A 57,671-nucleotide genomic window follows, 5' to 3' on the forward strand; every position below is an offset into this window, starting at 1 on the left:
ATATACATATATTGAGTGGGAGCGTCGCGTCACGTACGCGGCCCCTTTTCGTTTCGCCTTCTGTTTCCATTGTCCTTCCTTCTGTCATTTATTCCTGTTTTCTTAACTTGATGGCTATGGAGGCATCCTCTTTCTAATATATGCCGTATTGAACGAATTCACTTCTATATCCGGTGTTTCATCGAGAAGACAAGCATCCTTTTAAACCAGCCTTTTTAATCGCTTGTGCTGACAACGCCTTAGTCCGCTTCAGCTTCTTTTAAGCCTTGATGAATCTTTTCCTACATCCCCTTAAGGGCAGGCGTTCCTACCATCCCCCTTGTTTCCTGACCTGCAGCCTTTCTTCTGTTTTGCGAAATACACGCAATGCGCCGCTCATCACCACCAAGGCGAGCGAACTGATGCTGAAAAACGGGATCAGCCCCGGAATATACATCAATAAGACGAACAAGACCCCAACACTCATCAGCATCACGAGCGTCATGAGTGGATTGGCCATTCCAATGAGAAAGGCATATTTGATATATTGCCAAAAGCGCAATTCGTAATGCACATAGATCGGAAATACATATAAAAGCGTCACTGTATAAAAAATGAAAATGACCAGCAAAGCAACAGAAAACGGAAACCTCCATTCTATTGGCACGTGGGCGAGGTATAAAAGATCGATATAGAAAATATACGCTGCCGCCATCAACAAAAGCCCAATCCGGTTCGCCCGCCAAAATTCATTTTTATACGTGAGAACGAATGTTTTCAGTACTGGAACATCGTGATCGTGAAAGAGAAGCCACTTCCTTACGATCGTAAACAGCGCCACCGTCGCCGGCGCAATGCCGAGAATGACCAGTCCAAGGACGGTAAAAAAAAGCCACAACAGATTGATGTATGCAAGTCTTGTAATCCATTCACAAGCCCGATACAACTTTCCATCCAGCAAGCCGGTGCGCATAATTCATCCACCTTTTCTTGTTTTTTACCAGTATATCATAAGTTAAAAAAAGAGGGGAGGCTTTGTTTACCCTCCCTTCAAACTCCGGCATAAGCCAAAAAGCCGCCGTCAACAGGAACAGTCGTTCCAGTGACAAATCCGCTCATTTGATCATCCACAAGCCAAAGCAGCGTCCCCAGCAAGTCTTCCGGCTTGCCGAGCCGCCGCATCGGTGTATGCATCAAAATTTTTTTCGTCCGCTCTGTATACGATCCGTCAGGATGTTTCAAAAGATGTTCATTTTGTTTCGTCAAAAAGAATCCCGGGGCAATCGCATTGACGCGAACCCCGATCTCAGCGACATGCACAGCCAGCCATTTCGTGAAGTTTTCAATTCCCGCTTTAGCCGCACTGTACGCCGGCACTTTCGTCATCGGCCGCGGAGCGCTCATCGAGGAAATATTGATGATGGTTCCCCCTCTTCCTATCATCTGTTTAAGAAAATGCTGCGTCGGGATGATCGTCCCAAGAATATTTAAATCAAAAACATAGGAAAACCCTTCTGTCGTCAAGTCGAAAAACGTTGTAATGTCTTGATTCTCTAGATCCTGCAACTCGAGTATTTCCTTTGTCGTAATGCCTTGCGGATGGTTTCCACCTGCCCCATTAATCAGGACATCGCACGGCCCGTAAACGTCCGCTACCATTTCTGCCGCCTGTTTGACGCGTTCGACATCCAGAACATCGCACGAAATGGCCAGCGCCTCACCTCCTCGCTCTTCAATTTCATTCTTGATTCTTTCAGCTTTCTCGAGCGTTCGGTTTAAAATCGCCACTTTCATTCCTTGGCGGGCCAGTTCTTTCGCCATGCAGCTGCATAATACCCCACCCCCGCCCGTTACAACCGCTACCTTGCTTTTTAAACTTGGATGGATCGGGAGCATGTCTTCTCACCTTCCTGCTTCTTTTTTTCATTCTCCAAACTATCCCAAATGCCAAGCAAGTACATAATGCCAAGCGCCCGATCGTACAACCCGTAACCAGGACGAGCTTGTTCCCCCCAAATCATTCGGCCGTGATCTGGTCGAATGTACCCTTGAAAATTAGCTTCATGCAACGCTTTCATGATCTCGCATATATTCAACGAACCGTCGCAACTGCGATGAGACGTTTCCTCAAAATCGCCGTTCGCGTGAATTTCGACATTCCGTACATGAGCAAATGGCACTCGTCCCATTCGCAAAAAATGGCGGAAAATGTCCGGAACATCGTTGGCCGGATTGGCTCCAAGCGACCCGGAGCATAATGTCAACCCGTTCGCAGGGCTGTTGACCATATGAACGATTCGATCCAAATTCTCCTTATTGGTCGCAATCCGCGGCAATCCGAACACCGACCAGGGCGGATCATCAGGATGGAGAGCCATCCGAACGCCACACTCTTCCGCTACTGGAACGATTTGTTCCAAAAAGTAACGCAAATGATCAAATAGATCATCTTCGGTTACCCCTTTATATAGCGAAAAAAGAGGCTTGATTGTTTTCAAGCGTTCCGGTTCCCATCCCGGAAGCAAAAACCCGTTCGCTCCGCTTTCAATGCGGCGGATCATTTCCTCCGGATCGATTTGTTCAATCTTTTGTTTCTCATAGGCGAGCACCGTCGACCCATCAGGCCGCCTTTTGGCTAAATCGGAACGGGTCCAGTCAAAAATCGGCATAAAGTTGTAACAAATCACTTTCACTCCTGCTTTCGCCAAGTTGCGAATCGTCTGTTTATAGTTTTCAATATATCGATCTCGGGAGGGCAAACCGAGTTTAATATCTTCGTGGACGTTGACGCTCTCAATGACTTCAAGATGAAATCCTTTTTCATTTACCTGCCGTTTGAGTTCCAATATATCATCAAGCGGCCATACTTCACCGACTGGAATATGATATAGAGCTCCAACGATTCCTTCAACTCCTGGAATTTGCCGAATATGATCTAATGAAACAGTATCATGTTCCTTTCCGAACCAGCGAAACGTCATTTTCATTCTGATCTCATCCCCCACTCACGCCGACTTGAAAGTATTGTTTCGCGTTGAAGTAACATACATCTTGAACGATTTTCCCTAAAAAATCATAGTCTTGCGGCACCTCTCCTTTTTCAATCCATGAACCGATCAAATTGCATACAATTCTGCGAAAATACTCGTGGCGTACATAAGACACAAAACTCCTTGAATCGGTCAACATTCCGACAAACGTGCTGAACACACCGACATTGGCAAGATCCGTCAAGTGTCTGATGATGCCATCTTGATGATCATTGAACCACCAAGCTGCGCCAAATTGAACTTTCCCTTTTACCCCTTCTGATTGAAAATTGCCGACCGTTGAGGCGACAATATAGTTATAAGCGGGGTTTAATGTGTACACAATCGTTTTTGGCAGTTGATCGCGACGCTCTAGCTCATTAAGAAAGGCATTTAACGGCTGGGCAAGGAAAAAGTCATGAATCGAATCATATCCTGTATTCGGACCAAGACGCCGGAACATCTTTTCATTTGTATTTCGAATCGAACCGATGTGCAGCTGCATCACCCAACCAAGTGAGTGGTACAATCGGGCTAAGAAGCATAAAGTGAAAGTTTTATATTTTTCCTCCTCCTCACGGCTGAGGACAAATCCATTTTTTCGTTTTTGAAAAATATCGTTTGCTTCCTTCCAACCGCATTCTGAATACGGCATCGATTCTAAGCCGTGATCAGCCATCCGGCATCCTTTCTCGTGAAAATAACGCACTCGGCTTTCAATGGCTTGCAGCAGCTGATCGTAATCATGAATCGGCAGGCCAGCTGCTTCCCCTAGCTTTCCCACATAGTCTAAAAACGAAGGGCGGTTGATTTCAATGACTGCATCAGGACGAAAAGACGGAACAATCTTTACTAGAAATGATGGATCTTGGGCAATTGCTTGATGATCAGCTAAATCATCGAGCGGATCGTCCGTTGTCCCAATCCACTCCACATTAGATTTGACCATGAAAGAGCGGGCTGAGAATCCTTCCTGTCTCAATAAATCATTGCAATGATTCCAAATTTCACGCCACGTCCGCTCATTCAGAAGGGCATCCACTTGAAAATAGCGTTTTAACTCTAAATGCGTCCAATGATAGAGTGGATTCCCGATGCAATACGGCACCGTTTTCGCCCATGCTTGAAACTTTTCCTCAGGGGAAGCGTTTCCTGTAATATATTTTTCTTCGACTCCCAGCGCCCGCATCGCCCGCCATTTGTAATGATCCCCCTCGAGCCAAAGCTCCGTCATATCATGAAACCGCCTGTCTTCCGCAATCTCTTTTGCGCTCAAATGGCAGTGATAATCAATAATCGGCAACGATTTCGCATAGTCATGGTATAACACTTCGGCATGCTTGTTTTGCAACAAAAAATTTTCATGAATGAACGGCTGCACACTGTCTCCCTCCCGCAAAGCGAAACTTCCAACAACTTATACAAAATAATGAGGATACTGCCTTTTTAGTACGTCTTTTTCAATTTCGACAAGCCGCAAATGCTCTTCCATCACCTGACGCACTTTCTCTGCTTCTTTATTCGCAATTAACCGATAAATTTGCTTGTGATGGGAAATAATAATGTCCCAATCAAGATCGGATGATAGTCTCAGTACACGCAAACGATTGAAATGACTGTTTAAACTTTGCACCATTTTCCACGAGCGCGACATTCGGCAGCCATCGTAAATGAGCTGATGGAACTTTTCATCAAGCTCAAACAACTCAAGAAAATTTCCTTTTTCGGCACACAACTCTTGCATCGCAATATTCTTCTCCATTTCAAATAGATGATCTTGACGCAATTTCGTACAAGCTAAAACGGCCACTTCTTTCTCGACAACCTCGCGGATAAAGCGCCCTTCCTCCACATGTTCCAAGTTGATGCGCGAAACAATGGTTCCGCTTTGCGGAATAATATCAAGCAATTCTTCTTGCGCCAGTTTGAGAAATGCTTCCCGCACCGGGGTGCGGCTAATATGCAATTGCTCAGCAATTTCCTTTTCGGAAATTTTTGTTCCTGGTTCCAACTCAAGGCGCAAAATCTTTTCCTTTAGCATCTCGTACAACTGGTCGCGCGCCGAACCTCTGACAGAACTTTTAATTTGTTGGCTTTGTTGGGCAGTAAAGATCACCTTGCGATTCCCCTTTTTCTTATATACTAGTATGGCAGTGATAAAGTACATCCATGATCATGCGTTTTCTTCCAATGTAGGAAAGAACATATTTCCTGTCAAATTTCTCAGCGATTCATTCACCCGCATTCTCTCCCCTCACCTTGTGCACAATCGACATCCATTGAGCTGCCCGTTCGGCAATAATCTTCCACTGATCGTTTTCCAATGCCCCTTCAACCTTCACTAACGAGTTCCCGACACCGATGGCATCCACTCCCGCTTTTATATACTCTCCAGCCGTTTTCAGATTGATTCCTCCAGTTGCGATGAGGGGGATGTGGGGGAGCGGCTCCTTTATGCTTCGAATATAGTTTGGCCCAAACACATGAGCAGGAAATACTTTCACCATATCAGCCCCGTGCTGAAAAGCATTCACAATTTCGGTCGGCGTCAATCCTCCTGCGATACTGACAACGCGATTTTGTTTTGCCGCCTGAATCACATCAATAGAAAGGAAGGGAGAAACGATAAACCGCGCCCCAGCTGAAATCGCCCTCTGTGCTGTTTCAGCGTCCAGCACCGTTCCCGCACCGATCAACATATCTTTCAGTTCCCTTGCAGCCTTTTCCAACGCGGCCAAAGCCCCAGCTGTTTCCATCGTAATTTCCATGATTGGAATGCCTCCCTGCCGCAAAGCCAATGACAGCGGAAGAACAGTATCAACCGTCGCACCGCGGACGACTGGAATGATGCCAATCTCTCGAATCATTTGGACTACCTTCATGTAGGTTCATCTCCTTTATCGCGTAACATCTTCCCGTCGCTGATTTATCAAGCGCTCGACGTCATCGCGTTCCGGCATGCCATCAGCATCCCCCTCGACCATTGTCACAAGCGCGCCAACTGCATTCGCTCGCTGCACCGCTTCTGTTAAACGAAGTCCTTCAAGCAGTCCGGATAGCAGCCCAGCTGCAAACCCATCCCCAGCACCGACAGGGTCGATTACCCTTTCAACAGGAAACCCTGGAACATACTCATGATGCGCATTCGTAAAATAATGGGCACCATTTGCGCCTAGTTTAATGACAACAAGCGAGGCGCCCATGTCAAGCAGCCGGCTTCCCCATTCCTCAACCGATTGTTTTCCGAATAAAAACGATGCCTCAGCTTCTCCAGGGAGAACCACATCTGATTCAGCTGCCATGCGAAGCATCACTTCCTTGGCCCGATCCGCTTCATTCCATAGTTTCAACCGCAAATTCGGATCAAAAACGATTTTCACCCCATGACGGCGAGCCATCGCCATGGCGGCAAAGACCGTATCACGACAATTTTCGCTTAACGCCGGAGTGATTCCCGTAATATGCAAATACTTTGCCTCCGCGATATATTTCTCATCCAAGTCGGCAGGCGTCAGCCTGCTCGCCGCTGATCCTTTGCGATAGTAATATACCCGCGTATCGTTTAGACGTCTTTGTTCCTTAAAGTAAATGCCGGTCGGCGCTTCCCCATCCATTTTTACCCGGCTGACATCCACTCCCTCACCTTTCAGGAAAGACAAAATCGCCTTTCCAAACTCATCGCTTCCGACCTTGCTGATCCATCCTACACGATGGCCTAATCGAGCAAGGCCGACAGCGACATTGGATTCCGCTCCGCCAATCCGCATAGTAAAGGTGGTCGCCTGTCTCATCAAGCCGACACTTGTTGGTGTAAATACGGCCATCGATTCGCCAATGGTGACTACGTCCATCTCGTCCCTCCAAAACCATTTTGGTAATCTTTCATGAAGAATACGATGTTATTTCACCATCATCTAAGCCGACATATGTGCTTGTCTCATCTCGAACTTGCTCAATCTCGATTAATGTCACTTCGTTTTTTGATAGGACAATAGATAAATGAATCACACCGTCCGTTGCCCGTCTCTGCTCCGTCATCACATGAGGCTGCGCCACTTGACGCAACGTTTCCACCGCTTGACGGCTTGGAAAACGGGGACGCCCCATCTGTTTCCAAACTCTCCACGCGTTCCCGTACTGCTCATTGACGATTTGCCGCTTGATAAAAACAGCGGAAAATGAAACTGGAATCACCAGCTGCACTTCTTTTGTCAATCCTTCTCCTTTTTCCATCACTAAATTCCAAAGCACTGCGGCAATCGATCCATCTTTCCGCCTTGTCACAATCATCTCTCCGTCACGATACAACAGTTCGTCGCCTAGAGCATTAAAGAATGTAAACGCATGAAATGTCGGTTTGGGAATCGAGTGAAGCGCAACTAGACCGAACCCACCGTGAAACAACGCCTTCGGAACGTCCATTTCTTCAAACACATCACTGAACGTCCAATATGAAAACGAGTCGACGTAATCTCCCCCCCTCACTTAAAATACGGGCAATGTATGCTGCATTGAGCGCCGTATCATGAACCGGGTTGATGGGGCTGTACGATGTATTATATTCGGTAATATGCAATGGCAAATGCGGAAACGGAGACTGGCGAATCAAGGCGCGCACCGTTTTGAATTGCTCCAACATATCTTCTGGCGGCTCAAGCTCTTGATAGTAATATTCAAACGTTTTCTTATGCGGCGCCTTCGATGTATAGGCATGGCGGCTGACAAAATCAACAGGCACCCTCCGTTCGGCGCAAAAGTGGAGAAAATCCGTAATCCATTCATCGCTTCCTCCGCAAATGGCCGGTCCCCCAACTTGCAAATGAGGATCAACGCTTTTTACCGCTCGGGCTGTCACCTCGTACAGCTTAAAATACTCCTGTTTGTTGGCATCTTTCCAGAAGTTCACTAAATTAGGTTCATTCCATACTTCAAACAGCCATGTCCGCACTTCCTCAATCCCGTATCGCTCAATGAAATGGGAAACGACCGCTACGATGAGATCACGCCACTTGTTATAATCTTTCGGGGGTGTAACGTTGCCTTTCCAATAAAAAACTGTTTGGTCTCCCGAAGCAAGCGCTTTTGGCATAAATCCAAATTCAATAAACGGCCGGATATTCAACGCTAAATACGAATCAACAATCCGGTCGATGTACGTAAAGTTATAAAACGGCTTCATTTCCCCATCGATTTCGACTTCTCGATAAATTCCGACATCATCGGAAAGCAAGCCATGACCGCGGATGTATCGAAACCCTATTTTCTCTTGCACGAGTTTCAAGTGGTCCAAATACTCCTTTTGCAAAGCAAGACCAAGCCGCCCGGTGCCAACGCAAAACTTCCAATTCTTTTTAAACTTCTCCCTCCCGTTGCTTGGCACGTTTACAACCTTCATGCTCCTCTCCCCTATTCACCGATAAATTTTCCGCCCGTATTGGTCGTCTATTCCTGACTTCCGGTAAAAGTACGTATTGATGACATCTCGCCATTCTTTAGCATGTTCCACTTGGATCGTCAATCGTTCCAATACATCATGATACCGTTTTTCGTCGATTTTCCCTTTCAGTTGTTCCCATCGTTTCCGCAGCTGTTTCGCCTGCTCAACCCCTTCAAAATGAGTATTGTAAATATGTTGAATGACCGTTTCCCCTGAATGCAGCCGATGAGTGTACGGAACGTGATGGAAAAACAAGAGCAGCTCATCCGGACAAGTGTCGAGCGACTCATACATCGCTGCATTTTCCGGAAAGTACTGCGCCGTATATCCTGTTCCCGTAGCAACCGTCCGGTCAACACCGATCCCGTCGCGGTCGGCATAATGGTACGTCCCCCAATGCGAATATTCATAGCCATCCACATTAGGACCATAATGGTGCCCTGGGTTCACCATCCAGCCGACGCCAAGCGGAGAGGTGTAGTTTTCATAAATTCTCCACGAAGATAGAAGCATCCAACTGATCGTCTCGACGACTCGTGAATCATCCCCAAACGTTTGCACAACCCATTCGTTAGCAATTTCTTCGGCAGACAAATCCGGATTCCAAGCGAGCCGCCCAAATCCATACAAGTTTGCTTGGGCCAACGTATGCCCAGTCCAGTTTGGGTCACTGCCAATATTAGATACCCCTGCGATCCCGCTGTATCGATAGTCAAATAGCGATCCATCAATTACCTTTTTTACTTCCGACCCTTTTCCCTTGGCATACGTATCAAAATCAAGCACCTCTTTCCACTGTGGAATCAAGAAGCATAAATGTTTTTGCTGTCCCGTATATTCCTGAGTGATTTGAACCTCCATCATTTGATTGGTTTTCGGCATAGCGCCAAATAACGGAGAAACCGGCTCCCTTACTTGAAAATCCATTGGGCCGTTTTTAATTTGCAAGATGACATTCTCACGAAACTGTCCATCCAATGGCTTAAAGTGATCATATGCTGCCTTTGCCCGATCGGTCGTCCGATCACGCCAATCTTGCTGGCAGTTATAGACAAAGCATCTCCAAATGACGAGCCCCCCAAACGGCGCTAACGCTTCCGCCAACATATTTGCCCCTTCCGCGTGATCGCGCCCATACGTAAAGGGGCCAGGACGAAACTCGGAATCCGCTTTGACTACAAAGCCGCCAAAATCAGGAATATATTGATAAATGCGTTTCGCCGTTTCCTTCCACCACCTTCGCACCCCGGGATCAAGCGGATCTGCTGTTGGAAGCCCTCCTACCTCAATGGGGCTTGCGTAGTTGATGCTCAAAAACGTTTTGATTCCGTAGGTTCGGAAGATATCCGCCACTTCCGCCACGTCAGGCAAAAAGTGATCGGTGATGAGTTTCGTTTCGGTTTTGTGTACGTTGACATTGTTGATGGAGATGGCGTTAATGCCCACAGAAGCCAGCAATCGTGCATAATCTTTTATCCGTTGGTTTTGCTTCACAAACTGGCCACCGGCAAAGAAAATCGACCGTCCAGCATATCCGCGCTCAATGCTGCCATCCATATTGTCCCAATGATTGATCATGCGCAACCGGTTTTTTGGCTGCTCGATGATGGACAGTTGGGCGATGTTCTCACCCATTTGCAATAATCGGAGGAAATGAAAGACACCATACAACACACCAGCATCTGTTTTCCCAATAATGTAGATACGGAACGGTCCATCGTCGACATCCGATCGAATCACATACCCTTCCGGATGAACAAGTGTTCCCTCTAATGGCCGCTTGAACTCTTCATCTTCAAGCGTCCCAAGCCAAATCGAATTAGCTGTTTCATTTACTTCCTGCACCACTTGCGGCTCAATCTCCATCATCGAACGAAGCCCTTTTTGGAGTTCTTCCACGGCTGCTTGAAAAATGGGGGATGTTCTTTTCGCTACAATCTCCTCAAACCGCAATCGACTATATTGATCCTTCCGCTCATACCGCAGCCAACAAGGTTCGTATCCCGCCGTCATGTCAATTTCTCCTCCTGTTACTCTTTTTCCGCCCCCAACACAATCCCTTTCACAAAAAACTTTTGCACAAACGGATAAACAATCAGCATCGGCAAAGCTGCGATGAAGATTTGTGCCGCCTTCACTGTCCGTTCAGATAAGTTTTTCAATGTTTCTGCATCGACGCTCATTTTCGTAAAATCCTGTTGAACAATAATCGTTTGTAAGAACGTAGATAACGGGTAATGTTTCACATCGGACATATAAATCAACCCGTCAAACCATGAGTTCCAATGAAAAACCATCGTAAAGAGCGAAATCGTCGCAATGGCAGGCACCGAAATCGGCAAATAAATTTTCCAAAAAATCGTAAAATGATTTGCGCCATCCATTAAAGCGGCCTCTTCAAGCGATTTCGGCACCGAAGTGCGGAAAAAGTTCACCAGCAAAATTAAGTTAAAGGCGCTGACAGCTGGCGGTAAAATCAACGCCCAAATCGTATCTGTCAACCCGAGCTTCGTCACCACCATATAAGTCGGAACGAGACCGCCATGGAACAACATCGTAAACACGAAAAACCACATGTAGAGCTTCCGACCGCGAAAGGCGTCATCGCTTTTGGACAGCGGATAGGCAGCGCATAACATGACTCCCATGGAAATGACTGTTCCCAATACAACACGCAAAAACGAATTCCAAAGGGAACGCAAAAAATTTTCATTCCCAATCGTTTTCTCATAAGCGTCCAACGTAAAGTCAACGGGCCACAGTCCGACCAGATTAGCGGTCGCCGCTGCACTGCCGCTGAATGAGACGGCTAAAATATGGATGAGAGGCAAAAGGCAAAGAACGGCAATGATCGTTAAAAGAGTATAGTTAAACACCGTGAATAGTTTATAAGACAAGCTTTTTTGGTAGTGATGATGCATAGACCTCCCCTCCCTTTAAAAGATTTTATAGTTCGCATACTTATAAGCGAGACGATACCCTGTGACTACGAGAATAAAGCTGATAACCGATTTAAACAATCCAACAGCTGTCGCATAACTGAAATCCCCGTTCAAGAGACCGACACGGTAAACATACGTATCGATGATATCACCCGTTTTGTAAACAAGCGGATTGTACAAGTTTAAAATTTGATCAAATCCGGCATTTAAAATGTTTCCGAGCGACAACGTTCCAACCACAATGATGATCGGCAACATGGAAGGCAACGTAATGTAAATAGTTTGTTGCCACCTGTTGGCTCCATCCACGATAGCCGCTTCATACAACGATGGGTTAATGGAAGTAAGGGCAGCTAAAAATACAATCGTGTTAAATCCGCATTCTTTCCACACATCTGTAACGACAACAACGGTACGAAACCAATCGTTGTCTCCAAGAAAGAAAATAGGCTTAACACCGAATATTGATAAAAAACGGTTAACAATCCCCCCTTCAGGAGAAAGCATGTCAATCAAGATCCCGCCCAGAATCACCCATGACAAAAAGTGCGGCAAATACACGATCGTTTGAACCGTCCGCTTAAACTTCATCACGTATACTTCGTTGAGAAGCAACGCAAACGCCAAAGGCACACCGAGGTTAAAGATGATTTTTAATGTTGAAATGACCAATGTATTCCATATGACTTGACGAGCGTCTTCATATTCAAACATCGTTCTAAAATGCTCGAGACCAACCCAAGGAGAATGGAAAAAGCCAAGCCAAGGCTCATAATCTTGAAAAGCCATGACCAGTCCTAGCATCGGAACATATTGAAAAATCAACACAATGATGAGGGCAGGAAGCAACATAACATGCAACTGCCACGTTCCTCTTCTTTTCTGAACTCTCTTTGCTTCCACCGCTGTTGTTTGTCCTTTGACATCGACGGCCGACTGCATACCCGTTTCCTCCTTCCGGCGTCATCTCTTGCAAAAAAGCAGGTGCGGACATCGATGTAAATTCTCTTTCACTGCTCGCCCCCGTCCGCACCCCACCATCGTTGAAACCGCTACTTTGCTCCTTTTACCGATTGATACCATTCATTCACTTCTTTTGTTATTTGTTCGCCTCCAGATTCTTCCCATTTTTTCACAAAGTCATCAAATGCACTGAGCGGCGCCCGTCCGTAAATGATGTTGGCAAAGGTTTCACGTTCCATTTTCGTCAAAAACTCTCCGCGTTTTTGCATCGTTTTAGTGGGCGGACCTGTAAACTCGTTTTCAATGCGGTATTGATTTTGTTGGTTGACGATTGTAGCCGCTTTCATAAACGACTCGCCTAAAGATACAATTCGTGTATACTCATAGGCGTTTTTCGGCTGACGCTTCGTTGTATACAACTCCTCGACTAGATCATACAGCATGTACGGAACGGTCGGAATGGCTTCCGTAATGAAATAAGCCCCTGGATCCAATCTTCCTCCTGGAATTTCCTTGTCATCATAAACGGGCTTGCCGTTCTTCATCACATAGTCATAACCTTCCGCCAACCCGTATTTAAAATATTTCGAGTCATTATACACATAGGCGTATGCTTCATCTAAGTATTGGAAGAATTTATCCATATGTTTAAAGTCTTTGCTGAACAAAAACATGCCTGTAACCAATCCCTCGCCACGCCGGCCGATTTTGCCATCCGGACCACTCGGCAGTGGGTATGGTTCCACAATGGCTCCTGGATTATTTTTCAACGCATCTGCGATTGGCCATCCAGCAGCCCAAGGAGGAGCAGAAATGATTCCAGATTTTCCAGCGACAAAGCTTTTGATCGCCGTCTGTTCGTCCAAAATGCCAACTTCTTTGTCCAAGTATCCTTTTTCATACCATTCATTCAGCTTAGCCAACGCTTTTTTCATAGACGGCTGTACCGATCCATAGACAAGCTTCCCATCTTCGCCTTTTGACCATGAACCAGGTTCATAGTTGCCATAAGCACCGAAAATAAAGCTTCCGTCGGCCAACCAAGTCGCCAATCCGTTTTTGCTGGCCAGCGTCAAGCCAATCGTATCCTTTTTCCCATTGCCGTCAGGGTCTTTATTGACAAACGCGTCCATGATTTTTTCGAGATCTTCGATTGTTTTAGGTGGCTGAAGACCTAACTTATCAAGCCAGTCTTTGCGAATCCAAAGCAAGGAGTCAGAACCATTGCCTCCAGAGAACCGTGGAATTCCATAGCGTTTTCCATCGACAGTCGCCGGATAAAACGCTTCCGGAAATTGCTCATAAATCTTTTTCAATCTCGGTGACGCATATTTCTCAATCGCTTCATCGACTGGCATTACTTTTCCAGAACGAATTAAATCATTGATCAACTGCCCGTCTGACACTTTAAATACGTCAGGCAGTTTCTGTCCAGAAGATAAAGCTAAGCGAATTTTATTGTGATACTGTTCATCGTTTGGAGCTGTCCACAATGTTTTCCATTTAATCCCCAATTCTTTTTCCGACCATCGTGTGATAGGATTGTTGTTCAAATCCTCTCCCTCTCGAAATTTCGTATCATCCTTTAATGTGCGGACAGTTGTAATAGTTACAATGCCATTTTTCTCTTTTGAATCTCCAGACTCGTTGGACGAAGAAGATTGGCTGTCCGTACATCCTGCAAGCATTCCAACCGCCAGTGCAGTTGCGGTTAAAGCCGCAAACGCTTTTTTTAGCATATTTCTCCCTCCAATCCCATTGTCTCAAAATCCCCCTTGGCTGCGATCACATTCTTTTTGATAAAGAAAACATAACGATTCCCTGTCTCAATCCCCCCTTTCAAGGTCTTATTGAGAAAGCGATTTCAACCGATCGAAATCCAACTCCTAACCACTCCACAAACATTCTAGTATACTAGTTTGAAACGACGCATCCTACAAAATGGCTGTAATGCCTTCCTCATGATTCCAGACAAACAGAAGAATGAATTCTCGATTGACATCCCTGTTCATATAGTCAAAATGTCAATCAGCTTCATGATTTGCCGTTTGCTTTTCTACTACTAGTATGACTAGTATACTAGTTCTGCTTCCTATTATAATGGAAAGTCCACTTACATTCAATGATTTTCTGAAATCTTTTAATTATTCACAAAGAGAGGAACCCTTATTTGCTGTTCCCCTCTTCGCCGCGACGTGAAGCAATATCATCAGACACTCACTGCCCGCCAAAAAGCTGGTTTCGGTTTATGCTGTTCATCGAACAAAAGCGGCCAGTTTTTTCTCCCCTGCACTGGAAAGTTATCGAGCCATGTATGGTCATCAGCAATTCCCCAAAATGTGACACTTTGAATAACATCGCGATACTCCTTAAACAAAGCGAAAATTTGCCCATACCGCTCTGCTTGCTGTTCGATCATTTCGTTCGTCGGGACAGCCAAATCGGTTCGACGATCGTGAAATTCAAACATGGATACATCGAGTTCCGTAATATGAAGAACAACGCCAAGGGACGCATATCGTTCAATGGCCGCACGAATTTCATCAAGCGACGGGCGAGTCAAGCTCCAATGCGCTTGCATCCCGATGCCATGAATCGGAATGCCTTTATCACGCAGCGATTTGACAAGTGCAAAAATTTTTTCTCTCTTTTCCGGAAAACATTCATTATAGTCATTGTAAAAAAGCAGTGCATCTGGGTCAGCTTCATAAGCGTAGAGAAATGCTTGTTCCATAAAATCGTCCCCGATGATTTGTCGCCACTTCGACGGCCTCAACAACTCGTCTCCTTCGTCGGCTACCACTTCGTTGACGACATCCCAACAATATATTTTTCCCTTGTATCGCCGTACAACAGTTGAAATGTGACATTTCATCCGCTCAAGCAACACATCCCGACTGACGAAATGGCCTTGACCATCTTGAAACACCCAATCCGGAGTCTGGTTGTGCCATACAAGTGTGTGCCCTCGAACCGCCATTCGGTGCGAACAAGCAAAATCAACAATCCGATCCGCTTCCTGAAAGGTAAATTTCCCTTCTTCCGGCTGAAGATGCTCAAACTTCATATGGTTCTCTGCCGTAATACTGTTGACATGATCGATCAACAACTGTTTTTGCATCTCAATCGTCACAGGATTGACCGCCGCCCCGATGCGGAAATCATTCGCGAATACATCGCGGAGGGAGGGGAGGGAGCTGTTCATCTTCATTCCCCCTCCTCCAACCATAAAATGCTCGTCACGCCGCGCGGGTAGTATTTGCTGCCGCTGATTTCGCCAGCGATAATTTGGTCGCTCCAACTCCAAATGGAGAGCGTCGGATGCGTGAGCCACGCAACATGAGCCGCATCAGCTCGTTTTCCTTGTTCATCCCATTCCCACCCTAAAATGCGGCGGGCAATAAACTGGCATAAGTAAATTTTGCTCAACCACGAGTTGTTGCTTGTCGAGGAAATTTTCCATCCCCCATCCGGAAATAGGCAAATTCCTTCCCGCAACACATATTGCAAATGTTGTCGCAGTGCACGAATATAGTCTCCAAAGCGTCCGTCTTCTTTTAACGCCTCATGGCAGTTCGTAAAGTAAGGAAACACAAGCCCCTCAATAGCCGGGATGATTTTCGAGTCATTTCCTTCTCCCATCACGGCTGGGATATACCCGTCCTCCGTCACGTGACTGACAATCGTCGCGGCGCATTTTTCCGCCTGCTCCCTTGCCAATGCAGCCAGTTCTTCTTTGCCGACATCGCGGAACAACTTTTCGAGCGCCACATAGGCAGCCCAACATTTTCCTGCCAAATATAAATTGTTGCGCGCCTGGCCGAGGGAAACATCCAAACTATCATACGTTGTGATTTCCGCTCCACCCATCGTGCGGGTGCTGTCAAGCCCCATCACGCCGTTCCGCTTTTCTGGATCCGGATGATCGCGGCGCACCATGCTTTCGAGACATTGTTCCAAGATCGTAAGCCGCCGGTCGCGCCATGCCCAGTCTTTCGTTTGTTCGATGTATACCGCCGCGCAAAGCACCCAGTTGACGAGCTGTTCGTGCGTCATATGCGAAAAGCAGCCGCTGATCCCGTATAGCTCATATGACGAGTAATGCGGACGCGAGAACGTGTTGGCGACTCCCATATCGTGAGTGAAGCTGATGCCGCCGGGATATTCCGTCTCATCTCCTGGGAAACGGACACGATCCTCATAGCTGTAGCGCTCGACATAAAAGTCAAGCACATTTTTCACCGTCCACGGATTCATTTTCAATTCAAAAAAGAGCTGGTCGACGGTGAGATCAAACGTATTCATCATCCGGTACTCGCCTTCATTGACGACCCAAATCGGCTTTCCTTCATGCTCAAGCAGCTGTGTATTGCCATAGTAGCTTCGGATCGCGTGCGCCATCATAAACTTTTGATCATCGGAGAGCCATTCTTTTTCAATGAGTTCATTCGAACAGAACGCCTGCTCCTTTAACACCTCGGCCTGCTCTAACGCATAAAGACCGACTTCTTCGATATTACGGAAGAAACGAGTGTAAAAATAAGAGGCATCCATTCCTGCGGTAACATAACCACCGCGGTAAAAACAAACAGCAAATTGATACGTTTTCTTTTCTCCCGCCGGCACATCAACGATTAACGCACCGACTTTCCCAAGCCCAAACGTCCAGTTTTCTTCGAGAGTCGCCGTTAAGATATCCTCCATGCTAAAATGCAGCGCTGAGCGAACACCCTCATCCTTGGATACAATGCCCAAAATCCGCCCTTGACCGACCCCGCGCAGCTGCGGGCATGTATCATCGATCCGCCGCATCGAGGTATACGGGTCAGTGCCTTCGAATCCGAAAAACGCCCGTCGTGTTCTTGTTCCGTTCGTGTTATCGATCGTCATCTCGACAATGACAGCTGGGACCAACGCCAACTTGAGTTCTTCCTCGGCCGCTGTTTCGGGATCAGGCACCGCCTTTACCGGCGAATAAATCGTAAACGTTAAATCCCCAGCTTTCCATGTATCCGTTGCCACACAGAATTCGCGCTTGATCTCCTCTTTCGCAAACGGGATGAGAATGTTTGGTTTTTGCGGATTCGGATCAGGATTTTCAATGTCATATCGTTTGCTTTCATCCTCGCCTGCTGTTTCCGCGAATGGAAGGATATGATACAGCCCCGGCTCATGCGGCGACTCAACGCCAATAAAGACATTTTGCCGTGGCGGTCGGGCAAGTTCCAAATCTAGTCCTCCGCTTTTTCCTGGGAATCCTAGCGTAAAGCTGGCAAACGCCCCAACCGGCGAGTGATGGGCGTTGAAAAATACATTGGTTGGCATGAATAGCTCACTCTCCCCTTTTCTTACTATGCATGCGATCAATCATCAGAGCATCAGAGAACTGCTACTTTTTCATCTGCTTCCAGCTTGCAGCTCCAACAATTCGCTGACCGTGACCAATTTGTAACCTTGCGAATACAATTCGGATACGAGTATATTGACAGCCTCGATCGTTTGTGAACGATCTCCAAATCCGTCATGAAAAAGCAAGATGCTCCCGTTTTTTATATGGGGGCGACTCTTCCGAACAATATAGTCAACTCCTGGCTGTTCCCAGTCTCGGGCATCCGTATTGAGCGCACCGATCATTTGGTAGCCGAAATGGTTACACATCGAAACAACAGTTGCATTGTAGTCAAGATAAGGAGGACGGAAAATCGTGGGCTTCGCTCCAGTCATCTCGGTAATGATGGCATCCGTCCACTCCATTTCTCTCAAAGCCTCATCTTCCGTTAGAGAAGTCAGGTTAGCGTGAGAATACGTATGATTGCCAATTTCATGCCCTTGCGCCTTGACCGCCTCTACAACTTCCGGATGCTTCTCCATCTGGCTTCCGATCATAAAAAAGGTCGCTTTTCCAGATGCCTTCTCCAATATCTCCAACACGTTCAATGTATAAACCGGATTCGGTCCATCATCAAACGTCAGGGCGACCAATCTGTGCGGCGTCTCTACATGTTCAATCATTCCTCTATCTTTCCTCCATTGATTCAAATGATGCCAAACCGATAGACCGTCGTTGATGCTCGCTCTTGGCCAGCTGGCAATACGATCGACGGAAACTGCGGATGATGGATCGCATCCGGCAGTCCTTGCGTTTCCAGGCAGATGCCTAAATATTTCCGCGACGACACGCCGCCTAGATCCAACCCTTCCGGCAGCTGGTTCGATGTATACACCACCACGCCGACCTCATCCGTCTCCACCGTCAGCACCCGCCCACTCTCCGGATCGGAAAGCACAATCTCTTTGTCATGATGCCGATCGAGCCAAAACGGATGGTCATAGCCCCCGCCAACGAGTTCAATTTGCGGATGCCCGGATTCGACCGCCTCCCGGATCGTCTTTCCTTGCCGCAAGTCAAACGGCGTGCCAGTGACATCCAAGACGCGGCCTGTCGGAATCAGCTCCTCATTCAATTCCAGCACACGCGAGCTTTGGATTGTCAACGTGTGGTCCAATATATCGCGCTTGCCGTTGCCGCTTAGGTTAAAATACGTATGGTTCGTCAAATTGACGAGCGTCGTTTTGTCCGAACGAGCTCGGTGTGTGACGATCCATTCGTTGTCATTGTTCAGCCAATATTCCACTTGAACATGAACCGTTCCCGGGTACCCTTCCTCCCCGTCCGGGCTCGTGTACGAAAAGACGACCCCCACCGCACCGTCGCGCTGGACGGGCTCGGCCTGCCAAAGCACGCGGTGGAATCCGTTCGGACCGCCGTGCAAGTGGTTGTTGTTTTCGTTTTTCGCCAGTTGATATGTGATTCCATCAAGTTCGAAGCTCGCCCCGCGAATGCGCCCCGCCACCCGGCCGATTACGGCGCCGAAATAAGGGGCGTTCTCAACATACGGTTCAAATCGTCCAAACCCGAGCACGACGTTTTCGATGTTGCCGTTCCGGTCGGGAACGCGGAGGTCCGTCACGATGCAACCGTAGTTTGTCGTGGACAGTTCCATGCCGTGTTCATTTGTCAACGTAAATAAAAGAACATCTTTTTCGTTGAAACAAGACCATGTTTCTTTCCTAATCCGCAACCTCTCTCCCCCTCTCCAACGATGGAAAAAGCAACGATTTGATCATTTTCATCATACTATATTTCATTTAGTTTGTATATAACACAAACAAACTTAACCACAATCACATATGACATCATCCTTTTACCGAACCGGCAACCAATCCTTCAATAATTCGATCGCTCAAGAATAAGTACACAATCAAAATCGGCAAAATGCTGATCACCAAAGTCGCGCCGATCGCCCCCCAGTCGGTGAGATATTGGCCGACAAAATTATTGACTCCGACTGTGATCGTTTTCCATTTTTCCGAACTAATGAACGTGTTGACAAACACAAACTCATTCCAATTGTAAATCATGTTGATAATAGCTGTAGTCGCAAGAACAGGCGCTGTCATCGGCAATGTGATGCGGAAAAAAATGCGATGAACAGAGCACCCGTCCATTACCGCCGCTTCTTCGATTTCGCGCGGCAACGACTGATAAAATCCCAGCAAAATCATAATCGTAATCGGCAAGTTAAAGGTCGTATACGAAAGGATGATCGAAACGGGGTTATCAATCAAGTTCATTTTATTATAAATATTAAACAACGGAATGAGCGTCGAATGAAGCGGGATCATGTAAGCGATCATAAACAGGGCCAATACAACACCTTTGAATTTCCACTCCATTCTGGTCAAGGCGAACGTGACAAAACTGGCTAAAATCAAAGTCAATACAACAGCGACGATCGTATACCAGACACTATTGAAAAAGTATTGGTTGATCCCTCCATCAAACCAAGCATTTATATAATTTTCCCATCGCGGAGATTTCGGCAAAGCGAACGGAGACATTCCAAATACTTCCTGATTCGTCTTCAACGACAATAAGAATAACCATACTAACGGATATAATTGAAGAAGCGCTACGACAACCAAGATAAAGTAAAGAATTCCCATTGCGATTTGTCGTAAAGGAGAACGAGGCTTGGAATCTAAGATTTTCTTTTCTTTCATGGTCAATTCTCCTTTTATTCTTGATTGACTCTCAACATTTTTTGAATCATCCAGGTCGCTCCCATGCTAAGGATGAGCAACCCAAAACCAATCGCACTTCCATACCCGAAGTTGAATTTCCCAAACGCTTCTTTATACATATAAGAAGCAATCACTTCCGTGGCATGCCCCGGGCCGCCTCCGGTCATGACGTAAATCAAATCAAAATATTTCAAAGACCCGACAACGGCTAGAATCACCAATACTTTTAACACCCCAGAAATAAGGGGCACCTTAATTTTGTAGGCAATTTGAAAGGCATTGGCACCATCGATTCTTGCAGCTTCAATCAATTCTTGAGGTACATTGATCAAAGCCGCATACAGAATGATGATGTAAAATCCCGCATACTGCCAAACGATCGGGATGAAAACCGAATATAGCGCCATATCCGGATCCGCCAACCAAAGTGGAGTCTCTTTTATCCCAAACATAGACAATAAACTGTTAATCAGCCCATTCATCGGATCAAAAATCTTAATCCAAAGTTGAGCGATGGCGACAGACGACATAAGCATGGGAATAATGTAAATTTTTCTAAACAAATTCCCTCCCTTAATTTTGCTCGCTAATATTAAAGAAACGATTAAATAGCCGATCAAACTGAGAACGGAAAACAACGCCAACAAGACGGAGTGCCAGGTGCTCTCCCAAAACAGCTTGTCATGAATAAGCTTTTTATAATTCTCCAAGCCGATGAACTTCATCTGGCCTACCCCGCTCCAATCCATCAATCCATAATATCCCGTCAGCGCAATCGGGATATAAATTAAAAACAAGACAAGGAGAAGCGACGGCAGGACATAAAGAATGATGGCTGTTTTATTGGACATAACGTTTTTCATCGCTGATAACTCCTTCTTTACAAATAAGGGGGCATGTGTTGTTCCAGATGCCCCCAAAATTCTTATTTGTTGGCTTCCTCCGCCAACGCGTCATCATGTTGTTTCGCAAATTCTTCTGGCGTGATTTGTTTGCCAAACAGGGCCGTCATTAAGTCATGGTGCAGCTCAGAAACATTCGGGCTTGCTTGGGTGTCAAACCAAGTCGTAATGTTTGTCGCGTTATTGATGTCATGCAAGACATCCAGGTACATCTTCGGTACGTTCAACCCTTCTGTATTCACCTTTGTAGCTGGTAAAATGCCTGCACCTTCCACTGACCGTTTGCCCCATTCTTTGACAAGGTACGCCGCGAAGTCTTTCGCTTGTTCTTTATGCTTTGAATTTTCCGCGACAAACGCGCCTAGCCCAGGACCGCCAACATAACTGTTGATGTCCGTTCCTTTGCCGCCTTCATACAGTGGGAATTTAAAGTAACCAACCTTCTCTTTAAACTCTTGCGGCACATCCGGGCTGGTTGTAAAGTTCGGCAACTCCCATGTGGCCGTTAAGAACATGGCTGCCTTTTCGTTTAGGAAATAACCTTTAGCATCATCATTCGAGAAGGCAGTGTTCCCTTTGACAAAGAACCCCATATCCACAAGATTTTGAACTTCTTTTGCCGCTTTGACAATAGCTGGGTCAGACATTTTCACTTTTCCTTGAATGACATCGGTCAAAATCGTCGGGCCGCCAATCCGGTCAGCGAGGTACATAAACCACATCGATGCCGGCCATCCGTCTTTTGAACCGACTGTGGCTGGAATCACCCCATGCTTGATCAACGTTTTCCCAATGTTTTTCAAATCTTCAAAGGTTTTCGGTTCCTGAAGACCATATTTTTTGAAAATCTCTTTGTTGTAGAAAATATACGTGATGTTCATCTCCATTGGAAGCGCATACGATTTGCCGTTAAAGGTATACGCTTCTACCGTTCCAGGTACAAACTGGTCTTTAAATTCTTTTTCGATAATATCATTTAGCGGCGCAAATTGTCCTCCAGTGGCGTATGGTTCGGCAAAACCGTTCGACCACGTCAACCCTACGTCAGGCAATTCATTCGAAGCGGCCAACACTTTTAATTTATCCCGATATTGATCCGGATTTAATACCTCTACATCAATCTGAACATTCGGATGCTTCGCTTCATAGTCTTTAATAATCTCCTCTACAAGATTGTAGTAAGCGGTTGAACTGCCTTTTGGCCAGTCGTGCATAAACTTCAAATGAATTTTCCCGTCTCCGGATTTCCCCTCGCTCGCAGAATCGCTCGACGAAGAAGAACAACCAGACAGCACAATCCCCGCCATCAACATTAGCAAAACCAACCATGTGAACGCTTTCTTTTTCATAAACTGTACCCCCTTTTCTATTCTTTGCTTGCAAATACAGTCTACCATCATCATGAAGGGGGAAAAAGGCAACAACCATTAGGAAAAGTACCAGTATTTTTAGATTACTTTTCTTTTTGACTTTTTCGATAGCTGCTCGGAGTCTTTCCCTCCATTTCCTTAAACAAATGAATAAAATATTTCGCTGTTTTGTAACCGCACTCTTCCGCAATCTCTGATACAGCCATATCAGTCGTCATCAACAGTTCTTTAGCTCGCTGCATTCTTCTTCTTGTGAGATATTCGCTGAATGTGAGTTTCATTTGTTCTTTAAACAGCGTGCTAAAATAGCTTGGATTCAAATGGACGTGCTCCGCCACTTCTTTTAGTGATATATCATCTTTTAGATGCCGATCAATAAACTGGATGGCCTCGCGAATCGGTTCACGAGTTTGGGGGTGACGGTCAAGGGCATCGATGAGTTTATCGTCAATCAATTGTTTCATCACTCGTTCCCTTTCCTTTTGCTCGGAAACGTGGATCGCTTTTTCTACCGCTTCGAATAATTCGCTTTTTTTCACCGGCTTCAACAAATAGTTTAATACACCAAGGCTGATGGCTTTTTGCGCATAATCGAAATCAGGGTAAGCAGAAATGAGGATCACTGCCGGAGAATCGTCTTTTTCTCTCATTTCCTCTAACACATCAAGCCCGGTAATTTCCGGCATCCGAATATCTGTCAATAACACGTGCACCCGCTCTTGCCGCAAAATGTCAAGCGCTTCTTGGCCATTGGCAGCCGTTATGATTCGGTGTTTGCCGGAGGCCCATTTTTCCAACAACCGCTTCATCCCTTCTCTCGCCCTCGGCTCATCATCCACAACTAAAATGGTCTTCTCATGCATCATTTTTCACCTCCGTTAACGGGAATTCGAATCGTGACTTTTGTACCTTTGTTTTTATGGCTGTCAATCGTTATGCCATCGCTCGTTTCTTTCTTATAATAAAGTTGGAGACGTTTTTTCACATTATACAATGCCATTCCTTTTCCTTTCGCTTCTCCTGTATGCATAGCCTGTTTCACCGCCTCGAGCCTTTCTTCATCCATTCCAACTCCATCATCTTCCACCATGATCTCAAGATGACGATCCGAAACTGGCTTGACAGCCACGGTAATGGTACAAGGGGCTGTCCGGTTTTCCGAACCATGCACGACCGCGTTTTCGACTAACGGTTGAATCAACAGTTTTGGGATTTTGACATTTTCCCATTCCTCAGGCAGCGACAAATGCCACTTGATGCGATCGCCAAACCGAAATTTGATAATGTCCATATAATTTTCGATATGGCGAAATTCCTCTTTCAATGTGACCCAATCATCGTTCACATTTCGGCTGATGGTGTAGCGAAACAGCTCTGACATGGACACAACGACATCTGCCAACTCTTCTTCCCCTTTCTCTTCTAACGACCACCGCAGCGACTCCAACGTGTTGTACAAGAAATGGGGATTGATTTGCGCTTGAAGCGCTTTCAATTCACTTTGGCTGCGAACAATCTCTTTTTGATACACCATTTTGATCAAATGATTCGTTTCTCTCACCAATTGGTTATAGGTGCTATTCAGCTCCCTGATCTCATTGACCGTAACCATCTTCGGATCAACTGTTAATAACCGCTCATTCGCCAGCCGCATCGTTTTCGTTAATTGAACAATCGGCCGTGTAATGATGGTCGAGAGAAGCAGCGAACATAAAAAGTAAACAAGCATCCCGATAATGCCAGCGAAAATGATCCCAAACCGAATGCTGTTCACTCCCTTGGTCAGGGCACTGACAGGCGTTAATATGAAAACGGTGAACCCTTTGTTGGAAGACTGCTTTGTTACCATGTATTCGGTTTGATTTATTACCGTTGCTGACCGTTGATTTAATGAAGATACATCAGTTAAGCTGGAATTATTTGAAAAAATAACCTTTCCTTCCGGATCGGAAACCAATACGTATTGCCCCGTGTTCACCTCAGTAATCGCGAAATACGGCTTGTAAATTCGCACAAGCAAGTATCCCCCGTTGGCAAAATGAAGCTCCATCAACGTAATGCGCCGTATCGCTAAATAAAATTGCGGGTTTCGCGGATCTTCTCCGATCCATACAAGTCTGCCTTTCGCGCGATCCGCTTCATAAATCCATTTCACGTTGAGACGTTGAAACATCTTCATAGAACTGTCTAGGGGAAACACTTGCTTTAAATCTTCTGTATAGAGCTCGACAGAGTAAATGCCCTCAGAGTTGGCTTGGATATTATTAACCACACTTTTTAACCTTTGCAATTCTGGAAACGTCACTTTCTCTCCCCCATGGATTCGTTCAAATAATCGTTGAACTTCTTGATTGGTCATCACAAACTTTGTCGCTGTATTCAACTGTTCAAACAATGAATCAATCCGACCGCTCGCTTCAATAGCTGTCTGCTTGATTTGGTTTTCAGCGTTGTTCCGAATCAACAGGGACACTTGCTTGAGCGTGATCATGCTGACGAGAGACAGCACAATCACCATGACAAATAGGAATACGACCAATATCTGATTTCGCAACGTGTTCCATTTTTTTAGGTAGCTAAGCATGGCGATGTCCCTTCCTAACGGAAAAGAGTATGTGAAAGACAAATCTCTTTAATTACTAGTATAGTGGCTTCTACATAATTTGTATAGAACACAAACAAAGATTGTCGAAACAAAAAGCTGATCGTGTCCGGTTCATCAACCATCCGACCAGCTCATTCATTCACCTTGGTATTTCATCTTCATTTCCAAATCATTTCACACAGTGAATAGCAACATCGATAGGTCTATTTCTCATTCACCCACACCGTCATCTCCCCTTCCCCACGGTTGCACCAAGCGTAATAAGGAATCGCTCGGAACGGAACTTGATAGGTTCGGGGTTCAATCGGCCGATACAACTCATCATTCCATGCCGACTCATCGACCCGCTCGGCGGTGCCTGTGATTACCACGACCCCTTCCAGTAAGTCCGGCTCAAAGTGCGCCTCAAGCTTGGCATCGCGCGGAAGGAACAAATTTGCCAAATTCGGTCCGTTATCGACTTCTTCCAAACAATACACAATCGGTCCGCGCTGCAACGCAACCTTGCCAGCGTTGGCACGCACTTGGGGATGCGCCTTAATCCGCTCGACCGGCATCGAGAAGTGAAGGACCATTTCATCCCCTTGCCGCCACACTCGACGGATATAAGCGTACCCTTTTTTGGTCAGCGGCGCAATGTCTACGTTTTCCCCATTGATCGTTGGAATGCGCAATCCAAGTGTAAATTCCTGAGCTGATTCCGTCGAAACCGTCAACTGAACCGTTCCATCCAAAGGATAATTCGTCTCCTGCACGATCTCGACTGACCGACCGCCTATTTCCGTTTGAATGTTGCTGCCGACATAAAGTTTGCGAATAAATGTAATGGCCGATCGAGGCGATGAGACGGGCCAAGTTCGGCGGGCAGCACGCGCAGCTGAACCATTTTTGCCGCACCGGTTTCACATGGCGTTTGTCATGGCGTTCGCACGCCTTCGGCCACACTTCGAGCGGGTTGACGTAAAAGAATCTCTTGCCGTCCAAGTCCATGCCGCTGATCGTTCCGTTGTATAGCGCCCGTTCCATCACATCCACGTACTTCCCATCCATCTCCAGTTCCAGCATGCGACGGGCCCAAAACACTAACACAATTGCCGCGCACGTCTCGGCATAGACCGTATCATTCGGCAAATCAAAATCAAACGTAAACGATTCGCCAAAAGCGCTCGAGCCGACGCCGCCCGTGATATACATCTGACGTTTTGTCACGTTTTCCCACAACGTTTGGCATGCTTGTTTCAACGACTCGTCTCCCGTTTTCGCCGCCAGCCCAGCCATGGCGGTATACATATAGAGCGCCCGCACCGCATGCCCGACAGCTTGTTTCTGCTCCCTGACCGGAATGTGCGCCTGATGGTACCGATACCCGCCGTCATACCAAAATGCCCCCGTTTCCCCTCTTGCTTCTTTTTCCTGATCAAAATAGTGCGGCTGTTGCCCGCGCTGGTCAATAAAATATTGGCTCAATTTTAAATAGTTCTCGTTTCCAGTCGCCTCATACAATTTCAACAGCGCCAACTCAATTTCCTGATGTCCGTCGTATCCAGGAATTTGGCCTTCCCCGCGGCCGAATACCGTACCGATATAGTCGGCATATTTGCACATAATGTCTAAAAAGCGCCGTTTGCCTGTAGCCTGGAAATAAGCAACTGCCGCTTCGATCAAATGGCCGGCGCAATACAATTCATGGTTGTCCCGCAGGTTGGTCCAACGTTTACCGGGTTCCTTGACCGTATAATACGTGTTGAGATAGCCGTCCGGCTGCTGGGCGCGGCCAAGCAGCTCAATCACGTCATCCGCGAGTGCTTCCAATTCCGAGTCGCGCTTTTCCTCGAGTAAATACGCCACCGCTTCGAGCCATTTCGCTACATCGCTGTCTTGAAAGACCATCCCTTGACACTCCACACGGCTCAAGCCGTGGGATTCTTGGGTCGTTCGCGTCCTCCTCCATTTCTGGTTCGGACAATGCCCAAGTTTAGGGGTGTGTCATCACCCCGTCCCATCGGGTTAGAGTGTACCCCGATGGGCGGCGCACCTGTGACCAGTGCGCTAGGTTAGGAGGCGAAGCCCGAAATCGCTTTGGCGATGTTGATGGCGCCATTCAAGTCGGCGTGGAGAGTGTATCCACACCTTTGGCATCGGAAGCGGATGCCGTTTCGATTCGCTTTCTCCCGATGACCACACTTGCACGTTTGGCTCGTATAGGTCGGATTCACCCACTCGACCCGAATGCCTGCCATTTCGGCTTTATAGGCAATCATCGTTTGTAGTTGGTGAAATGCCCAAGAATGAAGGCTTCGTCCTGCTTCTTTGGCCGATTTGGCCCGTTTCCGAATCCCCGTCAACGCTTCCATCCGAATCACGCCAACACCATTGGCGAGGGCAACATTCACGATTTGACGGCTGATTTTGTGGTTCACATCCTTCATCCAGCGGGACTCTTTGCGGCCGATTTTTCGCACCGCATGGAGTTTCTTATTTCTTTGCAATGTGCGCCGAAGGGCGGCATATCGTCGGCGAATGAAGGCGCATTGATTGCCTTTGAAAAACAACGATTTCGTTCCCACGCTGGCCACGGCGATATAGCGAAGCCCAAGGTCAACGCCCATCACCTTTGTTTCGTGCCGCGGCTTGACTTCAAAGGTGATGGCGATCGCCAAATACCATTTCTTTCTCTTTTTGTAGAGCTTGGCAGCCCCTTGTTTGGCGGTTCCATGGATAAGCCGATTCAGCCACGTTTCCTGATAGGAACGCGCGACGACCGGTACGCCAATTCGCTTCTCCAGTGTGGGGAAGGAAACCGTGTAGAACGCTCCTTTCTTTTCCACCTTTACGTTTTGATTGTTAAAGCAACACCAGAATGTTCGGAACTTCTTTGCCTTTTGTTTTTTCTTTTGGGCCTTCACTTCTCGAATCGTCTGATTCACGACGGCGGAAGGAAACCGCTGCAGCGAAAACTCCTTAAAAATTTTGCTCGTCGCTTGATTCAGCTCGGGATGATTCAACAGCCAATTCGCAAACGCGGTATTCACTTCTGTCATCCGTTCATACATGTCTTGTTTGACTTTCGTTGGATTGTGCAGCTCCAGCCTGAGGGTGATCGTGGGCATGGCTTCACCCCCTTTTCTTTTGAGATTCCATACCTAAAGAGAAACATGGTGGCTCAAAGCCATCCTCTTAAGGGATTGCCGAGCAACGCCTTCTTTCCTCCCACGATTGAAACCATGGGCTTTCAGACGACTTTTTCTGTAACACTCTCCATCCGATTCCCCTGCGGCAATGCGAAAGTTCTCAATCGCATGGCTTGGTTCAGCGCCTAGGATGCGGTCATTAAGCGCTTCCCACTGGTAAGGAACGACTTCGTTCCGGACGACATCGATATATCGTTTCCAAAACCGATCCTTGACATTTGCCCTTATTGTAGCTTTTTCCACTTTGATTCCCCCTATCATGTTCCTAAAACCCATTCATTTAAAAAGTAGAGAATCGTAAAGCGGTTCGGACGCAATCGATGAGCCTCCCGCAGACTCCGTTCAACCAACGGAAGATCGATGCCGAGTTGTTCCGGGAGAGCGGCCCCTCCTACTTTCTCTAACATAGTTCGAACGCGCCCTGGAGAGGGCAAGGATTCAAGCAGTTTCTGAATAGAAGCCGCATTGGCTTTGAGTCGTTTCCTTGCAGTTTCGTCTATTGATTTCGGCCGTTCTTCTAGTTTGTTCCATAACGGCCAAAAGACGCGTTGATAGTGTTCAATGATCATCGGAGTCGCTGCGCCAACCTTCGCCCCGTGCAGCACTTGCCGTTTGTTCCGACGCAAAAATTCCATTTCCCAGTAGTGGGACAGATGGTGTTCCGCTCCCGATGCCGAGTACGATTGCCCCATGAGCAACATCGCAATGCCCGACTGCAGCAACGCATTCATTAATACACGAATCCCTTGTTCACCGCCATCGGCAATGTCATCAATATGGTCGACACATGCTTTGAGAGATTGTTCGGTAAGCTGGTGAACAAATGGACAATAGGGCTCATCGGCCATCCAGTGGGCAAACTGCCAGTCGACCAATGACGTATACTTCGCCACCATATCGCCAAATCCAGCGGCGATCATCTCTTTTGGAGCCCGGGATAACACATCCGTATGAGCAAATACAGCGACCGGCGCCTGTGCTTGAATGGTTTTTTTCACCCCACGAATGATGAGCGGAGCTCCCATTGACGTAAATCCGTCCACCGATGGAGCAGTAGGAACCGAAATAAACGGAACCTTCATTTTATGACTGCTAAAACGAGTAATGTCGTGAATCGTCCCCGCCCCTACGGCAACGAAAACATCAACATCGTTCGGCGTTTCCAACAGCACTTGCACAATCGAACGTTCATCGGCGATGACATCCCCATTTTCGTCCGGTTGCACGAGGCATATTGTATAGCGGATTGATTTGTTTTCCAGTTCATCACACAATGACTCCCCTGCTGCCGCAAACGTCCGCTCATCGGCCACCACGGCCACCTTCTCATACCGCTTATGGCGCAAATAAGCAACGAGCTGCTCAAACGCGTCGCATCCCACCGTCATCTGTTCAATTGGAATGTCATAATGAAGATGGCCACAATCGCATTGCTTCACCAATGGCACGATCTCTTCTATTATTGGGTTCACTGCACGATCTCCTTTCCAAGCCCCACGATGTCATAAATGGAATCCATCACATAATCCGGCCGTTCTTTTTCCCTCAATGCCTTCAATTCGTTGCGCTTCGTATTTCCTGTCAGCACAAGAGCGGTTTTCATGCCGTACATTCTCCCCATGCGAATATCGGATTCCACGCTGTCACCAATGACGAGACAGCGGTTAGGGGGCACCTTCAGCTGGCGCAAAGCCGCTTCGACCATAAAACAAGAAGGCTTCCCTAACACAAGTTCCACTTTTCGGCTCGCCGCCGCTTCAATCGCTCCTACCATCACGGCGACATCAATGGCATTCCCATGTTCACTCGGAAACGTTTTATCGATGTTGGTCGCAATGATTCGCGCCCCATGATGGACCGCACGAAATGCCAAATCCAAATCGCGGTACGTCATCGTTTCATGCAGCGTGATGATGAGAAAATCCGCGTCTTCCGGAGCCGGCGCCAATGGCACCTGGTGATGCTGCAGCTCTTCACGCAATCCTTCGTCGCCTAACGTCCAAACTTGGCATAGCGGATAATGTTTCCGCAAAAATTGGGCTGTTACCGTTGAGGATAAAATGATGTCTTCCTCCCCCGCCGCAATTCCAAACCGTTCAAGCTGTTCATGGCACATGCGCCGCGACCAATTGCCCCGGTTACTGACGAACACGATTCGTTTTCCAAGAGAACGGAGGTAGGCAACCGCCTTATCTGCATGCGAAATGAGTTCATTTCCCTTCCATATCGTCCCATCAAGATCAATCAACACCCCTTCAATTTCCTCTATCAAGAGCCATCCCCCTCCCATCCGCCTATGATGTCCGCCCGCCAAACCGATAGACCGTCGTTGATACTCGCTCCTTGTCAGCTGGCAATATGATCGACGGAAACTGCGGATGATGAATCGCATCCGGCAGCCCTTGCGTTTCTAAGCAAATGCCGAGATGTTTCCGCGACGGCACGCCGCCTAAATCCATTCCTTCCGGCAGCTGGTTCGATGTGTACACGACCACGCCGACTTCGTCCGTCTCCACCGTCAACGTTCGTCCGCTCTCTTGGTCGGAAAGAACAATTTCCTTGTCATGATGCCGGTCGAGCCAAAACGGATGGTCATAGCCCCCGCCGACGAGTTCGATTTGCGGGTGTCCGGATTCAACCGCCTCCCGGATCGCCTTTCCTTGCCGCAAGTCAAACGGCGTGCCAGCGACATCCAAGACGCGGCCCGTCGGAATCAGCTCCTCATTCAATTCCAGCACACGCGAGCTTTGGATCGTCAGCGTGTGATCCAATATATCGCGCTTGCCGTTGCCGCTTAGGTTGAAATACGTATGGTTCGTTAAATTGACGAGCGTCGTTTTGTCCGAACGAGCCCGGTACGTGACGGTCCATTCGTTGTCATTGTTGAGCCAATATTCCACTTGAACATGAACCGTTCCTGGATACCCTTCCTCTCCGTCCGGGCTCGTGTACGAAAAAACGACGCCGACCGCATCATCACGTTGAACGGTCTCAGCCTGCCAGAGCACGTGATGGAAGCCATTCGGTCCCCCATGCAGGTGGTTGTTGTTTTCGTTTTTCGCCAGTTGATACGCGATGCCTTCGAGTTCAAAGCTCGCCCCGCGAATGCGCCCCGCCACGCGGCCAATGACCGCGCCAAAGTACGGCGCGTTTTCAATATACGGCTCAAACCGGTCAAACCCGAGCACGACATTTTCGATGTTGCCGTTTCGGTCAGGAACGCATAGCCTCGTGACAACACATCCATAGTTCATCGCCGACAATTCTACGCCGTGATCATTGGTCAATGTAAACAAAAGCACGTCTTTTCCGTTATATCCAGCCCATTTCTCATATGTCACTTTCATGTTGCTTCCCCTTCCTTATAACCTTACGATGTTTCCCGTCTTCATCGATGTGCGGCAAGCGTCGAGCGCCCGCGCTTGTTTGATCATGCGCTCTGGCGAATACAACAGCGGTGTGCCTTCAAGAACAGCGCGCGAGAAGTGCTCGATTTGCAGCGCGTATTGATCGCCTGACACCGTTTCCTCATGCTCGCTTCCATCAGCCGTTACGATCGTAATCCGCCCCTCACCGCCATCGACATCCGGCCGATACGCCCGCGAGACAATGATTTTTCCCTTCGTGCCCACCACTTCGTATTCGTTCTGAAAGAGCATGTCAAAACTGCACGTGAACTGCGCAAGCACACCGTTTTCCATCCTCATCCAACCATTCGTCGTTACATCGACCGAACGGTGCGGATCAAAATGGGATTGAACAAATAATTCGATTGGTTCGACGCCAAGGATGTGTCTTGTTGAGTGCACGCAATAGCAGCCGACATCGAACAAGCTTCCCCCGCCAAGCTCATCGTTCATGCGGATATTCGTTTCCCGGTCTTGCAAATAAAAAGAGAAATGGGAGCGCATGTACTTAACTTCGCCGATCTCGCCAGCGGCCAAAAGCTGTTTGACCCGTTCGTGCTGTGGGTGGAACTGGTACATGAACGCTTCCATGAATAAAACGCCATTTTTCTCGCATTCCTCAATCATGCGCCGGACATCTTCTGCGCATAAAGCGGCAGGTTTTTCACAAAGCACGTGCTTTTTCTTCTTCGCCGCTTTGATCGTCCATTCAGCGTGCAGGCTGTTTGGAAGCGGGATGTACACTGCGTCGACGTCCGGGTCATCAAGCAGCTGGTCATAGCTGTCATACGCTTTCGGAATACCGAGCTCCTTCGCCGCTTGTTTAGCTTTCCCGCTCTCACTCGCAATGGCCACGACTTCAGCGTAATCCGCCCGACGAATGGCGGGAATCATCACGTCTTTGGCAATAGCAGCTGTACTCATAATACCAAAGCGGACTTTACATCCCATATTTCGTATCTCCTTCCCGTTTTCAAAGGGATAGGCTGGCCATCAGACCAGCCTTCATTTCCTTATCGTTTTCCTAAACGAATAACGTTCCACGATAACTTCGGCAGCGTCGCCGACACTTTTCCAGCGGACAGCTGAGCGTCGCCGTTGCGGTGCGGAACCACCGGGGAAGATTGCGCGGAATTCGTTTGTTTCACGTTTTCATGCTCCAAAACGATATGCTCAATGACGCGATAGTCTTCAAAACTGCGAACATCGCATTCGAGCAGCAACGCATCGTCCATATCACGGTTGACGGCAAAAATCGCCACTTCTTCTTTTTCTTCATTGTAAACCGCAATCGATTCTAAGTATGGTACATCGGTGAAGTCTTTGCTGTCGTATTTCGGGCTGGAAACCACCGGATGCAACGCCACCCCTCTTCCATACACAGAGGCGTGCATAAACGGATAATAAATCGTTTGTTTCCAAGCCGGACCGTTCTTTTCCGTCATGATTGGCGCAATGACATTTACTAATTGGGCCAAACAAGCAATCTTCACCCGATCCGCATGTTTCATGAGCGTAATGAGCATGCAGCCGACAAGAAGCGCATCTTCAAGGTTATAAATATCTTCCAACAGAGGGGGTGCAACGGTCCACGGCTCAATTTGCTTATCCGCCTCATTTGAGTGGTACCATACATTCCACTCATCAAACGAAAGATGGATCGTCTTCTTGCTTCGTTTTTTCGCCTTCACGTAATCGGCGATCGCCACAACCGAACGGATAAAATCATCCATTTCCAGCGACAGCGCCAAATAATTCGCCGTGTCATTATCTCGATTTCCAAAGTATTGATGGAGGGAAATATAATCGACATGCTCATACGTGTGATCAAGAACCGTCGCTTCCCATTCCGCAAACGTCGGCATATTTCTGCCTGAACTTCCGCACGCAACAAGTTCAATGGTCGGATCTACCCATTTCATCACTTTGGCCGCTTCACAAGCGATTCGTCCGTACTCAACGGCTGTCTTGTGGCCAATTTGCCACGGACCGTCCATCTCATTGCCTAGACACCATGTTTTAATTTTATGCGGCTCTTTATAGCCGTGGGAAATGCGCAAATCGCTGTAATACGAGCCCGACGGGTGGTTGCAATATTCAACCAAGTTGCGTGCCGCATCAATGCCGCGCGTCCCTAAGTTGACGGCCATATTCACTTCGGCTCCGACCATCTTGGCCCAATCGACAAATTCATTCAAGCCAATTTCATTCGTTTCCACTGACTTCCATGCCAAATCAAGCCGCCGCGGCCGCTTTTCTTTTGGCCCGACTCCGTCCTCCCAGTTGTAACCGGACACAAAATTCCCGCCCGGATAACGGATAATGGGCACTTGCAGTTCTTTGACCAGCTCGATGACATCTTGCCGGAACCCATTTTCGTCGGCTTGCGGATGGCCGGGCTCATAAATCCCTCCGTATACCGCGCGGCCTAGATGTTCGATAAACGAGCCATAGATGCGTTTGTCGATTTCGGCGATTTTGAAGTCTTTTTCGATGATCATGGTTGCTTTTTTCATACTCATATCACTCAACCCCCTTCTATAGTCGATTACCCTTTCACTCCTCCAACCGTTAAACCAGAAATAAAGTAACGTTGGAAGAACATGAATAATACAATAATCGGAAGAATCGTTAACAGAGATCCCGCAATTAAAATATCATAGTTATTGCCATAAGGAGTTAACAACCCAGATAAACCGATTGGCAAGGTGAACATATCCTCCGTTCGCAGAATAATTGTTGGCCATAGAAAGCTATTCCAGTAACCCATTGCCTGTAAAATAGCCATCGCTCCAAACGCGGGCTTCATCAACGGAACCATAATGCTGAAAAAAATTCTAAATTCCGAACACCCATCTATTCTAGCTGCATCAAGCAATTCCTTTGGCAAACCTAACGCGTATTGTCTAAAAAAGAAAATAGCGATAGGGGCTACCATGGTAGGAACAATAACTCCCCAGTATGTGTTAATCATTTTGAAGGACACCATCAACTTGTATAAAGGTAACATCAAAATTTCAGTCGGAATCATCATGACAGTCAAAACAAGAATAAAAATTACATTTCTGCCCTTGAAATTGTATACTGCCAACGCATACCCAACCATAGAGGAAAATAGTAAAGATAACACAGTTCCGACAGCAGTAATAATCAAACTATTTTTATACCAAGTCAGATATTTTGCCCCTTCTTGGAAGAGGTAAATGTAGTTCTTGAATGACAACAAATGTGCCTGTAATTTTAAATTTAACCCATATCTAAGCAGCTCCGTAGACGGCTTAAAGGATGCCAGTAATAACGCAAAAAACGGGAAGAGTGCGACAACAGCAAAAAGCGACAACATTAATACGACTACCGCCTTTGCAACTGGGTGAATTTTTGCTGTCTCTGTCATTCTCTATCCCTCCTTCCTGAAGGCTCCGGTAACCTTCAACTGAATAATATTAATAACAAATACGATGATTAGCAGCACAATCCCGACAGCAGAACCGAATCCCATATCATTGTTCATAAAGCCTTCTTGGTAAATATAACCTACTAAAGTAAGTCCAATATCACCAGGAGACTGATTTTGCCAAAACACAAAACTCTCCTCGTACATTCTAAAACCGCCAAAAATACTAATCGTTAACACATAAATTACCACTGGCTTTAAAAGTGGAAGTGTAATATAAAAAAACTTCCTAAATGCCCCAGCTCCGTCCATTTCTGCCGACTCATAAAGTTCCTTCGGGATATTTTGCAACCCCGAGAGAAAATACAAAATATTCACCCCTAGCCACTTTTTTATGTATGATAAAAACGAAGGACATGAGCCCTCCTTCCAGCCCATGTCCTTGGTGTTGTGCCGTATGGATTTGCACGCTGGCTTCACCTTACCGTCCCCGCCAGAATACTTCATTCCATCTTAGTTCGTTCTTGAATGAGGAGACGGACGTATGTTCATTGATCACGACACATTCAATCCCTGCCATTTCCGCAAAGTCTTGCAGCTGTTCTGTTGTAACCGCAAATGAGAAGCACGTATGGTGGGCGCCGCCAGCTAAAATCCATGCTTCAGCGGAGTCGCGGAGTGACGGGCGCGGTTTCCATAGAATGCGCGCAACAGGCAGTTTCGGCATCTCATGTTCTGGTTTCACTGCATCGACTTCATTGACAATGAGACGGAAACGGTGTCCTAAGTCAATCAACGAAGCATTGACCGCAGCACCCTCACCGCCGTCAAACACGAGACGGGCTGGATCTTCTTTTCCACCGATCGAAAGCGGATGGACTTCGATGCGCGGCCGGGTTGCGGCAATCGTCGGGCATACTTCGAGCATATGCGCGCCAAGAATCAGTTCGTTGCCAGGCTCAAAGTGGTACGTGTAGTCTTCCATGAACGACGTTCCTTTGCCACCGGCCATCACTTTCATCAACCGGACGAGGGCGGCCGTTTTCCAATCGCCTTCGCCGCCGAATCCATATCCCTCTGCCATAAGCCGTTGAACCGCTAGTCCTGGAAGTTGCTTCATGCCGTGCAAATCTTCAAACGTCGTCGTAAAGGCAGTGAAGTTCCCGTCTTGCAAAAAGGCTTTTAACCCAAGTTCAATCCGCGCCTGCTCACGGATCGACTCGCGAACCGGTCCATCTTGACGGCCGGCAGGTACAATGTCATACAGTTCGGCATATTCATCAAGCAGTTCGTTGACGCTTTGTTCAGAAACATCGCGAATAGATTGCACCAAATCCCCAATGCCATAACCGTTGACCGACCAGCCGAATTGAATTTGCGCTCCCACTTTGTCCCCTTCCGTTACCGCCACTTCGCGCATGTTATCACCGAAACGGGCAACTTTGAGATGGCGGCTTTCCGCAAAGGCGACGGCCGTCCGCATCCATTTCGCCAGCCGCTCGCGGACTTCTGGGTCTTCCCAATGACCAACGACCACTTTCCGGGCAACTCCCATTCTCGCACCGATAAATCCGTATTCTCGGTCACCGTGAGCTGATTGGTTTAAGTTCATAAAGTCCATATCGATGCTGTCCCACGGAATATCACGGTTAAATTGAGTGTGAAGATGCAATAACGGTTTTCGCAGCTCCAAAAGGCCGCCAATCCACATCTTCGCTGGCGAGAATGTATGCATCCAAGTGATGACCCCAGCGCATTGTTCGCTCGCATTCGCCTCAAGGCAAACGCGCCGAATTTCCTCTGGCGTCGTCACGACTGATTTGAAAACGAATGGGAACGGAAACACCGAATCGCGATTCCATTCATTGACCATGATTCTTGAATGTTCTTCGACTTGTTTTAACGCTTCTTCTCCGTACAAGTGCTGACTTCCTGTCACAAACCAAAATTCATAAGGACGTAATGATAGCATCATTGCTCCTCCCCGTTCACGATAAAGTCACAGATTCTTTCGCCGCTCGTGCGGTTTCTTTCCAATGTTTAAGCCGTTTCATGACATCGTTTTCCCCACGGCCGAAGTAGTCATGCAGTTTCGTATATTCTTGATACAATTGTTCATAAATGGCAACATTCTCTGGAATCGGTTTGAACGTCTCTTCACGCACTTTCCCCATGTTTCGTGCGGCTTCCACAATGGATTCATAACCGCCGTTTTCTTTGCCGGCCGCAACCGCCGCAAACATGGCGGCTCCGACTGCAGGAGTTTGTTTAGATGCCGCAATTTTAATCTCGCGGTTAGTCACATCGGCATAAATTTGCATGAGCAGCTTATTTTTTTGCGGCAGGCCGCCGCATGCATACAGTTCGTCGACCTTGACACCGTTTTCAACAAACGCATCAATAATTTTGCGCGTGCCAAATGCCGTCGCTTCAAGCAGCGCGCGGTAAATCTCCTCTGGTTTGGTCAGCAACGTATATCCAACGATGAGCCCCGTTAAATCGGTATCGACCAACACCGAGCGGTTGCCGTTCCACCAGTCCAAAGCAAGCAGCCCGGTTTCTCCCGGACGATAGGCAGCAGCGCGCTTTTCCAGCCACTCATGGACACTAACCCCTTCTTTTTCCGCCGCTTCTTTCACATAAGCCGGGACGCCTTGTTCAACATACCAAGCGAAAATGTCACCCACCGCTGACTGCCCGGCTTCATAGCCGAAATATCCTGGAATGATGCCATCCTCGACCACCCCGCACATTCCTTCCACATACTTTTCTTCCGTACCAAGCAACATATGGCAGATCGATGTTCCCATCGCCATCACCAGTTTGCCTGGCTCAACGACCCCGACACCCGGTACGGCTGCATGGGCATCAACATTCCCGACGGCAACGGCTGTTCCCGGAAGGAGGCCCATCGTGGCCGCCATTTCTTTCGTCAGCACTCCCGCTCTCGTACCAAGCGGAACGATCGGGCCGCGCAGTTTCGTTTCTGTTAAGTGTTCCAGCCGGGGGTCGAGCGCCCGGAAAAACTCCTTGCTTGGATAGCCGTCCTGTTTATGCCAAATGGACTTATAGCCCGCCGCACAGCTATTCCGGACGATATTGCCGGTCATTTTAAATACAACCCAATCAGTCGCTTCTAAAAAAAGATCGGTTTGGTCGTAGATATCTGGCGCCTCGTTTAGAATTTGCCAAATTTTAGCAACCATCCATTCGGATGAAATTTTTCCCCCGTATCTCGGTAAAAACGCTTCGCCTCGTTTGGTCGCAATTTCATTGAGCAAGTTCGCCTCATCCTGGGCGGCATGGTGCTTCCACAATTTCACCCAGCTGTGCGGGCGATGCTTAAACTCCGGTTTCAAGCAAAGCGGCTCGCCAGAAGCATCGACCGGCAACATCGTGCACGAAGTAAAATCAATGCCGACCCCGATCACATCGGCTGGGTTGACCCCTGACTTTTGCAATACCGTCGGGACAGCGGTCGCCAATACTTCAATATAATCAGCCGGGTGTTGCAGCGCCCAGTCTGGCTCGAGTTGTACGTTCGATTCTGGCAATACTTCATCAATAACTCCGTGGGGGTACGGAGTGACATGGTCCGCAATTTCGTTTCCTTCTAGATCAACGAGAACGGCTCGTCCCGATTCGGTGCCATAGTCAATGCCAATGACATACTTTTTCCCCATCTCGGTCTCCCTCCCTTTACTGCCCATAGTAAGCGTTTGCGCCATGCTTGCGCAAATAGTGGCGATCAAGCAACGTTTGGCTGATCGGCTTTGCATTTGGATTGAGCATGTACGTTCTTGCCGCCATTTTCGCCACTTCTTCCAAGACAACGGCATTATGAACCGCGTTCGCTGGATCTTTCCCCCAAGCAAACGGTCCGTGGCCGTGCACCAAGACACCTGGCATTTGCAGCGGATCGAGAAAACGAAACGTTTCCGTAATGACCTTTCCGGTCTCTAGTTCATAAGCTCCTTGAATTTCTTCATTGGTCATCGGACGAGTGCATGGAATTTCCCCATAAAAATAGTCCGCGTGCGTCGTCCCTAATACTGGAATTCCTTTTCCAGCCTGCGCCCAAATCGTCGCCCAAGTCGAATGGGTGTGAACAACTCCACCGATACCAGAAAATTGTTTATACAACCAGAGGTGGGTCGGGGTGTCCGACGACGGTTTTAAGCGCCCTTCCACCACATTGCCATTTAAGTCCACGACCACCATATCATCAATGGTCAGCTTGTCATACGCCACTCCACTTGGTTTAATGACAACCAATCCGCGTTCCCGGTCAATCCCGCTCACGTTTCCCCACGTAAACGTCACGAGGCGGTATTGAGGGAGCTGCAGGTTGGCCTTTAATACGGCTTGTTTCAACTCCTCAAGCATTGGCTCCCACTCCCTATGAAAAAACTCCTCACCTCCATTATACTATTGTACGTACAATTTTTCTATAATTTTTTTGATATCTCATACATTTTTTTAATTTCCTTTGTTGAGTTACGGACAATTAGCTCCGGTCGATAAATGATATCGCCAATTTTATCGACTGATCGTTGTTCGATCATTTGAATGAGCATCTCGGCCGCTTGGACGCCCATTTCTGTTTTCGGATGACGAATTGTCGTCAATTTCACCTCCGTCGCTGTCGCAAATGTAGAGTCATCAAAGCCAACGATCGAAATGTCATCGGGAACCGATAACCCTTGTTGGCGAATGACTTCAAGAAGCAAAATCGCCAGCTCATCGTTGTAGCAGACAAAGGCAGTCGGGCGCTCCTCTTTTGGCCGTTGCAAAAACTCTCGCGCCACCTCAAGCGGTTTTGTCCATTTCTCCTCTGTTGCGTAGGAAAGAAGATACTCCGTGGCCACAGGCACCTCGTGTTGCTGATGGGCGCGAATAAAGCCGCGCAAACGATCCACCCCTTGCAAATCGTCGGTTTTAAAGAAACCAGCAATCCGGCGGTGCCCTAAACGAATGAGATGGTCGGTCAATAAAAATCCTCCCTGCTCGTCGTCCATTTTGACGCATGGACAGCTCACTTCCAAATAGCGGGCATTGATCATCACGTACGGAATATGGAGGTTATTGAGCGACAAGTAGTAGCCCAGATTTGGATTTCCTTGCGCGCTTTTTGTCGGTTCGATGATCAGTCCGCTTAATGGCTCCCGAATCATCTCCTCAAGCTGCTCTTTCTCTCTCTGTTTATCATTATTCGTGCTGGCAAGCAAAAGACGGTATCCTTTCTCCCGCAACGTCTCCTCCGCCCCTCGGACGATATGGGGAAAAATATAATCGGAAATATAGGTCGTCACGATCCCGATCGTTTTCGTATCCACCTGTTCTTTCGGCTTCGGCCGGGACACAAATGTGCCGCTCCCTTGGATTTTGTACAGCCATCCTTCCTTCTCGAGTTCCCCTAGCGCCTGCCGAACCGTATGTCGGCTTAGTTGAAACTGGTTGGCGATTTCGTGCTCGGTTGGAATTTTCTCATCCGGCTTCATTTGTCCGGAAATGATCCAAGATAAAATTTCTTGTTTTAATTGCAGATATTTAGGCAGCGTTTTCTCCTTCATAGTCCACCTCAACGATAAAATAATGAGATACAAATTAATTTTATTATAACAGTTTTTATTTGTCCGTATCATTATTCTAAAAGCAAGCAGCGGAAAGAATGAAACATGAGGGAACTTGTACACGCTCTTTTTCGAGTGAAAGGGAACGATGGAGAAAACGCTTCAGTCTCCAAAACCACTTGAAATACGACTCGGCATATGGATCATAGAACCGATCGCACTCTTTCCGAGCATAAAGTCTTGCATCCATCTTTTGACCATTTGACAAAAAAGCCAAGCAATGCGCTTGGCCCTTCGCTTTCGCATTAAGCAGCTTTATTTTTGTTGTAAATATCAAAAGCCACAGCAATAAGCAATACAAGCCCTTTGATGGCCTGTTGCCAGTCAATACCGAGCCCCAGCAAGGACATCCCGTTATTCATTACGCCCATGACTAGACCGCCGATGATCGCTCCGCTAATCGTGCCGATTCCTCCATAAGCGGATGCGCCTCCAATAAAGCACGCCGCAATGGCATCGAGCTCAAACAAGTTCCCCGCTTTCGGCGTCGCAGCGTTGAGGCGAGCGGCAAAAATCAATCCGGACAAAGCGGCCAACACGCCCATGTTGACAAACACCCAAAACGTGACACGTTTCGTTTTAATCCCGGACAATTGCGCAGCCTTCTCATTACCACCAATCGCATAAATATGGCGGCCGACGACCGTCCGGTTCGCCACAAAGGAATAAGCAATGATCAACGCAGCCAAAATCACTAGAATCGTCGGAATTCCTTCATACGTCGCTAAAATATAAGTAAAAATCATGATCACAGCGGCAATCACAGCCAGCTTCAAGGCAAACATCGCCGCAGGGGTGACCGCAAACCCATATTTTTTCTGACTGTTTCGTTTTCTCCATTCCAGTACAACAAATAAGAGAGAAGCGGCGAAACCGATCACAATGGTGAACAGATGGATCTCTCCTCCATGAAATACGTCAGGGAGAAACCCAGAACTCATATTTTGGAATGTTTTCGGAAACGGGGCGATCGACTGTCCTTCCAAAATAACCATCGTCAATCCTCGGAACAGCAACATCCCTGCTAATGTAACAATGAATGATGGAATTTTTACGTACGCCACCCAAAATCCTTGCCATGCGCCAATCAAGGCTCCGAGCAATAAACAAATGAGCACCGTCAACCATACTGATGCATGGTGCTGAACCATCAGAATGCCGGCCAATGCCCCGACAAAAGCTGCCACCGATCCGACGGACAAATCAATATGTCCGGTGATAATGACAAGCATCATGCCAACAGCCAGCACCAAAATATAACTGTTTTGCAAAATCAAGTTTGTAATATTTAATGGCCGCAACAAAATGCCTCCAGTTAACACTTGGAACAATAACATAATCAAAATGAGAGCGATGACCATACTGTAACTTCTCATATTGTTTTTGATCATCTGCTTCAACGATAACTGCTGACTTTCTGTAGACCGCTTTGGAGAATGTTGTGCTGTTTTTTGCATTAGTGCTCCCATCTTATGCCCCCTCCTGAATCGCTGTTTTCGTCATAAGCCTCATTAGTTTTTCCTGTGTCGCTTCTTCCCGCGACACCTCTCCAGTGATTCTCCCTTCACTCATCACATAAATTCGATCGCACATGCCAAGAATTTCTGGGAGTTCGGACGAAATCATTAAAATACCTTTTCCTGCATCGGCTAGCTGCTGAATGATCGTGTAAATTTCATATTTCGCGCCGACGTCAATCCCCCGTGTTGGTTCGTCGAGAATCAAAATATCTGGCTCAGCAAAAATCCATTTGCTTAACACCACTTTTTGTTGATTCCCGCCACTAAGGGCTTCTACTTTTTGAAATACGCTTGGCGTTTTAATTTTGAATTGGTCACGGAATCGCTCCGATTCAACAATTTCTTGATTTTCATCGACCACAAAATGATTTGAGATTTTCCCTAAGCGGGAAAGTGTAATATTTTTCCGAATGTCTTCCATTAGGATGAGGCCATTTCCTTTTCGATCTTCTGTTACATAGGCAATCCCGTTGGCAATGGCCTTGCTGACATCGCTGACATCGATTTTGACTCCGTTTTTCCATATCTCTCCGCTAATTTTCTTTCCGTATGACCGACCAAAGATGCTCATGGCCAATTCGGTTCGTCCCGCCCCCATGAGGCCTGCGATCCCAACAATTTCCCCTCGACGAATCGACAGATTGATGTGATCAAGCACCTTGCGCTCAGAATAAATGGGGTGATACACAGTCCAGTTCTTCACTTCAAATATGACTTCACCAATCTTCGGCGTCCTTGCCGGATAACGATTAGTTAAGTCACGCCCAACCATTCCACGGATAATCCGGTCTTCGGTCACCTCATCATGTTTCATATCCAACGTTTCAATGGTTTTTCCATCCCGTAAAATCGTGATCGAATCAGCGACTTTTGTAATTTCATTTAATTTATGGGAAATAATAATGGCCGATAACCCCTGTTTTTTCAATTCCAAAAGCAAATTCAGTAAATTTTCGCTGTCATCTTCATTTAATGCCGCTGTCGGCTCATCCAAAATAAGCAATTTGACTTCTTTGGCCAATGCTTTAGCAATTTCTACGAGTTGCTGCTTGCCGACGCCAAGTTGGCCGACCAGTGTATGCGGCGACTCATCTAATCCGACTTTCTGCAACAGCTTTTTTGTTTGAGCGATCGTTTCATTCCAGTTAATGATGCCTCTTTTCGCCCGTTCATTTCCTAAAAAAATATTTTCGGCAATGGATAGATAGGGAATCAAGGCCAGCTCTTGATGAATGATAACAATTCCTAACTGTTCGCTCTGTTTAATATCTTTAAATCTACATACTTCGCCCTTAAATAAAATTTCTCCGTCATACGTGCCGTACGGATAAACGCCGCTCAAGACTTTCATTAATGTCGATTTTCCTGCTCCATTCTCTCCACAAAGCGCGTGAATTTCCCCTTCCCGTATTTTTAAATTCACATTATCAAGTGCTTTCACTCCAGGGAATTGTTTCGTAATCCCTCTCATTTCTAAAATAAACTCAGACATCTCCCGCTGCCCCCCTTGTAAGAGAGTTACGGATATAAGGGGGTACAGGTACATCCCTTATATCCGTCTTTTTGGCATCTTCTACTTTTCTAAATCTTCTTTTTTGTAATAACCGCTGTCAATCAACACTTTTTCATAATTGGATTTATCAACCGAAACCGGTTCCAACAAGTACGCTGGGACAACTTTGACCCCGTTATTATACGTTTTCGTATCGTTCACTTCCGGCTTTTTCCCTTTCAACACCGCATCAACCATCTCAACCGCTTTTTTCGCCAATTCTCTTGTGTCTTTAAATACCGTTTGCGTTTGTTCCCCTGCGATAATCGATTTCACCGAAGCCAATTCCGCATCTTGCCCAGTAATCACCGGCATCGGCTTGCTCGGAGTTCCGTAGCCAACCCCTTTTAAGGAAGAAATGATGCCGATGCTAATGCCATCATACGGGGACAAAACCGCATCAACACGTGCGTTTGTATAATGCGCACTCAACAAGTTGTCCATGCGCGCTTGAGCCGTCGCTCCATCCCAGCGCAATGTCGCTACTTGGTCAAACTTCGTTTGGCCGCTTCTCACTACTAATTTTCCGGAATCGATGTACGGCTTTAATACGGACATCGCTCCATCAAAGAAGAAATAGGCGTTATTGTCATCTGGAGAACCGGCAAACAACTCAATGTTGAACGGTCCTTTTCCTTCTTTCAATCCGAGCTTCTGTTCAATGTACTGCCCTTGCAGCACACCAACTTTAAAGTTATCAAACGTTGCATAATAGTCGACATACTTGCTGTTTTTAATCAAACGGTCGTACGAAATGATCTTAATCCCTTGTTTATGCGCTTTTTCCAACACGTCCGTCAACGCTTCCGCGTCAATCGGGGCAATCACTAGCACGTTAACCCCTTTGGTGATCATGTTTTCAATTTGCGATACCTGGTTTTCGACTACGTCCTCAGCATATTGCAAATCCGTTTTATAACCGAGTTTTTTGAACTCTTTCACCATATTTTGCCCGTCATGGACCCAGCGCTCGGATGATTTCGTCGGCATGGAAATGCCAACAAACCCTGCATCTTTTCCGCCGCTTGCTCCAAGTCCCCCACAAGCAGACAAAGATAATACAAATACCAATAATGTCAGCACATATAAAAGCCTTTTCATTTTCGTTCCCCCTTTAAATTTGTACGTATATTTAATTTCTAGCTTTACTATATCATCGAACGAATTGTTCGTCTTTTCAATCCATTAACCGTTTTTATAAAAATTTAACTTTGTTGAAGCGTTTTCAAAAAAACAGAACGATCTTTACCAAAAAAGACCGTTCTGTAAGTGCTTGCTCTCAATCTGTATATTCACTGATCATGCGCGTTCTTCGATATTGATTCGGTGATACACCCATCGCTTTTTTAAAAGCGGTGCTGAAATAATGTTGCGTATCATAACCGACACGTTCCGCAATTTCATGGATCGGCAGTTCGGTAGACAAAAGCAATTCCGCCGCCTTCTCCATCCGGATTTTCGTCAACAAATGGATGAACGAAATACCGAGCTCTTGCTTGATCATTCGACTTAAATAAACCGGAGAGACATTGAGAAACTCAGCAACGGACTCAAGCGTCAAATCCGATTGGCTAAAATGCTTCTGTATATACTGCCTAGCACGACGGACAATCGGAGAAAGGCGGCTTTCTTCCACCATTTGCTCTTTGCATTTTTCATATGCCGTCGCCACCCCGACCATTCCTCCTTCCACCGTTTCTATATATACACTGGCTCTAATGTGCAAATGTTGTTTCAGTGCCGTTTCCATCTGCCTACACTGTTCTTCACTGATCGGTTTCCAGCTGATCACAACGATGAACTCGTTTGAATCACGAAAAACAATTTTTTCACCATCCTCCAATAATTCAGAGATGGCGTTTTCGATGGCAAATAAAAGCAACTGCCGATCCCGATCGCTCACAATGGGCTGATTTTTAAATGAAAACCATTGAATCACAACGACTTGCGCAGGGCAAGACCGTGAAAGTCCAAGCAATGACAGTTGTCTCATGATATCCTCATCCGTCAGTCGCCCTGCTACCCATTCCATCCCTAATTGCTGGCGAAGCACGTGAACATGCTTTTGTACTTGGTTCGTTAACAGTTCCATATATCGTTTTTCCTTTTGCTCCTGTTCGAGCTTCTCCTTCACTTTTGCGACTACTTCGTACAATCGCTGCGGATCAGTTGGCTTTAATAAGTAATCATCCACTTGAAGGCGAATCGCCTCCTGTGCATACGAAAACTCATCATAACCGGTAATTACAATCATATGGCAGTTGGGCAACTTCTCCCGCACATGTCTCATCAGCGTAAGCCCGTCCATGATCGGCATGCTTAAATCGACAAACAATACATTCACTCGATGCCGTAAAGCTAATTCCAACGCCTCTTCCCCATCTTCTGCTTCTGCAACAACTTCCATGTTAAATTCATTCCAATCGATCGACTCCCGAATCCCTTCACGAATGATCGCTTCGTCATCTGCAATCAGCACCTTCCACATGAATCCATCCCTCCTAAGGAAGATGGGTGATGATTGGATGCACAATCGTCACGGTTGTTCCTTTTCCTTCCTCACTATCGATATGCAACCGGTAGGACGGGCCAAATGTTAATTGTAAGCGAGCTTGTACGTTCATCATTCCATATCCTTTCACCTTTCGCATTCTGCCTTCCTGGTCTCCTGATGTAAAATCAATGTCTAAACTTTTCCTCAACTCTTCCAGCCGCTCCCGGGACATTCCGACGCCATCATCTTTTACACGAATATACATTACTCCTTTATGTTCTCGCGCTTGAATCCAAATATGTCCTGGTCCTTTCCGCTGTTTAATGCCATGATAAATCGCGTTCTCCACAATCGGCTGCAACAGCAACTTTAACACATAAAATTGTTGCAGATATTCCGGAATGTCAAATGTATAGTCTAACTTATCTTTATAGCGAACTTCCTGGATACGTAAATAACTTTTAATATGCTCTACTTCCTCAGCCAAAAGAATCATATCCTTCCCCTTGCTTAATCCGATGCGGAACAGCTTTGCCAGTGTGCCGACCAATTCAGCAACATCATCAGCCCCTTTTTTGCGTGCCATCCATTGAATGGTATCTAATGTATTGTAAAGGAAGTGCGGTTTAATTTGTGCTTGCAACCCCCGCAACTCTGCCTCCCATCGCTGCCGCTCCTGCCATTCGGCCAAAGAAATAAAACGCTGCATTTGATCCAACATGTGGTTGAAACTTCGACCCAACATCCCAATTTCATCCGTACGCTCACCATGATAACGAACCGTTAAATCGCCTGCTTGCGCTTTTTTCATAAATGCCGTCAACTGGCTGATCGGACGAGATAATGAAAACGACAGGTAATAGGAAGCACCAATTGCAATAAAACAGACGAAAAAAATAAAACTGACAATATAAAAATGGATCTCTTTCACTTCTAATGCCGATTCATCGCTGGGGAACACCCCGATTGTTGTCCAATTCGTAAATGGAGAGCGCTGGTAAATAAACTGAACATGTTGTCCATTGATGTTCTTGGAAAATGCACCGCTATTTCCTTTGATCCAGCGCAATGGGACAGCTGTCACTGTAGAACGGCTCGGAGTATAGATGCTTTTCCCCTGCTCATCCATCACCAATAAATATCCCCATTTTCCAAGACGGATATTTTTAGTAGCTTCCGCAATCACTCTCAACTTTAAATCAACCAGTACAACCCCTTTCACTTTTTGTGTCTCGGGATCCATAATGGCTCGAACTGCAGATACGACTTCTGCACTTGTATAATGGGCATGAGAAATAACATTTCGTCCGATAGGATGACCGAGCATTTTAAAAATCCCTTTATTTTTCACAGCCTCACGATACCACCATTCCTTTGTCAATGGCGCGGAAGAACGGCTGTACATTTCATTACTTATATAGTCGCCATATTCGTTAACAACTAAAATCCCCGCAATCTCGGGATACAACGTAGTGATTCCTTGCAAAAATTGACGCATTTCATAATCATTGCGAGGCGCTCTACGATCCAAAAACGCTTTCATTTGTGGATTAAAGGCAATGAGATACGTTGCGTTTTGCATATTATTGGCATAAAACTCTAATGTCTGATTGACTTGGCTAATCAATTGCAATGTATTTTCATTTACTTGTCGTTCGATAATTCGATCAACCGTCCACCCTACCAAGCTTCCTAAACAGAGTGCAGGCACAATCATAGAGATGAGTAACAACGAAACAAACTTGTATCGTATCGGCCAATGGCTAACCCGCCAACGCTTCATCATTCGCAACCTCAATCACTCATTTCTCTATGTAGTCATTTGGCATAAAAATGATCCACATTTTCCCGCGTAACGACCGTAATTCCTGTATCAACATACGTTGGCAACGGTGAATCTCCTGACCGGGATGGAGATGTGAGATGATGATGAAGATGAAATAAAAATTGGAGCGACCAATATCCCATATTCCACGTTCCTTGCGCCAACGTCGCAGCAATAACGCCCCCCTTCACTAAATCTAACGTTTGTTTTTCTGTATCGAAACTAATGAGCTTAATCTCTTTCTTATTTAGCTCTTTGACTGCTTCTGCCATGCCAACTCCCCCGTTCGCTTCTGTTGCAAAGATCCCTTGCACATCCGGATAATCCTTTAAAATCTCCATTGCCGCCTGTTTTGAGGCCATAGCGTCCCCTTTTCCATTCTTTACGGCCACCACTTGCATTCGCGGATATTTTTGATAGATCGTCTCAACAAATCCTCTCGTCCTCTCTTGATGATTGAGTTGATGAGGGGAAGTAATGATCGCGACTTTCCCCTCATTCTTCAGCAGTTTAGCCATTTCGTGAGCCGCCGTCACTCCAGCGCTATAATTATTCGTCCCTAGAAATGAAAACGCCTTGCTTCCCGAAGCGTTCGAGTCAAATAATACAACTGGAATCCCTTCCTCGACTGCTTTATTGATTGTCTTCGTCAACGCAGTCGGATTAATGGCAGAAACCGCAATCCCAGCTGGTTTTCTCGCGATCACTTGTTCGAGCACTGTCACTTGCTCATTGACGTCATATTGAGTCGCCCCTCGATATTCTACGGAAACGTTCAACGCCTCCGCTGCGTCTTCAAATCCTTTGAGACAGCGTTTCCAATAATCCATGCCTGATTGGAAGGTGACCATGACGTATTTTTCGTCGGGTTTGCCATAGAACGGTGACGTGTCCTCATTAACAGACTGAATACGAGACACATCATGTTGATAATGATAAACATACGCGATAAACACCGCTAGCAATCCTGCATACGCTACAATTAAAGCCCTTATTCTCATTATCCATCCCCTGTCTTTATCATGTCTTTCGATATATACTTACAAATTTCGATTCATTCTATGGAGTTGTACGAATCAATACATGTAATATACTACAATGTACCATGATTCAAACTAGTAGTTCAAATAAATTTGACACCCATTTGGATCGTTTACGCAAAAAAACTCTCCCCTTCAGGGAATGAATAGGACACCCTGATGAGAGAGGCTGGATGAAACGGATGATTATTCTGCTAAACACCATTCCGATAAGCGATCATACCCTACCTGATTCTATGTCATCAGTTCACCATAGGCATCAGAAAATCTCTTCCCTACCTCCCCCGAAACACCGGCTTCCGCTTTTCTAAAAAGGCGCGGACGCCTTCGCGGTGGTCTTCGGTTTGCCGCATGCGCTGTTGGGCGTCGGTTTCGAGTTCGAGCACGCGAAGCAAATCTTCTTTTGTTTGTTCGACGTACAACATTTTCGTGGCGATCATGGCTTGAAGCGGTTTTTCTTGCAAGGAAGCGATTGCTTGTTCCGCCTGTTGTTCATCTTCGACGATGAAGTCAATCAGCCCGAGCTGCTGCGCTTCGTCCGCGCTCATCGGTTTTCCTTCCCAAATGATCTGTTTGGCTTTCGCCGTGCCGACCCGCTGGGCCAAGAAGAAATGCCCGCCGCCGTCTGGGATGAGGCCGATGCCGATGAAATTCATCGCCAAGCGCGCTTCTTTCGTGGCGATGAGGTAATCGCTCGCCAAGGCAAAGCTGAACCCAAGGCCGGCCGCTGGGCCATGGATGAGCGAAACGGTGATTTTCGGCATCGTATACAAGAGCATGATCATCTCCTGAATCGTTTTCATCACGGTTTGAAATTGGCTCGGGTCATCAACCGCCAGCATTGTCTTAATGTCGCCACCCGCAGAAAATCCTCTCCCTTTGCCGCGGATGACGACAACGGAAGCATCACTTTCCTTGATTTTCCGCAGCGCGTCGACGAGTTCCGTTAGCATTTGCACATCCATAGCATTTAACGCCTGCGGGCGGTTCAGTTCCAATATCGCTTTGTTTTGGTCAAATGTCAGCACAACCGTTTCCATGGCTCTCCTCCTCTGAATGATGATTCATTTCTTTTCATTCGCCATGAAGATTGTTTTTTCCTTGTTGGCGGCAAAAATATCATGTTCTCCAACACATCCATGCTTGACATCTTCATCTACTTGTAATAGCTTCTATGTCGGTGTTGCTTTTTTTCGAAGCACAGCGTGCCGATAAAGGAGTGGATCGCATGAGAAATCCAAGTGTACGAAACATCTCGTTTTATGCAGCGGCGGCTTTGATCTTCTCGATGATGGTCTACAACGTCTTTTATCATCTAGGAACATTCCCGATTTCAAGCTGGGACGAAGCGCGTCATGGCGTCAATGCATACGAAATGCTGAGGCATGGAAACTTGATCGTCAACACATACCTTGGGCATCCTGATTACTGGAATTTAAAGCCTCCTGTTAGCTACTGGGCGATCATGATTGGCTATAAACTCGTTGGGATGAACGCGCTTGGTTTGCGGCTGATGTCTGGCATTTGCGCTACGCTCACGGCCGTTGCCATTGCGCTATTTGTGAAAAAACGGTTTGGAAGCATGGCCGCGATCGTCTCATTGCTTGCCTTGTCTACTAGCACCCAATATCTTCTCAACCATTGCGCTCGCACAGGAGATGCGGATTCGCTCTTTGTATTCTTCTTTACGTTATCCATCCTTTCTTTGCTGGCCGCCAGACGGCAGACGCGATGGTTGTATGCAGCGGGCCTTGCCTGTTCACTTGCTTTTTTAACGAAAAGTTGGCATGCGGGGAACATTCTGTTGATCATGGTCTTATATTTTCTCATCACTAGGCAGTGGGAGTCAGGACGCTGGCGCGCATGGTGGAGGGCAGCGCTCACCTTCGTTGTTCCTGTGCTCGCTTGGGCTTTTGCCCGCTATCACTATGATGGATTCAGTTTTTTTAAACAAATGATCGGATATGACTTGTTGTTGCGCTCCACTCGGCCCATTGAAGGTCATATCGGCGATGAAACCTACTACGGCATCATTCTTGTTCATTTTTTCTTTTGGTGGCTGGCGCTCTTGGTCGGAATCATGGTCATCAGTTACATGCAAGGCGTTCGTCTTTTAGCGTTTGAAGGAACAGACCATCGATTGAAAGAAGATGTGATCGGGATTTTGCTTTGGATTTGCGTCCCGCTTCTCATGTTTACCATAGCTAAGACGAAAATCAGATGGTACATCCTCCCTGTCTATCCGCCGCTTTGCATGTTGATTGGCATTTGCGCAAGTCAATTATGGAGAAAAGGAACGTGGGGAGCGCGGGGAGTGTTGCTGACTGGACTGTTGTTCGTCGCATCGTTTTACGAAACGAATATTCAACATTATATCCATCATCCCAAGCCAAATTTCGAACTGGCATTGCTTCAGCAGACCGCCCAAATGCCTGTTCATGGATACGAACTGTTTATGTACCATCCGTTGCACGAGAAGGGTCGCTGGCCGCAAAATGCGGTCTTGACAGCAGAGCTTGCGAATGACCTCAAACCTCGGCACGGAGGGCTGAAAACGTTCTTGCATACAAGCCGAAGCCTGCTTCTCGTGAAAAAAGCATGGTTCAGCAAACAGCTCGAGCATAAATACCACCTGTCTGTTCTCGCCTCGAACCGTTGGGGATATATTTTGGAAAAGCACGCTTAAACATACAGCCTTGGAGTGCCACTCTCTCCAAGGCTGCGCAACTATTCTTCTAGAATTTTAGGAACAAACTTTACTCCAATCTCTTCTCATCCCGCTTAATTCTGGTTAAAAATAATCAATTTCAACTCCGTCATTTCCTCGATCGCATAGCGAATCCCTTCGCGGCCAAACCCGCTTTCTTTCACGCCGCCGTACGGCATATGGTCAACGCGGAACGTTGGGATGTCGTTAATCAACACGCCGCCAACGTGCAGTTGTTTCGCCGCTTTCCACGCGGTATGGACGTTGTCGGTGTAGATGCCCGCCTGCAAGCCGTAGCGCGAGTCATTGACAAGTTCAATGGCTTCATCGATCGAACGGACGCGGTTGATCAAGACGATCGGGGCGAACACTTCTTGGCAAGACACTTTCATCGTCGGTTCGGCGTCCACAATGACCGTCGGAAGCAAGATATTGCCGTCGCGCTCGCCGCCGAGGACGACGTTGGCGCCGCCTTGTTTTGCCTCTTCGATCCAAGAGAGCGCCCGGTCGACATCGTTTGGCGTAATCAAGGCGGATACATCGGTGGTTGGATCCAACGGGTCGCCTGTTTTCAACTGTTTCGCGGCGGCGACAAATTTTTCGACGAACTCGTCATAGCGCTTTTCATGGACATAGACGCGCTGGAGCGAAATACATACTTGTCCTTGGAACGTGAACGCGCCAAATACGCAGCGCGGGATGATGCGGTCAATATCGACCTGCTCGTCGACGATCACGGCCGAGTTGGAGCCGAGCTCGAGCGTCACCCGCTTTAAGCCTGCTTTATTGCGGATCGCGATGCCGACTTCCGGGCTGCCGGTGAAGGTGATCATGCTGATGCGCGGGTCGGTGACGATTTTGTCGCCGACCGTGCGGCCGCTTCCGGTGACGACGTTGAGCGCCCCTTTCGGCAAACCGGCTTTTTCGAACAATTCGGCGATAAAATAGGCGGACAGCGGCGTTTGGCTGGCTGGCTTCAACACAACTGTGTTGCCCGAGGCGATGGCCGGGCCAAGTTTATGGGCGACCAAGTTCATCGGGAAGTTAAACGGCGTAATCGCCCCGATGACGCCGATCGGCTCGCGGACCGTCAAGGCGATGCGATTTTCCCCGCCCGGCGCCGCGTCGAGCGGCAGTGTTTCCCCATGAATGCGTTTGGCTTCTTCGGCGGCGAATTTGTACGTTTGGATCGTGCGGGCGACTTCCCCTTTCGCCGTGGTGATCGGTTTGGCTGCTTCCAGTGCGATCAACCTTGCCGCTTCTTCCTGCCGCGCTTTCAGCTGCTCGACGACCCGCTCTAAAATGGCGGCTCGTTCATGCGCCGGCATAGCCGCCATCGTTTGCCGCGCGGCGTATGCCGCGGCAATGGCTTCATCGACTTCTTCTTCTGTCGCTGTCGGAATTTCGGCAATCGTCTCGCGTGAGTATGGCGATTTCAGCTCCGTGTACGACTTGGCTTCCCGCCATTCGCCGTTGATGTATAATTTCTGTTTCTGTACCGCTGTTTCCATCTATTTCACCCTTTCCTTATTTTGGGCATGCAGCTTTAGCCAACGCATCCCCCTTTGTTATATATCCCACACGCCCTGCTTATTTGTTTCATTCGCCATCATGCCCAAAAATCCTTCTTTTTCCTCTTATTTCAATAGATGATGATTGAGCCTGCTGTTACATCTTTAAGCATTTTTTGTGCCATCATGGCAAGCGCAAACGGCAGCCTCATTCTAAAGGCTGTAAGGCTCACTTTACCGCAAAATGCTTGCTGATGGTGATGTATTTCCTCGCTTGTGACAATGTTCAAACAAGAAGATGCTACACCTGGTCAGGAACAATGGCTTGTAGACAGCACAACTAAGTATGCCATTGGCCGACAAAAACAGTGAATAGGTTCACCATACCGGTTCTACTGTTCACCGGATGAGCCCCCAATGTTGCAACACAGGGCAATTATTTTTTCTTCCGCCCGACATCAACCAATTCTCTATCTTTCTTTCCCATATGTTTTCGTTATATGATGGATGCAGCCAATATTTTCTTGAAAGGATGCCGGGAAATGATCATCAAAAAAATCATCGACCTCACCATGCCGATCACGGCCCAAACTCCGGTGTACCCGGGGGATCCGAAGCCTAAAATCGAACCGGCAGCGGCGTTCGCCCAAGACGGCTATCACGTCAGCCGCTTGGTGCTTGGGTCGCACAGCGGCACGCATGTGGATGCGCCGTTTCACTTTTACGAACACGGTTGGCGGCTCGATGACGTGCCGCTCACGTATTTTCTTGGCCGCGGCGCCGTGATCAATGCCACCGGAAAAGCGGAAGGCGAAGCGGTGACGATGGCCGATGCCGCTCCGTATATCCCGAAGCTGTCGCCGGGAACCATTGTGTTGTTTCATACCGGCTGGTCGCAATACGCCGGAACAAAGCGGTATTTTTCCCATCCGTACGTTGCGCCGGAGGTGATTGAAGCGATGCTGGAGCGAGGCGTGCGGACGTTTTTCATCGACGCGCTCAACATCGACCCGCCGGACGGCTCCTCGTTCCGCGCCCACGAACTTATTCTTGGCGCCAACGGGGTGATCGGAGAAAATTTCGTGAACTTCGAGCGAATCGATTTTGATGACCCGTATATTATTGCCCTCCCTCTTTCCTTGCCTAGCTGCGACGGTTCGCCTGTTCGGGCGGTGGCAGTGCAGTGGGCGTAACAAAGAAGGATGATGCAACCAAACGCCCCGCACATGCTTTGCGCGGGGCGCGGCCTTGGGCTATTTGAGCCATTTGATCACTTTCGCCGGGTTTCCGCCAACGACCGCGTTGGCGGGGACATCTTTTGTCACAACCGCCCCTGAGGCGATGACAGCGTTGTCGCCGATCGTGACGCCCGGGTTGATGACGGCCCGCCCGCCGATCCAGACGTTATGGCCGATCACAACCGGCTTTCCGTACTCCAACCCGGAATTTCGTTCGTGCGGATCGAGCGGGTGAGTCGCCGTATAAATGTGCACACCAGGACCAATAAAACAATGGTCGCCGATTCGCACTTCACATACATCCAAAATCACGCCATCAAAGTTCATAAAAAAGTTTTCGCCGACATGAATGTTGTAGCCGTAGTCGCAGCGGAAGTTCGGCTCGATAAACAGCCGTTCTCCAGTCGAACCGAACAGTTCTTTGAGCAGAGCGGTTCGCTTTTCATACTCCGTCTCCAATGTTTCGTTATACAAGCGAACGAGCCGCCGCGCCCGCTCCCGCTCCTTGACGAGCTCCGGATCAGCGGGATTGTACAAGTGTCCCGCTACCATCTTTTCTTTTTCGGTTTTCATCGAACGCCTCCAACATTTCATGCATTCGTTTCAAAACTCCATGGAATGATCTTATCGTCCTTCAGAAAAACCGTTCCCTGTCATCGTTTCGATGCGCACGCCTTCCCGATAATAGGCCTCCATCACATCCTTTGGCACCATGCTTCCGCCGGTAGCCCAGCCAATATGGACGGCGTTTTTCATTTTTTCTTTCAAATCGTTTTCCTCTACATACGTTTGCCCCGCCGAATCGCGAAACAGCCGAACAGGTCCCGCCACCCCTGCCAAGGCGGACGGCTCTAAATAGATTTCCTCCGTTTCAACCATCGCCGCGAGCAAGCGGTAAAGCGTCGCATCGTCCACCGTATAGACGCCGCTGATGACGTTCTCAAGCATGTTCCCCACCAGCCGCGACGGCCGCCCCACCGCCAGCCCGTCCGCTTCGGTCTTATTGTCGAGGCCAAAATCTTGCACCGACACGCGGTCGTGCTCTCCTGTCATCAGGCCGAGCAGCATGCAAGGCGAATGCGTCGGCTCAGCGAAAAAGCAATGCACATGATCGCCGTACACGAGCTTCAGCCCAAACGTCACCCCGCCCGGACCGCCGCCGACGCCGCAAGGAAGATACACAAAGAGCGGATGGGTTTCATCAACCGTGATGTTCATGTCCTCTAATTGCTTTTTCAGCCGAAACGCCGCCACCGCATAGCCTAAAAACAGATGGATCGAGTTCTCATCATCGATAAAATACGACGTTGGATCCTCGGCGGACTGTCTTCGCGCCTCTTCCACCACTTTGTTGTAATCAGTGAGATGTTCGATGACGGTGACCCCTTTGCTTCGCAATAAGTCTTTTTTCCATTGTTTCGCATCGGCTGACATATGAACGGTGACGCGGAACCCAAGCTGCGCCCCGATGATGCCGATGCTCAAGCCTAAATTTCCTGTCGAACCGACGACAAGCGAATAGCGGGAAAAGAACTGCCGGAATTCTTCGCTGGCCATGACCGCATAGTCCTCTCCTATGGCGATCATACCGTTTGCGAGCGCAAGATCTTCCGCGTGTTTCAACACTTCGTAAATGCCCCCACGCGCCTTGATCGACCCGGAAATCGGGAGATGGCTGTCGCATTTTAGCAACAGCTCCCCCTCGATGTTGGTCTGAAACATCTTTTCCAAACGCCGTTGCATGTTCGGAATCCGGACTAAAGGGGATTCGATGATGCCATAGGCCGGCCGCGTCTCGGGAAAAACTTTCGCGATGTAGGGGGCAAAGCGGCGCAATCGTTCTTCCGCCTCCTTGACATCGCGTTCGCGTAAAGGAATCGTTTGAATAGCTTGCGCAAACGCGTGATATTTTGGATTGCGCCAAAACACCTCTTCGGCCGCCATGATCATTTCAAGCAGCGGGAATTCCTTTACCCACTTTTGGATTTCGTTTTTGGTCATCATGCACCATTCTCTCCCATGCGTGTTTGTCGTTTCGCACCCTTGGCGGATGCCGGTCCAAAGTCCACTTCATTGTTTGCCGAACCGTTTGCCGTTTACCTTCAGTCTCGCGAAAACCGCTTCCATTGTCAATGGGGATGAATGGAAATGGTTTGTGGATGACATTCGGGAGTGATCCCAGCCTTGTCGGAATGGCCAAGCGAGGCATGATCCGCTTTGAAAAATGCCTGTCTTTCCATTATGATGAAAGAGGCAAACCATATCGTGGAGATGATGATCATGGGCAATCGCCGTGATTTATCGCTTTTGTTTCTCGTGATGTTTTTGGTCATGGCCGGGTTTGGCATCATCATTCCCGTCCTTCCGTTTTACGCGGAAAAAATCGGCGCGACTCCAACACAACTCGGTTGGCTAATGGCCGTGTATTCGCTCATGCAATTTTTATTTGCGCCGATGTGGGGGAATTTATCGGACCGCTATGGACGAAAGCCGATGCTGCTTGTCGGCATTTTCGGTTTGGCCCTTTCGTTTTTCTTGCTCGCCGTCGCGACAAAACTTTGGATGTTGTTTGCCGCTCGCATCATCGGCGGATGTCTATCGGCGGCCACGATGCCGGCCGCTATGGCGTACGTCGCAGATGTGACAACCGAAGAAGACCGGGGCAAAGGAATGGGGATGATCGGAGCGGCCGTTGGGCTTGGATTCATTTTCGGACCGGGGATCGGCGGCATATTTTCCAAAACGAGCTTGACCGCTCCGTTTTGGATGGCAGGCAGCTTGGCGCTCTTGACCGCTCTATTCGTTTTCGTTTTCTTGCATGAGTCGCTTCCGAGAGAAAAACGAATG

At 47.5% G+C, this 57,671-nt stretch carries 46 protein-coding genes and 3 pseudogenes (1 of these 49 running past the window's edge); 3 read left to right on the forward strand and 46 right to left on the reverse strand.

The window, feature by feature from the left end; genetic code table 11:
* Positions 1–307: 307 nt before the first annotated feature.
* The 42 genes and pseudogenes from DI44_RS07315 to DI44_RS07125 form a co-directional block, all read right to left on the reverse strand.
* Positions 308–952, reverse strand: a complete 645-nt coding sequence (locus DI44_RS07315; RefSeq protein ID WP_033025513.1) for a YesL family protein — start codon at positions 950–952, stop codon at positions 308–310.
* Positions 953–1,029: 77 nt separating this feature from the next.
* A complete protein-coding gene (locus tag DI44_RS07310; protein WP_033025515.1) occupies positions 1,030–1,875 on the reverse strand; it encodes an SDR family oxidoreductase in 846 nt (281 codons plus the stop codon).
* Positions 1,851–2,966 (reverse strand): mannonate dehydratase, encoded by a 1,116-nt coding sequence (gene uxuA, locus DI44_RS07305; protein ID WP_033006094.1) that lies wholly within the window; start codon positions 2,964–2,966, stop codon positions 1,851–1,853. The genes DI44_RS07310 and uxuA overlap by 25 nt, the downstream gene beginning before the upstream one ends.
* Positions 2,967–2,973: 7 nt before the next feature.
* Positions 2,974–4,389, reverse strand: a complete 1,416-nt coding sequence (gene uxaC, locus DI44_RS07300; protein ID WP_015374972.1) for a glucuronate isomerase — start codon at positions 4,387–4,389, stop codon at positions 2,974–2,976.
* A gap of 36 nt (positions 4,390–4,425) precedes the next feature.
* Positions 4,426–5,124, reverse strand: coding sequence for a GntR family transcriptional regulator (locus DI44_RS07295; protein WP_013145193.1), 699 nt, complete (start codon positions 5,122–5,124; stop codon positions 4,426–4,428).
* 115 nt (positions 5,125–5,239) lie between these two features.
* Positions 5,240–5,890 (reverse strand): bifunctional 4-hydroxy-2-oxoglutarate aldolase/2-dehydro-3-deoxy-phosphogluconate aldolase, encoded by a 651-nt coding sequence (locus DI44_RS07290; RefSeq protein ID WP_023633598.1) that lies wholly within the window; start codon positions 5,888–5,890, stop codon positions 5,240–5,242.
* 15 nt (positions 5,891–5,905) lie between these two features.
* Entirely contained in the window at positions 5,906–6,859 is a 954-nt protein-coding gene (locus DI44_RS07285; RefSeq protein WP_033025516.1) for a sugar kinase, read from the reverse strand.
* Positions 6,860–6,890: 31 nt separating this feature from the next.
* Positions 6,891–8,403, reverse strand: a pseudogene (locus DI44_RS0117135) (xylan 1,4-beta-xylosidase).
* A 15-nt stretch (positions 8,404–8,418) separates the two neighbouring features.
* Positions 8,419–10,458: an alpha-glucuronidase family glycosyl hydrolase gene (locus DI44_RS07280; RefSeq protein ID WP_033025519.1), complete on the reverse strand. Its 2,040-nt coding sequence runs from the start codon at positions 10,456–10,458 to the stop codon at positions 8,419–8,421.
* Between the two features lie 17 nt (positions 10,459–10,475).
* Complete coding sequence (locus DI44_RS07275) at positions 10,476–11,366, reverse strand: carbohydrate ABC transporter permease (protein WP_033025521.1); 891 nt, start codon at positions 11,364–11,366, stop codon at positions 10,476–10,478.
* 15 nt (positions 11,367–11,381) lie between these two features.
* The gene (locus tag DI44_RS07270; RefSeq protein ID WP_033025522.1) at positions 11,382–12,329 is read right to left on the reverse strand and encodes a sugar ABC transporter permease; all 948 of its coding nucleotides are present in this window, start codon (positions 12,327–12,329) and stop codon (positions 11,382–11,384) included.
* A 110-nt stretch (positions 12,330–12,439) separates the two neighbouring features.
* Entirely contained in the window at positions 12,440–14,089 is a 1,650-nt protein-coding gene (locus DI44_RS07265; protein ID WP_033025524.1) for an extracellular solute-binding protein, read from the reverse strand.
* A gap of 470 nt (positions 14,090–14,559) precedes the next feature.
* Complete coding sequence (locus DI44_RS07260; protein ID WP_033008791.1) at positions 14,560–15,555, reverse strand: endo-1,4-beta-xylanase; 996 nt, start codon at positions 15,553–15,555, stop codon at positions 14,560–14,562.
* Between the two features lie 2 nt (positions 15,556–15,557).
* On the reverse strand, positions 15,558–17,675 hold the full coding sequence (locus DI44_RS07255) for a glycoside hydrolase family 52 protein (RefSeq protein ID WP_033025525.1): 2,118 nt from the start codon (positions 17,673–17,675) through the stop codon (positions 15,558–15,560).
* Between the two features lie 72 nt (positions 17,676–17,747).
* Entirely contained in the window at positions 17,748–18,362 is a 615-nt protein-coding gene (locus DI44_RS07250) for a polysaccharide deacetylase family protein (protein WP_015374980.1), read from the reverse strand.
* Between the two features lie 23 nt (positions 18,363–18,385).
* Positions 18,386–19,432, reverse strand: coding sequence for an aldose epimerase family protein (locus tag DI44_RS07245; protein WP_033025527.1), 1,047 nt, complete (start codon positions 19,430–19,432; stop codon positions 18,386–18,388).
* Positions 19,433–19,547: 115 nt separating this feature from the next.
* On the reverse strand, positions 19,548–20,414 hold the full coding sequence (locus tag DI44_RS07240; protein ID WP_015374982.1) for a carbohydrate ABC transporter permease: 867 nt from the start codon (positions 20,412–20,414) through the stop codon (positions 19,548–19,550).
* A gap of 14 nt (positions 20,415–20,428) precedes the next feature.
* Positions 20,429–21,298, reverse strand: coding sequence for a sugar ABC transporter permease (locus tag DI44_RS07235; protein ID WP_021321571.1), 870 nt, complete (start codon positions 21,296–21,298; stop codon positions 20,429–20,431).
* Between the two features lie 62 nt (positions 21,299–21,360).
* Positions 21,361–22,686, reverse strand: coding sequence for an extracellular solute-binding protein (locus DI44_RS07230; protein WP_013145179.1), 1,326 nt, complete (start codon positions 22,684–22,686; stop codon positions 21,361–21,363).
* Between the two features lie 104 nt (positions 22,687–22,790).
* Positions 22,791–23,570 carry a response regulator gene (locus DI44_RS07225; protein ID WP_033025559.1) on the reverse strand — a complete coding sequence of 260 codons (780 nt, stop codon included), beginning with the start codon at positions 23,568–23,570 and terminating at the stop codon, positions 22,791–22,793.
* Positions 23,570–25,291 (reverse strand): sensor histidine kinase, encoded by a 1,722-nt coding sequence (locus DI44_RS07220; RefSeq protein ID WP_033025529.1) that lies wholly within the window; start codon positions 25,289–25,291, stop codon positions 23,570–23,572. The genes DI44_RS07225 and DI44_RS07220 overlap by 1 nt, the downstream gene beginning before the upstream one ends.
* 224 nt (positions 25,292–25,515) lie before the next feature.
* Positions 25,516–27,205: pseudogene (locus DI44_RS0117140) on the reverse strand (beta-L-arabinofuranosidase domain-containing protein); the annotation flags it as partial.
* 161 nt (positions 27,206–27,366) lie between these two features.
* Entirely contained in the window at positions 27,367–28,422 is a 1,056-nt protein-coding gene (locus tag DI44_RS07215) for an RNA-guided endonuclease TnpB family protein (protein WP_033025530.1), read from the reverse strand.
* Between the two features lie 138 nt (positions 28,423–28,560).
* Positions 28,561–28,764 (reverse strand): annotated as a pseudogene (locus DI44_RS18755) (glycoside hydrolase family 127 protein); the annotation flags it as partial.
* Positions 28,761–29,975: a sn-glycerol-1-phosphate dehydrogenase gene (locus DI44_RS07205; protein ID WP_033025533.1), complete on the reverse strand. Its 1,215-nt coding sequence runs from the start codon at positions 29,973–29,975 to the stop codon at positions 28,761–28,763. The gene DI44_RS07205 and the pseudogene DI44_RS18755, both read right to left, overlap by 4 nt.
* The gene (locus DI44_RS07200; RefSeq protein WP_050483839.1) at positions 29,972–30,793 is read right to left on the reverse strand and encodes an HAD-IIA family hydrolase; all 822 of its coding nucleotides are present in this window, start codon (positions 30,791–30,793) and stop codon (positions 29,972–29,974) included. The genes DI44_RS07205 and DI44_RS07200 overlap by 4 nt, the downstream gene beginning before the upstream one ends.
* A gap of 4 nt (positions 30,794–30,797) precedes the next feature.
* Positions 30,798–31,850, reverse strand: a complete 1,053-nt coding sequence (locus tag DI44_RS07195) for an aldose epimerase family protein (RefSeq protein WP_033025538.1) — start codon at positions 31,848–31,850, stop codon at positions 30,798–30,800.
* A 15-nt stretch (positions 31,851–31,865) separates the two neighbouring features.
* Positions 31,866–32,861 carry a Gfo/Idh/MocA family oxidoreductase gene (locus DI44_RS07190; RefSeq protein ID WP_033025539.1) on the reverse strand — a complete coding sequence of 332 codons (996 nt, stop codon included), beginning with the start codon at positions 32,859–32,861 and terminating at the stop codon, positions 31,866–31,868.
* Positions 32,862–32,923: 62 nt separating this feature from the next.
* On the reverse strand, positions 32,924–34,432 hold the full coding sequence (locus tag DI44_RS07185; protein ID WP_033025540.1) for an alpha-N-arabinofuranosidase: 1,509 nt from the start codon (positions 34,430–34,432) through the stop codon (positions 32,924–32,926).
* Between the two features lie 26 nt (positions 34,433–34,458).
* Positions 34,459–35,304 carry a carbohydrate ABC transporter permease gene (locus DI44_RS07180; protein WP_020279025.1) on the reverse strand — a complete coding sequence of 282 codons (846 nt, stop codon included), beginning with the start codon at positions 35,302–35,304 and terminating at the stop codon, positions 34,459–34,461.
* 3 nt (positions 35,305–35,307) lie between these two features.
* On the reverse strand, positions 35,308–35,742 hold the full coding sequence (locus tag DI44_RS0117145) for a sugar ABC transporter permease (protein ID WP_277813382.1): 435 nt from the start codon (positions 35,740–35,742) through the stop codon (positions 35,308–35,310).
* A gap of 43 nt (positions 35,743–35,785) precedes the next feature.
* Positions 35,786–37,276 (reverse strand): L-arabinose isomerase, encoded by a 1,491-nt coding sequence (gene araA, locus DI44_RS07175; protein WP_033012544.1) that lies wholly within the window; start codon positions 37,274–37,276, stop codon positions 35,786–35,788.
* A gap of 16 nt (positions 37,277–37,292) precedes the next feature.
* Positions 37,293–38,987 (reverse strand): ribulokinase, encoded by a 1,695-nt coding sequence (locus DI44_RS07170; RefSeq protein WP_033025541.1) that lies wholly within the window; start codon positions 38,985–38,987, stop codon positions 37,293–37,295.
* Between the two features lie 16 nt (positions 38,988–39,003).
* Positions 39,004–39,690: an L-ribulose-5-phosphate 4-epimerase gene (gene araD, locus DI44_RS07165; RefSeq protein WP_033025542.1), complete on the reverse strand. Its 687-nt coding sequence runs from the start codon at positions 39,688–39,690 to the stop codon at positions 39,004–39,006.
* A 62-nt stretch (positions 39,691–39,752) separates the two neighbouring features.
* Positions 39,753–40,877 (reverse strand): GntR family transcriptional regulator, encoded by a 1,125-nt coding sequence (locus DI44_RS07160; RefSeq protein ID WP_021321557.1) that lies wholly within the window; start codon positions 40,875–40,877, stop codon positions 39,753–39,755.
* Positions 40,878–41,182: 305 nt separating this feature from the next.
* Entirely contained in the window at positions 41,183–42,328 is a 1,146-nt protein-coding gene (gene mmsB, locus DI44_RS07155; RefSeq protein ID WP_277813383.1) for a multiple monosaccharide ABC transporter permease, read from the reverse strand.
* Between the two features lie 79 nt (positions 42,329–42,407).
* Entirely contained in the window at positions 42,408–43,949 is a 1,542-nt protein-coding gene (mmsA, locus tag DI44_RS07150; protein ID WP_021321556.1) for a multiple monosaccharide ABC transporter ATP-binding protein, read from the reverse strand.
* 81 nt (positions 43,950–44,030) lie between these two features.
* Positions 44,031–45,110, reverse strand: coding sequence for a multiple monosaccharide ABC transporter substrate-binding protein (chvE, locus tag DI44_RS07145; protein ID WP_021321555.1), 1,080 nt, complete (start codon positions 45,108–45,110; stop codon positions 44,031–44,033).
* A 178-nt stretch (positions 45,111–45,288) separates the two neighbouring features.
* Positions 45,289–46,497 (reverse strand): response regulator, encoded by a 1,209-nt coding sequence (locus DI44_RS07140; RefSeq protein WP_021321554.1) that lies wholly within the window; start codon positions 46,495–46,497, stop codon positions 45,289–45,291.
* A gap of 13 nt (positions 46,498–46,510) precedes the next feature.
* Complete coding sequence (locus tag DI44_RS07135; protein WP_020279035.1) at positions 46,511–48,286, reverse strand: sensor histidine kinase; 1,776 nt, start codon at positions 48,284–48,286, stop codon at positions 46,511–46,513.
* Positions 48,287–48,321: 35 nt separating this feature from the next.
* Positions 48,322–49,329 (reverse strand): substrate-binding domain-containing protein, encoded by a 1,008-nt coding sequence (locus tag DI44_RS07130; RefSeq protein WP_011231402.1) that lies wholly within the window; start codon positions 49,327–49,329, stop codon positions 48,322–48,324.
* 314 nt (positions 49,330–49,643) lie between these two features.
* On the reverse strand, positions 49,644–50,408 hold the full coding sequence (locus DI44_RS07125) for an enoyl-CoA hydratase (protein WP_011231403.1): 765 nt from the start codon (positions 50,406–50,408) through the stop codon (positions 49,644–49,646).
* A gap of 188 nt (positions 50,409–50,596) precedes the next feature.
* Here DI44_RS07125 and DI44_RS07120 point away from each other — a divergent pair, with 188 nt between their 5' ends.
* Complete coding sequence (locus DI44_RS07120; RefSeq protein WP_014195991.1) at positions 50,597–52,054, forward strand: glycosyltransferase family 39 protein; 1,458 nt, start codon at positions 50,597–50,599, stop codon at positions 52,052–52,054.
* A 95-nt stretch (positions 52,055–52,149) separates the two neighbouring features.
* Here DI44_RS07120 and DI44_RS07115 read toward each other — a convergent pair whose 3' ends face one another.
* The gene (locus DI44_RS07115; RefSeq protein ID WP_033025543.1) at positions 52,150–53,586 is read right to left on the reverse strand and encodes an aldehyde dehydrogenase family protein; all 1,437 of its coding nucleotides are present in this window, start codon (positions 53,584–53,586) and stop codon (positions 52,150–52,152) included.
* Positions 53,587–53,717: 131 nt separating this feature from the next.
* Positions 53,718–53,876 carry a hypothetical protein gene (locus tag DI44_RS18995; RefSeq protein WP_155467786.1) on the reverse strand — a complete coding sequence of 53 codons (159 nt, stop codon included), beginning with the start codon at positions 53,874–53,876 and terminating at the stop codon, positions 53,718–53,720.
* A 252-nt stretch (positions 53,877–54,128) separates the two neighbouring features.
* On the opposite strand from DI44_RS18995, the gene DI44_RS07110 reads away from it, so the two are divergent.
* Entirely contained in the window at positions 54,129–54,779 is a 651-nt protein-coding gene (locus tag DI44_RS07110; RefSeq protein ID WP_033025544.1) for a cyclase family protein, read from the forward strand.
* A gap of 60 nt (positions 54,780–54,839) precedes the next feature.
* Here the strand turns inward: DI44_RS07110 and DI44_RS07105 are convergent, their stop codons facing one another.
* Both DI44_RS07105 and DI44_RS07100 read right to left on the reverse strand, forming a co-directional pair.
* Positions 54,840–55,397, reverse strand: a complete 558-nt coding sequence (locus DI44_RS07105; protein WP_020960046.1) for a sugar O-acetyltransferase — start codon at positions 55,395–55,397, stop codon at positions 54,840–54,842.
* A gap of 51 nt (positions 55,398–55,448) precedes the next feature.
* Entirely contained in the window at positions 55,449–56,828 is a 1,380-nt protein-coding gene (locus tag DI44_RS07100) for a D-serine ammonia-lyase (RefSeq protein WP_033025546.1), read from the reverse strand.
* 276 nt (positions 56,829–57,104) lie between these two features.
* Between DI44_RS07100 and DI44_RS07095 the strand changes: the two genes are divergently transcribed.
* On the forward strand, positions 57,105–57,671 hold the start of the coding sequence (locus DI44_RS07095; protein WP_033025548.1) for a tetracycline resistance MFS efflux pump. The gene runs 603 nt beyond the window's last position; the window shows 567 of its 1,170 coding nt (coding positions 1–567); its start codon is at positions 57,105–57,107; its stop codon lies off the right edge, out of view.

The sequence above is a fragment of the Geobacillus sp. CAMR5420 genome, assembly GCF_000691465.1.
Lineage (GTDB): Bacteria > Bacillota > Bacilli > Bacillales > Anoxybacillaceae > Geobacillus > Geobacillus thermoleovorans.

Coding starts and splice junctions, on each gene's coding strand:
- DI44_RS07315 (WP_033025513.1), bottom strand. CDS start 952: ATGCGCACCGGCTTGCTGGATGGAAAGTTGTATCGGGCTTGTGAATGG.
- DI44_RS07310 (WP_033025515.1), bottom strand. CDS start 1,875: ATGCTCCCGATCCATCCAAGTTTAAAAAGCAAGGTAGCGGTTGTAACG.
- uxuA (WP_033006094.1), bottom strand. CDS start 2,966: ATGAAAATGACGTTTCGCTGGTTCGGAAAGGAACATGATACTGTTTCA.
- DI44_RS07290 (WP_023633598.1), bottom strand. CDS start 5,890: ATGAAGGTAGTCCAAATGATTCGAGAGATTGGCATCATTCCAGTCGTC.
- DI44_RS07285 (WP_033025516.1), bottom strand. CDS start 6,859: ATGGACGTAGTCACCATTGGCGAATCGATGGCCGTATTTACACCAACA.
- DI44_RS07280 (WP_033025519.1), bottom strand. CDS start 10,458: ATGACGGCGGGATACGAACCTTGTTGGCTGCGGTATGAGCGGAAGGAT.
- DI44_RS07275 (WP_033025521.1), bottom strand. CDS start 11,366: ATGCATCATCACTACCAAAAAAGCTTGTCTTATAAACTATTCACGGTG.
- DI44_RS07270 (WP_033025522.1), bottom strand. CDS start 12,329: ATGCAGTCGGCCGTCGATGTCAAAGGACAAACAACAGCGGTGGAAGCA.
- DI44_RS07265 (WP_033025524.1), bottom strand. CDS start 14,089: ATGCTAAAAAAAGCGTTTGCGGCTTTAACCGCAACTGCACTGGCGGTT.
- DI44_RS07260 (WP_033008791.1), bottom strand. CDS start 15,555: ATGAACAGCTCCCTCCCCTCCCTCCGCGATGTATTCGCGAATGATTTC.
- DI44_RS07255 (WP_033025525.1), bottom strand. CDS start 17,675: ATGCCAACCAATGTATTTTTCAACGCCCATCACTCGCCGGTTGGGGCG.
- DI44_RS07250 (WP_015374980.1), bottom strand. CDS start 18,362: ATGATTGAACATGTAGAGACGCCGCACAGATTGGTCGCCCTGACGTTT.
- DI44_RS07240 (WP_015374982.1), bottom strand. CDS start 20,414: ATGAAAGAAAAGAAAATCTTAGATTCCAAGCCTCGTTCTCCTTTACGA.
- DI44_RS07235 (WP_021321571.1), bottom strand. CDS start 21,298: ATGAAAAACGTTATGTCCAATAAAACAGCCATCATTCTTTATGTCCTG.
- DI44_RS07230 (WP_013145179.1), bottom strand. CDS start 22,686: ATGAAAAAGAAAGCGTTCACATGGTTGGTTTTGCTAATGTTGATGGCG.
- DI44_RS07225 (WP_033025559.1), bottom strand. CDS start 23,570: ATGCATGAGAAGACCATTTTAGTTGTGGATGATGAGCCGAGGGCGAGA.
- DI44_RS07220 (WP_033025529.1), bottom strand. CDS start 25,291: ATGCTTAGCTACCTAAAAAAATGGAACACGTTGCGAAATCAGATATTG.
- DI44_RS07215 (WP_033025530.1), bottom strand. CDS start 28,422: ATGCCCACGATCACCCTCAGGCTGGAGCTGCACAATCCAACGAAAGTC.
- DI44_RS07200 (WP_050483839.1), bottom strand. CDS start 30,793: ATGGGAGGGGGATGGCTCTTGATAGAGGAAATTGAAGGGGTGTTGATT.
- DI44_RS07195 (WP_033025538.1), bottom strand. CDS start 31,850: ATGAAAGTGACATATGAGAAATGGGCTGGATATAACGGAAAAGACGTG.
- DI44_RS07190 (WP_033025539.1), bottom strand. CDS start 32,861: ATGGGATGTAAAGTCCGCTTTGGTATTATGAGTACAGCTGCTATTGCC.
- DI44_RS07185 (WP_033025540.1), bottom strand. CDS start 34,432: ATGAGTATGAAAAAAGCAACCATGATCATCGAAAAAGACTTCAAAATC.
- DI44_RS07180 (WP_020279025.1), bottom strand. CDS start 35,304: ATGACAGAGACAGCAAAAATTCACCCAGTTGCAAAGGCGGTAGTCGTA.
- DI44_RS0117145 (WP_277813382.1), bottom strand. CDS start 35,742: ATGGGCTGGAAGGAGGGCTCATGTCCTTCGTTTTTATCATACATAAAA.
- araA (WP_033012544.1), bottom strand. CDS start 37,276: ATGCTATCATTACGTCCTTATGAATTTTGGTTTGTGACAGGAAGTCAG.
- DI44_RS07170 (WP_033025541.1), bottom strand. CDS start 38,987: ATGGGGAAAAAGTATGTCATTGGCATTGACTATGGCACCGAATCGGGA.
- araD (WP_033025542.1), bottom strand. CDS start 39,690: ATGCTTGAGGAGTTGAAACAAGCCGTATTAAAGGCCAACCTGCAGCTC.
- DI44_RS07160 (WP_021321557.1), bottom strand. CDS start 40,877: ATGAAGGAGAAAACGCTGCCTAAATATCTGCAATTAAAACAAGAAATT.
- mmsB (WP_277813383.1), bottom strand. CDS start 42,328: ATGATCAAAAACAATATGAGAAGTTACAGTATGGTCATCGCTCTCATT.
- mmsA (WP_021321556.1), bottom strand. CDS start 43,949: ATGTCTGAGTTTATTTTAGAAATGAGAGGGATTACGAAACAATTCCCT.
- chvE (WP_021321555.1), bottom strand. CDS start 45,110: ATGAAAAGGCTTTTATATGTGCTGACATTATTGGTATTTGTATTATCT.
- DI44_RS07140 (WP_021321554.1), bottom strand. CDS start 46,497: ATGTGGAAGGTGCTGATTGCAGATGACGAAGCGATCATTCGTGAAGGG.
- DI44_RS07135 (WP_020279035.1), bottom strand. CDS start 48,286: ATGAAGCGTTGGCGGGTTAGCCATTGGCCGATACGATACAAGTTTGTT.
- DI44_RS07130 (WP_011231402.1), bottom strand. CDS start 49,329: ATGAGAATAAGGGCTTTAATTGTAGCGTATGCAGGATTGCTAGCGGTG.
- DI44_RS07125 (WP_011231403.1), bottom strand. CDS start 50,408: ATGGAAACGGTTGTGCTGACATTTGACCAAAACAAAGCGATATTGGAA.
- DI44_RS07120 (WP_014195991.1), top strand. CDS start 50,597: ATGAGAAATCCAAGTGTACGAAACATCTCGTTTTATGCAGCGGCGGCT.
- DI44_RS07115 (WP_033025543.1), bottom strand. CDS start 53,586: ATGGAAACAGCGGTACAGAAACAGAAATTATACATCAACGGCGAATGG.
- DI44_RS07110 (WP_033025544.1), top strand. CDS start 54,129: ATGATCATCAAAAAAATCATCGACCTCACCATGCCGATCACGGCCCAA.
- DI44_RS07105 (WP_020960046.1), bottom strand. CDS start 55,397: ATGAAAACCGAAAAAGAAAAGATGGTAGCGGGACACTTGTACAATCCC.
- DI44_RS07100 (WP_033025546.1), bottom strand. CDS start 56,828: ATGATGACCAAAAACGAAATCCAAAAGTGGGTAAAGGAATTCCCGCTG.